The sequence below is a fragment of the Citrobacter sp. Igbk 16 genome (genome assembly GCF_028069755.1).
Taxonomy (GTDB): domain Bacteria; phylum Pseudomonadota; class Gammaproteobacteria; order Enterobacterales; family Enterobacteriaceae; genus Citrobacter.
Window position 1 is genome coordinate 1 of the sequence record NZ_JANEWJ010000027.1, and the last position, 57,671, is coordinate 57,671.

The window sequence follows — 57,671 nt, forward strand, 5'->3', positions numbered from 1 at the left end:
GGCGTATATTACGCTTTCCTCTTTCAGAGTCAACCCTGAATTTCAGGATTTTTCTCTTCAACCGGACCGGCTGTTTGTGTGAAGTGATTCACATCCGCCGTGTCGATGGAGGCGCATTATAGGGAGTCGACTCAGGAAGACAAGCGGAAAAATGCATTTTTGTTTCAACCGCTCACCTTTTATCCATAACGCTTACTTTTGCTGCTTTTTTATCGCCATTGGCAGGTCCGCCAGACTATTTAGCACTAAATCTGCCGCATTTTCTGCTTCCGGAGTGACTGGCTTGCCTGTGCGCACTAATACCTTCGTTCCTACATTTGCAGCTGTCGCCGCCTGCATATCTTCTATTTTGTCGCCCACCATATAAGAAGCAGCCATATCGATGTGCAGAAAGTCTCGCGCTGAGATAAACATGCCTGGATGTGGTTTACGGCAGTCGCAGACCTGGCGGTACTCTTCGACTGTGCCCTGTGGATGATGAGGACAATAATAGATACCATCCAGATCAACATCGCGATCGGCCAATGACCAGTCCATCCATTCAGTCAACGTTTCGAATTGTGCCTCGGTAAATTTGCCACGGGCAATACCAGACTGGTTCGTCACGACAATCAGCGCATAACCCATCTTTTTAAGTTCACGCATAGCATCAATGACACCGTCGATAAATTCGAACTCGTCGATCTCATGGACGTAGCCGTGGTCCACATTAATAGTGCCGTCACGGTCGAGAAAAATTGCGGGTACAGACTTTGCCACCTTTTATAGCTCCTGAATAAGGCATGTTGCTCTAGTATCGCATGTTTCGGCGGGCAAGAAAGTGCTCATCGTGCAAAGCCCGATTGATTTAGACGTCTGGATGCCTTAACATCCATCTTGTTGACGGCGTCGACCGTACCAGACAGACGAAAATGCCACGGCTAACTTAATTACGATAATAAATAACTAATGATTAAACTTTCGAATATCACCAAAGTGTTCCAGCAGGGGACTCGCACCATTCAGGCACTAAACAATGTCAGCCTGCATGTTCCTGCCGGACAGATTTATGGCGTTATTGGTGCCTCCGGTGCCGGTAAAAGCACACTCATTCGCTGCGTAAACCTGCTCGAGCGCCCAACTGAAGGTAGCGTTCAGGTCGGCGGTCAGGAGCTGACGACGCTCTCTGAATCCGGGCTGACTAAAGCGCGCCGTCAAATTGGCATGATTTTCCAGCACTTTAACCTGCTCTCTTCACGCACGGTATTTGGTAACGTTGCGCTGCCGCTGGAGCTGGATAACACGCCAAAAGAAGAGATTAAACGTCGTGTGACGGAACTGTTGGATTTGGTTGGCCTTGGTGACAAGCACGACAGCTACCCGGCGAACCTTTCCGGTGGTCAGAAGCAACGTGTGGCGATTGCCCGTGCTCTGGCAAGTAATCCCAAAGTGTTGCTTTGCGATGAAGCCACCAGCGCCCTCGACCCAGCGACGACCCGCTCGATTCTCGAATTACTGAAAGATATTAACCGTCGCCTGGGGCTCACCATTCTGCTGATTACTCATGAGATGGACGTTGTAAAACGTATCTGTGACTGCGTCGCAGTCATCAGCAATGGTGAACTGATTGAGCAGGACACCGTCAGTGAGGTGTTCTCACACCCCAAAACCCCGCTGGCGCAGAAGTTTATCCAGTCCACGCTGCACCTGGATATTCCGGAAGATTATCAGGAACGTTTAAAAGCAGAGCCGCAAGCCGACAGCGTGCCCATGCTGCGCATGGAGTTCACCGGTCACTCTGTTGATGCACCATTACTCTCGGAAACAGCCCGCCGTTTTAATGTGAATAACAACATTATCAGCGCGCAGATGGATTACGCCGGCGGCGTGAAGTTCGGCATCATGCTGACTGAAATGCACGGTACACAAGAAGATACACAAGCAGCCATTAGCTGGTTGCAGGAACACCACGTAAAAGTAGAGGTACTGGGTTATGTCTGAGCCGATGATTTGGCTGCTGGTTCGCGGCGTATGGGAAACGCTGGCAATGACCTTTGTGTCCGGTTTTTTTGGCTTTGTGATTGGCCTGCCCGTGGGCGTACTGCTGTACGTGACGCGTCCAGGACAAATCATTGAGAACGCGAAGTTGTACCGCACGCTTTCTGCGCTGGTTAACATTTTCCGTTCCATCCCGTTCATTATTTTGCTGGTGTGGATGATTCCGTTCACCCGCATGATTGTTGGCACATCTATCGGGCTGCAGGCCGCTATCGTCCCGCTAACCGTCGGCGCCGCGCCATTTATTGCTCGTATGGTGGAAAACGCCCTGCTGGAAATCCCGACCGGGCTGATTGAGGCCTCGCGTGCGATGGGCGCTACGCCGTTGCAGATTGTACGTAAGGTATTACTACCAGAAGCGCTGCCAGGACTGGTCAATGCGGCCACCATCACTCTCATCACGCTGGTTGGTTACTCGGCGATGGGCGGTGCCGTCGGTGCCGGTGGCCTTGGCCAGATTGGCTATCAGTATGGCTACATTGGGTATAACGCTACCGTAATGAATACAGTACTGGTATTGCTCGTCGTTCTGGTTTATTTAATTCAGTTATCCGGCGATCGCATCGTCCGGGCAGTCACGCACAAATAACGTTACACACAACACTAAAAACTCATTAAGAAAAGGAAATAAGCATGGCGTTCAAATTCAAAACCTTTGCGGCAGTTGGAGCCCTGATCGGTTCTCTGGCACTTGTGGGTTGTGGCCAGGATGAAAAAGATCCTAACCACATCAAAGTGGGTGTTATCGTTGGCGCAGAGCAGCAGGTTGCTGAAGTCGCACAGAAAGTGGCTAAAGAAAAATACGGTCTGGATGTTGAACTGGTAACGTTCAACGATTATGTCCTGCCCAATGAAGCGCTAAGCAAAGGCGATATCGATGCTAACGCCTTCCAACACAAACCGTACCTGGATCAGCAGATCAAAGATCGTGGTTACAAACTGGTTGCCGTAGGCAATACCTTTGTTTATCCGATTGCAGGCTACTCCAAAAAAATCAAATCACTGGATGAACTGCAGGACGGCTCTCAGGTCGCTATTCCAAACGACCCGACTAACCTCGGCCGTTCCCTGCTGCTGCTGCAGAAAGTCGGTTTGATTAAACTGAAAGATGGCGTTGGCCTGCTGCCAACCGCGCTGGACGTGATTGAAAACCCGAAAAACCTGAAGCTGGTTGAACTGGAAGCGCCGCAGCTGCCACGCTCACTGGACGACGCGCAAATCGCACTGGCAGTCATCAACACCACCTATGCCAGCCAGATCGGCCTGACTCCGGCAAAAGACGGTATCTTTGTTGAAGATAAAGATTCCCCATACGTAAACCTGATCGTGACGCGTGAAGACAATAAAGATGCTGAGAACGTGAAGAAATTCGTTGAAGCATACCAGTCAGACGAAGTTTACGAAGCGGCAAACAAAGTCTTCAACGGCGGTGCTGTTAAAGGCTGGTAATTTTAGGCTGTTTTCACAATCTGTAATATCATCAGGACGGGCGCTTGCCCGTCTTGTCATTTATGCAAGCACCTGATTCAATATCTGACGTTTAGATCATTCATTGAGGAAATATTATGCGTGCTTTACCGATCTGTTTAGTAGCACTCATGCTGAGCGGCTGTTCTATGTTAAGCAGATCCCCTGTTGAACCCGTTCAAAGCACCGCTACCCCGCCAAAAGCGGAGCCGGAAAAACCAAAAGCACCGCGCGCGACGCCGGTCAGAATTATTACCAACGCAGAAGATCTGGTCGGTAAACCCTTCCGCGATCTTGGCGAAGTGAGCGGAGAGTCCTGCCAGGCATCAAACCAGGATTCCCCTCCGAGTATTCCAACCGCACGCAAACGCATGCAGATAAACGCATCCAAAATGAAAGCCAATGCGGTATTGCTACACAGCTGCGAAGTCACCAGCGGGACACCGGGTTGCTATCGTCAGGCAGTCTGCATCGGTTCTGCCCTGAACATTTCGTCTAAATGAGTCATTTTCAGTTCGAGCAAATAGGCGTTATCCGCTCTCCTTATAAAGAAAAGTTCGCTGTGCCACGCCAGCCGGGTCTGGTGAAAAGCGCCAACGGCGAACTGCATTTGCTCGCGCCCTATAACCAGGCCGATGCTGTTCGCGGCCTGGAAGCATTCAGTCATTTGTGGGTGATTTTTGTTTTTCATCAGACAATGGAAGGTGGATGGCGTCCAACCGTGCGCCCACCCCGTCTGGGCGGTAACGCCAGAATGGGAGTCTTTGCCACGCGTTCAACCTTTCGTCCTAACCCTGTCGGGATGTCGCTGGTTGAGTTAAAAGAAATTGTCTGCCACAAAGAGAGCGTCATTCTGAAACTGGGTAGTCTGGACCTGGTCGACGGAACGCCGGTGATCGACATCAAACCTTATCTGCCATTTGCAGAAGCACTGCCTGACGCCACAGCCAGCTACGCGCAGCATGCGCCGGTTGCCGAAATGGCGGTAAGTTTCACTACAGAGGTTGAACAACAGCTTCTGACGCTGGAAAAACGTTATCCATTGCTGAAAACATTTATCGGCGAAGTACTGGCACAGGACCCACGTCCTGCGTATCGTAAAGGTGAAGAGACAGGCAAAGCGTATGCCGTCTGGCTACACGATTTCAACGTGCGCTGGCGCGTAACGGAAGAAGGTTTTGAAGTCTTTGCGCTTGAACCCCGCTAATTTCGTGCCCTTCTCTTTTGACATCCCTTTCTCGCTGGTAAACTAAACCACTTTTTTTGTGTCAGGCTGGCATCCAGCCTGTTCGATCGTTCAACTGGAACCGTAACAACATGCGTACTAGCCAATATCTGCTCTCCACTCTGAAGGAGACACCTGCCGACGCCGAAGTCATCAGCCACCAGCTGATGCTGCGCGCCGGGATGATCCGCAAGCTGGCCTCCGGGTTATACACCTGGCTGCCGACCGGCGTGCGCGTCCTGAAAAAAGTCGAAAACATCGTGCGTGAAGAAATGAATAACGCCGGTGCGATCGAGGTGTTGATGCCGGTCGTTCAGCCTTCTGAACTGTGGGAAGAGAGCGGTCGTTGGGAACAGTACGGCCCGGAACTGCTGCGTATCGCAGACCGTGGCGATCGTTCATTCGTACTCGGCCCAACGCATGAAGAAGTCATCACCGACCTGATCCGTAATGAGCTGAGCTCTTACAAACAACTGCCGCTGAACTTCTATCAGATCCAGACGAAATTCCGTGACGAAGTTCGCCCACGATTCGGCGTGATGCGTTCCCGCGAATTCCTGATGAAAGATGCGTACTCTTTCCATACTTCTCAGGAATCTCTGCAGGAAACTTACGACGCGATGTATGCCGCGTACAGCAAAATCTTTAGCCGTATGGGCCTGGATTTCCGCGCAGTACAGGCTGATACCGGCTCTATCGGCGGTAGCGCTTCTCACGAATTCCAGGTTCTGGCACAGAGCGGCGAAGATGACGTGGTATTCTCCGACAGCTCCGATTTTGCTGCCAACATCGAATTTGCTGAAGCCGTTGCGCCGAAAGAACCCCGCGCAGCCGCCACTCAGGAAATGACGCTGGTTGATACACCGAATGCGAAAACTATCGCGGAACTGGTTGAGCAGTTTAATCTGCCAATTGAAAAAACCGTTAAAACCCTGCTGGTGAAAGCGGTTGAAGGCAGCAGCTACCCGCTGGTTGCTCTGCTGGTTCGCGGCGATCACGAACTGAACGAAGTTAAAGCAGAAAAACTGCCGCAGGTTGCCAGCCCGCTGACTTTTGCTACTGAAGAAGAAATCCGTGCCGTCGTGAAAGCAGGTCCGGGTTCCCTTGGTCCGGTTAACATGCCGATCCCGGTGGTTATCGATCGTACCGTTGCGGTAATGAGCGATTTCGCTGCCGGTGCAAACATCGATGGTAAACACTATTTTGGTATTAACTGGGATCGTGATGTTGCAACGCCAGAAGTGGCAGATATCCGTAATGTGGTCGCAGGCGACCCAAGTCCGGATGGCAAAGGTACACTGCTGATTAAACGTGGTATCGAAGTGGGCCACATCTTCCAACTGGGTACCAAGTATTCTGAAGCAATGAAAGCTGCCGTTCAGGGTGAAGATGGCCGTAATCAGATTCTGACCATGGGCTGCTACGGTATCGGGGTAACTCGCGTTGTTGCTGCCGCTATTGAGCAGAACTTTGACGATCGTGGCATTGTATGGCCGGATGCTATCGCACCGTTCCAGGTCGCGATTCTGCCAATGAACATGCACAAATCCTACCGTGTGCAGGAACTGGCTGAGAAGCTGTACGCAGAACTGCGTGCACAGGGTATCGAAGTGCTGATGGACGATCGTAAAGAACGTCCGGGCGTGATGTTTGCCGATATGGAACTGATCGGTGTTCCGCACACCATCGTGCTCGGTGACCGTAACCTCGATAACGATGATATTGAATACAAATATCGTCGTAACGGCGAGAAACAGCTGATTAAAACCAGCGACATTGTCGACTATCTGGTGAAAGCGATTAAGGGCTAATCAGATACCAACAATGTGCGTTTTGTAGGATTGTCCGGTGGCAATTCGCTTACCGGACCAACTCAAAACACGTACTGCAGGCTGGATGAGCAAAGCGCCATCCGGCAAATAAAAAGGCCTCGCATTATGCGAGGCCTTTTTATTAGTTGCTGCAATCCTTACCTGGCACAAACTTCGCATTTTTGTCGGTGGCCAGCGTTTTCACCATCGCCCCGGTATCCGGGTTTGGCTCCAGGGTGAAATGACCTTCTACTGTCAACAAAACCGGTTTATCCGTAGCACCACGTGCGCTCAAATAATCACGCTCCAGCTGTGCGTTGTTCGCCACTGGCATCCGTTTACCCGTTGCACAATCGGTAAAGATTGCAGCATCCGCCATGTAGAAATACATTCCCCGCATCGGCATTGGCGTCACAGGCAGACTGGCAGAAACCGGCTGCAAGGTGTAGTTGAACTGTGACTCAATTGGATTGCCTTCACGATCGAGCATTTCCAGTGCCTCGCCTTTTGCCCGGTAGTAAGACTTTTCACCTTTGCTGTCCGTCAACACCAGCTTGTCAGCCGTACGCGCCCACGAGCCATATGAAGCAAACGAAGAAGGTTCATCACGTACGCCCTGATAGCGTTCGTTCATTACCCATGTTCCATCTTTTTCCAGGAACAAAGAGGTTTCAATCCCTTCGCAGTCCGCACAAGGCAAGATGCCACGCCAGCTTTGCTGCATCGGTTTTAATTCTGCCGCTTGTGTCGGTTGCAGAACATCAACTTCAGAGCGATTGTTACAGCCGATCAAGGCAAAGAGTGTAAATACAGCTGCTAATGACAGTATTGCTGTTTTCACCACAGATTCCTTCTCAATATTGTATTCCCATTCGTCAGTCCTGTGGGCGACGAACTTTCCCGCGCAGTGCCTTCACAGTGGACTTTTGCGCCTTCGATGACAATCTGCGCTCTTTTGAAGCGCGTGTCGGGCGCGTTGCCTGCCTACTTTTCTGCACTGCGGTTAATTCTTTAATCACCGCCACCAGCCGGGATATTGCCGCTTCCCGGTTCAACTCCTGGCTACGATATTCCTGAGCCTTAATAATAATGACACCCTCGCCGCTGATCAGATGATGACTGGCAGCCAACAGGCGTTCCTTGTAATACTCTGGCAGGCTGGAGGCCCGAATGTCAAAGCGCAAATGAATAGCCGTTGAGGTCTTGTTAACGTGCTGTCCACCTGCACCCTGTGCCCGAATAGCGGTGATTTCCAGCTCGTTATCAGGGATAGAGACATTTCGGGAGATAATAACCATCAACGCTGCTGCCACGCAGCCAGATGGATTTCCAGATTGTTCTGAGAGTCGGACAACCAGATAGCACCGTCCTGAATGGTTGCCTGCAGCGCCATGGTGCGCCCTGCGAACTCGCTCAATTGCGCCAATTGTTCATCATCCAGATACCACACGGATAAATTGGCAAACTGCGCGCATCGGGTCTGATTCTGCTGCCACCAGATTTGCGCTGCGCGGCTGTTATAGGCAAACAAAGCGACTTCAGCAGACTGAGTACACGCCTTCTTAATGCGACGCTCATCCGGCAAGCCGAGTTCAATCCAGAGATCAATGCCCAGGTGGTCGTTGCGCAACCATGCTTCGGGTTCGTCTTCAGCGCTTAAACCCCGCGTGAATTGCAGCCGCTCGTCAGCATATTTAATCCATGCCAACAGACGCAACATCATGCGTTCCTGGGTTTCTGAAGGGTGACGCGCCAGCGTCAATGTCGCGTCAAGAAACTGGTTGCGGTCGAGATCCGCTACATTGACGACGGCTTTATAGATTGTCGCTTTAAGCGCCATGGGAGAACTCCTTTTGAATCAGGCGTCCATTGTAGCGAAAACTGCGGCAAAAGGCTGCTAACCGCTAACGAAGGTACCGTCTATCAAGGCGCTGATATTGCTTGAATGAGTATGGTATAGTCACCTTGCTAAACAGAGTTTATCTTCGTAGGCTTAGACTTGCATCCACGGTTAAGTCAGAGTGCTGACAGGAGGGCATGTGGAAAAATATTGTGAGTTAATACGCAAGCGGTACGCGGAAATCGCCAGCGGAGACTTAGGGTATGTCCCGGATGCGCTGGGTTGCGTATTGAAGGTACTTAATGAAGTGGCGGCAGACAGCGCCCTTTCAGAGTCGGTCAGGGAAAAGGCAGCCTATGCTGCCGCGAACTTACTGGTGAGCGATTATGTCAATGAATGAAACGTATCAACCCATCAACTGTGATGATTACGACAATCTTGAACTCGCCTGCCAGCACCATTTGTTACTGACGTTGGCGCTCAAAGATGGCGAAGTTCTACAGGCGAAAGCAAATGACCTGGTTTCACGCAAAAATGTGGAATATCTGGTCGCCGATGTCTCGGGTGAAACCCGTGAGCTTCGCCTCGACAAAATTGCCAGCTTCAGCCACCCGCAAATCGGTACCGTGGTGGTCAGCGAATCTTAACCTTTCTTGCACCTTATCAGGCCTACTTTCCATACGATACGTAGGCCTGATAAGCGCAGCCCCATCAGGCACGCCACACCAGACTCACTCCTTCTTCACCTTTTGCCAGCCCTTCATGCGTCACGAAAACCCCTGCTGCCGCAATCAGCGTGTCACCGTAAAACAGTAACGGCGTGGTGTCTCGCCGCCAGGGAGGAATACCCTGTTCCTGCCAGATTTTTTTAAGCTTACGCCCACCGTTGCGCCCGACAATATGCAATAACCCAGGCGCTTTAAAGCGAATACTAACGGCTTCGTCAACGTGTGGCCTGCGAAGCTCACCCGTAGCGATAAGCTGTATCTCGCCCAACCCTGCAGGCAGCGTCAACGGCGTTTGCCAGCATGACCACGGAATGACACTTTCACTTTGCCCGTTCACGGATTTCACCCACCACAGCTGCGACTGATAACGGCGGACGTCATACTCACCAAGGCGAAAACAGGGCGATGCGTCCTCGCGTGCCAACGCGACTTCCTGCCAGATACGTTCTAACGCATCACGGGAAGGCATCGGTGCATTTAATCCTGCCAGCCAGCGACGAAGCAGCGCAGCACGCCGTGCGGTACTCATCGTCATTAATGGCCCGAGCAAGAGTGCACCCTGCGCCGTAACGCAGTTGGCTAAATCGCTGGCCAGCAGTTCATCCAGTAAGCTCTCCTGCTCAGCGCACAGCGCGGCACTGCGAGCCGTGGCTTGCGCAAAGTGCGGCCACCGCTGTTGCAGGTGCGGGATAATACGCAGACGTAAGAAGTTGCGATCGTAGGCGTCATCCTGATTACTTTCATCTTCAATCCAGCGTAATTCATGCCGGCGCGCCCACTGTTCAAGCGCATCACGCGTTTGCATCAACAGCGGTCGAATGAGTTGGGTACCGCTAAAAGGCGAACTTTCCCCCATGGCCGAAAGCCCTGCAGGACCACTGCCACGCTTAAGCGCTAACAAAAATGTCTCACATTGATCGTCCAGATGCTGAGCGGTCATCAGCACCTCTCCAGGCAGCAGCGTCTGCGCAAAGGCCTGATAGCGCGCTCGTCGGGCCTGCGCCTCGATGCCCAACCCATCATCCTGCAAATGAACCCGCTCAACCACCAGCGGCACCTGCCACTGCGCACATACCGTCTCACAGTGCTGTACCCAACTGTTTGCGTGCGGGCTTAATCCGTGATGAATGTGGATGGCCCGCAGAGAGACCTCCGGGTGCTGAATTCGCCACAGCACCAGTTGGTGCAACAGCACGGTAGAGTCGAGGCCGCCGCTAAAGGCAACGAGGATCGCGTTAGTGTTCAGAAGTGAAGTATTCAGCGTAAGTGTCGTCATGATGATTGCTTACAATAGCATTGCCCGGCACGTTACCGGGCTAACGCTACAATGACAAGCCTTACAGCTCGTACAGTTCAAGTGGTAATCCGTCTGGATCGTTAAAAAACGTAAAGCGTTTACCGGTAAAGGGATCGATGCGCACTGGCTCACATTTCACATGATGGGCTTCAAGATGAGCAATCGACTTTTCCACATCCTCGACGCTGAACGCCAGATGACGTAAACCGCAGGCTTCCGGTCTACTGGGGCGACAGGGTGGGAAAGGAAAAGAAAAAAGCTCAATCACGTACTGGCCGTTCAGCGCCAGATCGCCTTTCCAGGAGTCACGTTCTTCCCGGTAGGCTTCACTCATTAACGTGAAGCCTAATACATCACAGTAAAATGCCTTACTGGCCCTGTAGTCCGTCGCAATAATGGCAATATGGTGAACCTGTTTTAACCCCAGCATGTTCTTCGCCTCTTTAATTTTACTCTCAGTACGTTACTCGTGCGCAACGGGTTCCGGCAAGTCGTTATGCCATTTTCAGGACTCTGACACGATACACGCCGTCCTCACCCAACTTAGCCCCATGAATGTCAGTTTCAAATCCAGGGTAGCGCTGCCCCACCGAGCACAGCATCAGCAGGAAATCGAGTACTGACCGGCTTTTTTCTGTGATCATTTCTCCGGGCATCAGCAGCGGGACACCTGGAGGATAAGGCAAGATCATATTGGCGGAAACACGCCCTACCAGTTGATCAAGAGTGACTGTCTCGACGTCACCTTTAATTTGCCGCTGCCAGGCCTGATGAGGCGTCATTTTCATTTCCGGCAACGTATCGAATGCCCGCAGCATCAACCCGGAGAGATCGTGTTGGCGGATCAATCGATGGATTCCCTGTGCCAGATCCTGAATACGCATAGTGCGATAAAAATCGGGATCCTCAGCATACAGATCCGGCAGCATATTTTTAACGCGTAAATTCAGATCGTACGAACGTTTAAATTCCGTTAGTCCACGCAGGAGACCCATCGCCCGGGTTTTATCAATACCAATACTGAACAGGAACAACAGATTATACGGGCCCGTTTTCTCCACGACGACACCGCGTTCATCAAGGAATTTCGCCACCAGCGCAGCGGGTATCCCCTCTTCGCTCATAGTTCCCTGCTCATCCATCCCCGGCGTCAGAATGGTCACTTTCACCGGGTCGAGGAACATGTGGTCGGCGTCAGCATCGACAAATCCGTGCCAGTCTTCACCAGGCGCTACTGGCCAGCACTCTGCTTCATCCACCTTTTCCGGCTGCCAGATATCAAAGAACCAGCCATCTGACTCTTCGCGTAGCCGCTGTACTTCTTTGCGAAAATGCAGCGCCCGCTCCACCGAACGATTGATTAATCGCTTACCTGAGTTTCCACGCAGCATCGCTGCCGCCGTCTCGATCGAAGCGACAATCGGGTAACTCGGTGAGGTGGAGGTGTGCATCATAAAGGCTTCGTTGAACGTCTCTTCGTCATAATCGCCTTTAATATGAATCAGCGAAGCCTGCGACAGCGCAGCCAGCATCTTGTGGGTGGACTGAGTTTCAAAAATCACCTTTCCCGGCACCCGCTCGCCGCTCATACCACTTTTCCCCTGATAGATCGGATGAAAATGGGTATACGGCACCCAGGCCGAATCAAAATGAATAGAAGGCACATCCAGCGTTTGCTTGATCCAGTTAGTGTTGTAGAGCAACCCGTCGTAAGTGGAGTTAGTAATTACCGCATGCACCGGCCATTGCGCCTGTACCGTCTCTGCGACCTTGCGCTCGATACTCTCCCGGGTAAATTCACTCTTAGGTATACCACCAAGGATACCCAGCGCATTACGCGTCGGCTTGAGCCATACGGGCACGACATCGCTCATCATCAGCAAATGCGCCAGAGACTTATGACAGTTGCGGTCAATCAGTAACGTACTTCCCGAAGGTGCGGCATACATACCGACAATTTTATTCGATGTCGAAGTGCCATTAGTGACCATATAACTTTGCTCGGCACCAAACGTGCGTGCAATGTACTCCTCCGCTTCGAGGTGCGGACCGGTATGGTCGAGCAGCGATCCCAGCTCAGTCACCGAAATGGAGACATCAGCCTTAAGCGTATTGCCGCCAAAGAAATCATAGAACAGGCAACCGACCGGGCTTTTCTGGTATGCCGTTCCCGCCATATGCCCTGGGGTACAAAAAGTATACTTTCCCTCTTTCACGTAGGTAAACAGTGCTTTGGTAAAAGGTGGCGTTATGTTGTCGAGGTATTCATTGGTGTACTGGCGAATACGCGTGGCAATATCGTCAGACTGACCCAATGCGTACTCAAAGAACCACAGCGCCATGCGCAGATCGTGTGCGCTGACATCCATCGTCGAATGGGTATTAATAAAGGCGTAAAGTGGGAGGTATTCGTTAAGCTGGTTGATGTCGCTACACAAATCCAGGCTGTATTCATCCCAGTCAAAAATGACGCCACAGATACGCGGGTTGTGCTCAATAAATTTCAGCAGGTCGTTGCTATTCTGCGGCCAGATTATCTGAAATCCCTGCTGCTGTAGCGCACGCTCAAGCTCCTTGATGGGCTCATCTTTGTAAAAGACGCCATGCGGTCCCATGATGGCAATGATATTCATGCGTTCCTCCTGGAAAAACCTTAGTTAATCATAGCCTGGCCAAACCGCAGGTAAAAAAAAGGGCCACAACGTTGTGGCCCTTTTCAGAATAAATGCAGTTTACGCGTAGCCGTAGCTCATCAGACGCTGATAACGACGGTTTTTCAAATCATCTTTGCTTAACACATCAAGATCGGCAAGATCGGCCAACAACTGTGCTTTCAGTGATGCCGCCATCACTTCCGGGTTGCGGTGTGCGCCACCCAGCGGCTCAGGGATGATAGAGTCGATAAGTTTCAGCTCTTTCAGACGCGGTGCGATAATCCCCATCGCTTCTGCAGCGAGCGGGGCTTTGTCTGCGCTTTTCCACAGAATAGAAGCACAACCTTCCGGGGAGATAACGGAATAAGTGCTGTATTGCAGCATATTCACTTTATCACCCACACCGATTGCCAGTGCACCACCGGAACCACCTTCACCGATAACAGTGCAGATGACCGGCACGCTCAGACGTGACATCTCACGCAGATTACGCGCAATCGCTTCAGACTGGCCACGTTCTTCCGCGCCCACACCCGGGTAAGCCCCTGGGGTATCGATGAAAGTGATGATCGGCATATTGAAACGCTCAGCCATTTCCATCAGACGCAACGCTTTACGATAGCCTTCCGGCGCTGGCATGCCGAAGTTACGACGAATTTTCTCTTTGGTCTCACGGCCTTTCTGATGACCGATGATCATCACCGGACGGCCATCCAGACGCGCGATGCCGCCGACAATGGCCTTGTCATCCGCATAGGCACGATCGCCCGCCAGCTCATCAAATTCATCAAACGCCAGGCGGACATAATCCAGGGTGTATGGACGCTGTGGATGGCGGGCCAACTGGGCTACCTGCCATGCGCCAAGATCGGCGAAGATTTTGCGCGTCAGTTCTACGCTCTTTTCACGCAGACGATGCACTTCTTCATCGATGTTAATATCCAGTTTCTCATCCTGACGGCTAACCGCAGTCAGAGAATCGATTTTTGCTTCCAGCTCTGCAATCGGCTGTTCAAAATCAAGGAAATTCAGACTCATAGTATTCCTGTATTAGTCAAACTCCAGTTCCACCTGCTCCGAACCAATAAGGCCACGGAGATCGTTTAACAAACGATCGCTCGGAGAGACACGCCACGTTGCGCCAAAACGCAATCGTGCTCGTGCATCCGCCCTCTGATAGTAGAGATGTACTGGAATTGTCCCCGAGCGGTGGGGTTCCAGAGACTGACGGAGTCGGTTTAAAAGCTGGTCATCAATTTGCCTGTCCGTCAGCGAGATAGCAAGCCCGCGAGCATATTTTTCCCGGGCTTCGTCAATATCCATGACTTCACGGGCCATCATTTTAAGCCCACCGCTGAAGTCATCAAAGCTGACCTGTCCGCTGACGATAAGTATGCGGTCTTTTTCCAGCAATTGCTGGTATTTATCCAGGGCATCGGTAAATAACATCACTTCCAGACGCCCGGAACGGTCATCCAGTGTACAGATGCCGATACGATTGCCGCGCTTGGTGACCATTACCCGCGCAGCAATGACGAGCCCCGCAGCCGTAGTAACTTTACCACGTTCTGTCGGATGCATGTCTTTCAGCCTGTAGCCTCCGACATAGCGCTCAATTTCTTTTAAATACTGGTTGATAGGGTGTCCCGTCAGGTAAAGCCCTAACGTTTCACGCTCACCGTCCAGTACCACCTGTTCCGGCCACGGCTGGCAGCTGGCATAGGATTGCTCGATTTGTTCCGGTTCTTCCGCCAGTACGCCAAACATATCGGCCTGACCGATAGCTTCCGCTTTCGCATGTTGATCGGCGGCTTTAAGCGCATCGTTCAGTGAGTTCATCAGTGCTGCGCGATGCGGCCCCAGGCGGTCAAACGCCCCGGACATAATCAGCTTTTCCAGCACCCGGCGATTGAGTTTTTTGATATCCGTACGGGCACAGAGATCAAACAGCTCGCGGAAGTAACCGCCTTTATTACGCGCCTCAATGATAGCTTCAATTGGCCCCTCACCCACGCCTTTTATCGCGCCGATACCGTAGACAATCTCGCCATCATCGTTAACGTGAAAATGGTACAATCCTGAGTTGATATCTGGCGGCAGGATTTTCAGCCCCATACGCCAGCATTCATCCACTAATCCCACCACTTTCTCGGTGTTATCCATATCGGCCGTCATCACCGCCGCCATAAACTCAGCGGGGTAATGCGCTTTCAGCCACAGCGTCTGGTAAGAGACCAACGCATAGGCAGCGGAGTGCGATTTGTTAAATCCATAACCGGCGAATTTCTCCACCAGGTCAAAGATTTTCATCGCCAGCTCACCGTCTACACCGCGCTTCTTCGCCCCTTCTTCAAAGGTGCCGCGCTGTTTGGCCATCTCCTCTGGCTTTTTCTTACCCATCGCACGACGCAGCATGTCCGCGCCACCAAGGGTATACCCAGACAGTTCCTGGGCAATCTGCATGACCTGTTCCTGATACAGGATAATGCCGTAGGTTGGCTCCAGTACCGGTTTCAGGCATTCATGTTGCCACTGCACATCCGGGTAAGAGATCTCTTCACGCCCGTGCTTACGGTCAATAAAGTTATCTACCATCCCCGACTGTAGCGGACCGGGGCGGAACAGTGCCACCAGGGCTATCATATCTTCGAAGCAGTCAGGCTGCAGTCGCTTGATAAGATCTTTCATACCGCGGGATTCAAGCTGGAAGACGGCTGTCGTCTCCGAGCGTTGCAGCATGTCAAAACTTTTCTTGTCGTCCAGCGGGATAGCGGCGATATCCAGCGGCGGTTCGCCGTTCTTCTCACGCCGCGCGTTGATCATCTCCAGCGCCCAGTTGATGATGGTGAGCGTGCGCAGGCCGAGGAAGTCGAACTTCACCAGGCCGGCGTATTCCACGTCGTTCTTATCAAACTGGGTAACCGGGTGCAGCCCCTGCTCATCACAGTACAGCGGTGCAAAATCAGTAATTTTTGTCGGGGCGATAACGACACCACCGGCGTGTTTACCCGCGTTACGCGTGACGCCTTCCAGCTTGCGCGCCATATCAATAAGCGCCCTAACCTCTTCATCTGCCTCATAGATTTCCGGCAGTTGAGGTTCAGCCTCAAAGGCTTTAGCCAGCGTCATACCCGGATCGGGCGGTACCAGTTTCGAGATACGGTCAACAAACCCGTATGGGTGCCCCAGTACTCGACCCACGTCGCGGATAACCGCTTTCGCCGCCATGGTACCGAAGGTAATAATCTGCGAAACCGCATCGCGCCCATACATTTCCGCGACGTGTTCAATGACCTGGTCGCGTTTCTCCATACAGAAGTCAACGTCAAAATCAGGCATCGAGACACGTTCCGGGTTCAGGAAGCGTTCGAACAGCAGGTCAAATTCCAGCGGATCAAGGTCGGTAATTTTTAACGCGTAAGCCACCAGCGAGCCCGCACCAGAACCACGTCCTGGGCCTACCGGTACACCGTTATCTTTCGACCACTGGATAAACTCCATTACGATCAGGAAGTAGCCCGGGAAACCCATCTGGTTGATAACTTTAAGTTCAACTTCCAGACGTTCATCATAAGGCGGGCGCTTCTGCGCACGGACTTCAGGATCGGGGAACAAAAATTCCAGACGTTCTTCCAGGCCCTCACGCGATTTCGCGACGAGGAAATCCTCGGTGGTCATATCGCCTGTCGGGAACTGCGGCAAGAAGTATTCGCCCAGGCGCACCGTCACGTTACAACGTTTGGCAATCTCGACGGTGTTTTCCAGCGCTTCCGGGATATCGGAGAACAGCTCGCACATCTCTTCTTCGCTGCGCATATACTGCTGCGGCGAGTAGTTGCGAGGGCGTTTGGGATCATCAAGCGTAAAACCGTCGTGGATCGCCACGCGAATTTCGTGTGCGTCAAAGTCACCGGTTTCAAGGAAACGAACATCGTTGGTCGCGACCACCGGCAGGCCACGTGTTTCGGCCAGCGCTACTGCAGCATGCAGGTAATTTTCTTCATCCTGGCGACCGGTACGGATCAGCTCAAGGAAGTAGCAATCAGGGAAATGCTCTTCATAAAACGCCACGCACTCGTCGACCAGTGCGCTGTTCCCACGCAACAGGCTGCGTCCGACGTCCCCCATACGGCCGCCGGAAAGCAAGATTAACCCTTCTTTTAGCTCTATCAGCCAGTCTCTGTCGATAACCGGCCCTTCTGCGCCATAGCCGCGCTGATAGGCTTTTGATATCAACAATGTCAGGTTCTGGTAGCCCGTATTATTAGCCGCCAGTACCGTCAGTTGCGTGAGTTCATCACCCAATAGTTCGCTACGGACATGAAAATCTGCGCCAACAATCGGCTTAATACCTGCGCCATGACCCGCTCCGTAAAACTTCACCAGACCACACAGGTTGGTAAAATCGGTGATCGCCAGCGCAGGCATGCCCAACGCGGCCGCCTTTTTCACCAGCGGCCCGGTTTTCGCCAGCCCATCGATCATGGAATAGTCGCTGTGCACCCGCAGGTGGACGAAACGAGGTTCAGACATCTTCAGATTCCTTTAACACAAGAATCAGGACGTGAGTCCCAGTGCGCGTTTGACAGGAGCAAAACTGCGACGATGGTGCTCAATTGCACCATGCTCAGAGAGCGCAGCCAGATGAAAAGCGGTTGGATAACCTTTGTGCTGAGCAAAACCATACTGCGGGAAAACCTTATCCAGCTCGGCCATTTCAGCATCGCGCGTCACTTTCGCCAGGATGGACGCTGCGCTGATTTCCGCAACGCGGCTGTCACCTTTTACCACCGCCATAGACGGTACCGGCAATGTCGGGCAGCGGTTTCCGTCGATCAGGACGTATTCCGGCGCAATATGCAAACCTGCAACCGCACGCTGCATTGCCAGCATCGTGGCGTGCAGAATGTTCAATTCGTCGATTTCATGCGGTTCCGCACGACCCAGGCTCCAGCTTAACGCTTTATCTTTGATTTCATCAAAAAGCGCCAGTCGACGCTTTTCCGACAATTTTTTGGAGTCGTTAAGACCCACTATCGGACGTGCCGGGTCAAGGATAACAGCGGCAGTCACTACCGCGCCAACCAATGGACCACGCCCAACTTCATCCACACCCGCCACCAAATGCGTATGTGGATAAACAAATTCAATCATTGTGCTAACTCCAGAACTGCATCCGCTGCCTGCTCATCCGCATTGCAACGGATCTGCTGGTGCAATTCGCGGAACGTGTCGTGCATCGCATGGCTGGTTTTACCGTTCGCCAGCAAAGGCAGCAACGCGTGCGCCAGCGCCTGCGGTTCACATTCATCCTGCAACAGCTCTTTGACGAGTTCTCTTCCCGCCAGCAGGTTAGGCAGTGATACGTAATCGGTCTTCACCAGACGTTTTGCCAACCAGAAAGTGAAAGGTTTCATACGATAGCCGACAACCATTGGGCATTTCGCCAGCATACATTCCAGTGCAGCCGTGCCAGAGGCCAACAGCGCAGCATCACTGGCGACCATTGCTTCACGTCCCATTCCGTTGAGCATATGCACGGAAAGTTCCGGGGCAACCTCAGCCTTGATACGTTCAAATTGCTCGCGCCGTTTGGCATTGACCAACGGTACGACGACTTCGAGATCCGGATAATGCTGACGTAATAGCTGCGCCGTTTTCAGGAAATCGGCGCTGAGCATCTCCACTTCTGCACCACGACTCCCAGGCAAAAGCGCCAGGCAGTGAGCATCATGAGGAATGCCTAACACATCACGCGCCGCGTTTTTATCCGGGTCCAGTGGCATGGCGTCCGCCATGGTGTGACCGATAAACCGACACGGGACGTTAAATTTGTCATAAAACGCTTTTTCGAAAGGCAGAAAGGCCAGCACCATATTGGTGGATCTGCCTATTTTGAAAACGCGTTTCTGTCGCCAGGCCCATACAGAGGGGCTGACATAATGAATGGTTTTAATACCCTGCGATTTCAGATTACCTTCAAGGGTAATGTTGAAATCAGGCGCATCAATCCCGACGAAAACATCCGGCTTAAGGTCGGTGAATCGGCGAGTGAGATCGGCACGGATATGCAGTAAACGGCGCAGGCGCCCGAGCACTTCTACAATGCCCATTACTGCCAGTTCTTCCATTTCATACCAGGCTTCACAGCCTTCCGCCTGCATCAATGGACCCGCAACGCCAACAAAACGCGCATTGGGAACACGAGCCTTGAGAGCACGAATTAAACCGGCACCAAGAATATCGCCGGAGGTTTCTCCGGCGACAAGGGCAATCGTTAAAGGACGCTGCTCAGTCATTAACGAATCAGACCACGCGTTGAGCGTTCAAAGAAGTCACTAAAAGCCTGAACATCGGGGTACTGCTTCGCCAGTTCGGCGATTTCCGGTTTCACTTCCTCAAGCGTTTTACCGCTGCGGTACAGCGCTTTATAGGCGTTGCGGATCGCGGTAATGGCTTCACGGGTGAATCCACGGCGTTTCAGACCTTCGATGTTAACGCCAAATGGCGTTGCGTGGTTGCCCTGGGCGATAACGTACGGTGGGACGTCCTGGGCTACGCCAGAGCAGCCCCCCACCATCACGTGTGCACCAATAATGCAGAACTGATGCACCGCGGTCATGCCGCCGATGATAACAAAATCATCAAGCGAAACATGTCCGGCAAGTGTCGCGTTATTCGCCAGAATGCAGCGGTTACCGACCGTACAATCATGCGCAACGTGTGCGTTAATCATCAGTAAGTTATCGCTGCCCACCTTCGTCAACCCACCGCCTTGCACTGTGCCACGATGAATGGTGACGCTTTCGCGAATGCGGTTGCGATCGCCAATTTCCACACGGGTCGGTTCACCAGCATATTTCAGGTCCTGGTTCACTTCACCAATGGAGGCAAACTGATAAATCTCGTTATCGCGACCAATTTTTGTATGGCCATTCACGACAACGTGAGACTTCAGTACGGTACCCTCACCAATTTCAACATGGGGTCCAACAATACAAAATGGGCCAATGTGAGCATTAGCGCCAATGCTGGCGCCGTCTTCGACAATGGCAGTTGGGTGAATAAAGGCGGATTTATCAATCACGTATCAGGCCTCCCGGCTACGGGCACACATCATCGTTGCTTCGCACACAACTTTACCGTCGACCAGCGCAACCCCTTTGAAACGGGTCAGGCCGCGGCGCGTTTTCTCGAAAGTCACTTCCATGATCATCTGATCGCCTGGCACGACAGGACGCTTAAAGCGTGCTTCATCAATACCGGCGAAATAATACAGTTCGCCTGGCTCCAGTTTTCCTACGCTTTTAAACGCCAGAATACCCGTGGCCTGCGCCATCGCTTCCAGAATCAACACGCCAGGAAAAATCGGTTTACCCGGGAAGTGGCCCTGAAAGAAAGGCTCGTTAACGGATACATTTTTCACTGCGCGCAGAAAACGACCTTCTTCAAAATCCAGCACGCGGTCTACCAGTAAAAACGGAAAACGGTGCGGCAGAAGTTCTAAAATCTCTTCAATATGCAGAGTATGAGTGTTAGTAGTCAAAATACTCTTCCTGTCTAAATATACTAAAAGGCAATAATAACACGGCCTGCCGCAATCCCAGGAATGTGACAGGCCGTAAAGTCAGACATGCGTAAAACGATGTATTAGTCTTGTTGATTAACCTTGCGCTCAATCGCTTTGAGGCGCTTGCTCATATCATCAATGTTCATCACCAGTGCAGCTGTTTTACGCCATACCTTGTTGGGTTGTAGCGGAATGCCTGAGGAGTAGACGCCAGGTTCTGTGATAGGACGCATCACCATACCCATGCCAGTTACCGTGACTTTGTCGCATATTTCCATATGCCCATTAATCACGCTGGCTCCGCCAATCATGCAGTAACGGCCAATCTTCAGGCTACCCGCCATAATGACGCCACCGGCTACCGCCGTATTGTCGCCAATCACGACGTTATGCGCAATCTGGCACTGGTTATCAATGATAACACCATTACCGATCACGGTATCGTCCAGCGCACCACGGTCAATCGTGGTACATGCGCCAATCTCAACACGATCGCCAATAATCACGCGACCCAGTTGTGGGATCTTCACCCAGTTACCGCGATCGTTCGCATAACCAAATCCGTCGGATCCGACAACAGTGCTGGACTGGATCAGGCAATTTTCACCGATCTGAATGTCGTGGTAAATCGTCACATTCGCCCACAAGCGTGAACCTGCGCCGATTTTTGTGTTTTTTCCAACGAAGCAACCCGCGCCGATGATCACGTTATCGCCCAGTTCTACGCCAGACTCAATGACCGCATTCGCGCCCACAGAAACATTGTTACCCAACTTCGCCGTTGCATCGATCACTGCACTGGGTGCAATATTTTGCGCAGGCTGAGGCGTGGTATCTAAAATTTGCGCCATTCGTGCATAGGTCAGGTAGGGATTCTTCACTACCAATGCAGCACTCTTAGCAAACGGAAGATCGTCCTGCGTCATCACAACGGCAGAAGCCTGGCATGCACTCAGGTGCTCACGGTACTTTGGATTCACCATGAACGTGATATTGCCAGTTTGCGCAGATTGCATGGACGCTACGCCGGTGATGGCGATATCGCCATCACCGTGTAATTCTGCATCCAACTGCTCTGCTAAATCAGCCAGTCGAATTGAAGGCATTACTTATTTAACCTGTTTCAGTACGTCAGCGGTGATGTCTTTTACATCGCTGCTGTTGTATGCAACGGTGTTCGCGTCAACAACCAGATCGATGCTCTGGCTGCTCGCAACAGATTTCACAGCTGTCTGGATACGATTAACCAGCTTGCCACGTTCTTCGTTAGAACGACGTTGACGATCCTGCTCGAAAGCCTGCGCTTTCTGAGAGAAAGTCTGGCGCTGAGCCATTACGTCTTTTTCCAGCTTGGTACGGTCGCTGCCTGCTTTCATTGATTGCAGACGCTGCATTTTAGATTGCAGGTCGGATTCCATACGCTGCAGTTCACTGGCGCGGCCTTTGAACTCATTTTCCAGCGTAGTAGAAACACCCGTCTTCTGTGCAACCTGTTGGAACAGGCTACCCATGTTGACGATTGCAATTTTGTCAGCAGCCTGTGCGGACGTTGCCATCGCTAAACCGAGACCTGCAGCTAATAACCACTTTTTCACAATTAACTCCTTACCATCCCATTTGCACCCGAAGGTGCAGTTCTTTGCGTGGCCAGGCGATCCCATGCAAGATCGCCTAAAGTCATCGCTACACTACCACTACATTCCTTTGCGAAGAACAATTACCAGGTTTTACCAATGTTAAACTGGAACTGTTCCGCTTTGTCTCCATCGTACTTCTTGAACGGTTGGGCGTAGGAGAAAACCAACGGCCCCAATGGGGACATCCATTGTAACGCGATACCCGCAGACATACGGATATTATTCGGATCGCTGTAGTCTGGCACGCCAAGTGCACGAGTGTCGGCAGTGTTCTGCCAGTTCGTATCCCACACGGTACCCATATCCCAGAAGAAGGAGGTACGCACCGAGTTAGCATATTTATCGCTGATAAACGGCGTAGGTGTGATGAATTCCAAGCTGGCTACAGCCATGGCGTTACCGCCGACTGCATCGTCTGATTTACACAGCGCAGCGCCCGTACACTCTTCGTAGTTGTCATTATTGTCTCTATCGCCAGAATAAGCCCCGTTCTTATAGACGGCTTTCGGGCCGATAGTATTGGACTGGAAGCCACGCACGGTGCTGGAACCACCCGCGTAGAAGTTCTCATAGAACGGCATCTCTTTACTACCTATGCCATCACCATAGCCCAGCTTGGTACGTCCCAGAACCACCCATTTGTGGTCGTCATCGATCGGCACATAGGTCGCCGTATCCAACGTCGCTTTATAGTATTCGTTATCAGAACCCGGAACAGTCACTTTACCGTTCAGGTTGACACGCGTACCTTCCGTAGGGAAATACCCACGGTCCAGCTTGTTGTAGGTCCAACCGTAGTTGAAGGTAAAGTCATCTGCGGCAAAGCTGCTGGTATCATCTTGTCCCATTGAATCAAGATAACGATCCATCGCAATCTGCGGCTGCATGTTGGACAGTTTGTTATGCACATAACCCAGGCCTGCGCGCAACGTGTTGTATTCGTTGACCGGGAAGCCCAGCGTTACGTCCGTACCATAGCTTTTGTTGGTATAGTCGGACAGATCTGCATCATCTGCCTCAAAGTCGTTATAGAAGACACGACCACCGAGACTCACACCATCGACGGTGAAGTACGGGTTGGTGACAGACAGCTCAGTATAGGTCTGATAGTCGTTTTTGGTGCCGCTAATCCCGACTGAATAACCGGTACCTAACCAGTTATCCTGCTGAACGCCCGCCTGGAAGCTTACGCCACTTTCAGTGCCGTAACCCACACCGAAGTTAAAGCTACCGGTGTTGCGTTCTTTCACCTTATAGACCACATCAACCTGATCAGGACTGCCCGGAACACGTTGAGTATCGGTATCGACAGTTTCAAAGTAACCCAGACGGTTCAGACGCTCTTTACCCTGGTCAACCAGATCGCTGCCCAACCAGGCGCCTTCCATCTGGCGCATTTCGCGGCGCAGTACGGAATCTTTCGAAGTGTCGTTACCTTCAAAACGGATCTTACGCACATAGAAACGGTTACCCGCATCCACGTTTACACGCAATTTAACGGTTTTGTCTGCATCGTTGATTTCAGGCTGCGACTGTACACGCGGGTAGGCATAACCATAGCGTCCCAGAAGCTTCTTGATATCATCTTCCATTTTGGTCACTTTGGTGCCGTTATAGAGTTCACCCGGTTCGATTTTCGTCAGGGTCTCAATTTCGGCAGAGTGTCCAGCCAGGTTACCACTCACCTGGACCCCAGAAAGCTTGTACTGCTCGCCTTCTGTGATGTTAACGGTGATGTAGATACCTTTTTTATCCGGCGTCAGGCTAACCTGCGTGGAATCGATATTGAAGCGAGCATAACCGCGATCCAGATAGTAACTGCGCAGGGTTTCAAGGTCGCCGGCCAGTTTCTGTTTCTGGTATTTACGATCGCCCACCACGTTCCACCACGGTACTTCATCGCGTAGTTGGAAGTGAGAGATAAGCTCGTCGGTTGTGAAGGCGTGGTTGCCGACGATATTGATCTGTTGGATCTTCGCCGAAACGCCTTCCTGGAAGACCAGTTTGAGGTCAACGCGGTTACGCGGCAACGGCGTTACCACCGCTTTCACACTGGCGCTGTATTTACCGACGCTATAGTAGAAATCTTCCAGGCCTTTTTCGATATCGGCAAGCGTTGTGCGATCCAGAGACTCGCCAACACGTACGCCAGACGCCTCGAGGTTTTGCTTCAGCATGTCATCTTTTACCGATTTGTTACCGGAGAAAGTGATGCTGGCAATCGTCGGACGTTCTTTTACCTGAACCAGAAGGGTATCACCATCGCGCAGGACGCGGACATCCTCAAAGTTACCGGTGGCGAACAGAGCACGAATGGTATTACTGATATCTTCATCATTAACCGTGTCGCCTGTGCGCACCGGCATACTGAGGAGAGCCGCACCAACGGCGACTCGCTGTAGGCCTTCGAAATGAATGTCCTTCACTACGAACCCTTCAGCACCGTATACGGTGGCGCTGCTAAACAGCAGCGACGCTATGAGCAACTTTTTCATCGCCATCGTTATTATGCGTTCTTCCTAACACTCTCTTACAACCGAGAGAAATCATTGAAAAGTGCAAGCCCCATTAACAACACCAGCAAGATAGAGCCAATGCGATAACTAAAGTCTTGAACCCGCTCGGATACCGGACCGCCCTTCAGCTTTTCAATCGCCAGGAACAGCAGATGCCCCCCGTCAAGAACGGGCAACGGAAACAGGTTAATTATCCCTAAGTTCACGCTGATAAGCGCAAGGAACATCAGGTAATAAATAACCCCGAACTCCGCTGACATCCCAGCCCCCTGGGCGATAGAAATCGGCCCACTGAGGTTGTTCAGTTTTACATCACCGGTAATCAATTTTCCCAGCATACTGACCGTTAGCTTCATCAACTGCCACGTTTTATCCGAGGCTTCGAGGATGGCGCTGAATGGCCCATACTGGCGTACAGTCTTATACTCATCAGGCAGAGGGATAATTTTAGGCACTACGCCCGCAAAACCTTCGGCCTTTCCGTTACCCGGTTTTGAATCCGGGGTTAACGTCAAAGACAAGGAATTCCCTTGTCTTTCAATTTCTAGCGCTAGCGGCTTATCAGGATTATCGCGCACCAACGTCACGAACGTCATCCATTGCGTCAGCGGCTGACCATTGACTTTAACGATCCTGTCGCCAGCTTGCAAACCCGCCTTACTTGCCGCGGAGTTAACCTGCACTTCTGACAGCACCGGTTCAATCTGCGGACCACGTGGACGAATGCCCAAACTAGAGACGGGATCCTCTTTGTCTGGCTCAAATGCCCAATGGCGTAAATCCAGCGTTTTGTCCTGTCGCTGGTTACTGCCAAACTGCGCCACGCTGATGGTCGTATGCTCATCGCCAATTTTGGATACCAGTTGCAATCGGACGGTATCCCAATCAGGGGTTTCGATACCATCAACCGCTTTTAGTTCCGTACCTGGCTGAATTTGCGCCTGGGCAGCAATCGAGTTGGGTGTTATTTCACCAACAACCGGGCGAACGCCAGGGACACCGATGATAAAGACCAGCCAGTAGGCAAAAATAGCGAAGAGGAAATTTGCAATCGGGCCTGCAGCAATAATGGCCGCGCGCTGCCCAACTGTTTTATTGTTGAAAGCGTAGTGGCGCAGCTCCGGTACAACTGGTTCAGCGCGCTCATCCAGCATTTTGACGTAACCGCCGAGGGGGATTAAGGCGATAACGTATTCCGTACCCTGTTTATCGGTACGGCGCCAAAGCGCTTTTCCAAAGCCAATGGAAAAGCGCTCGACGCGGACTCCGCAGCGCCGTGCAACCCAGAAATGACCAAATTCATGCACGGTGATAAGTACACCAAGTGCAACGATGAATGCAGCCAGATTCCAGAGAATACTCAGCATAAGACCATCCGTTAGAGCGTCCTGAATACCAGTAACAACAGGCAAGCAAAGACCGGCACCGCAGCCGTCAGGCTGTCAATACGATCCAGAATACCACCGTGTCCTGGGATTAAGTGACCACTGTCCTTAATACCTGCTTCACGCTTAAACATACTCTCGGTCAGGTCACCCAGCACGGAGGCCAGGGCTGCAACGATGGAGCAAATGAGCAAGGTGACAGGCGCAACTTCAAGATTCGCCCACATACCATAACCCCACGAGATTACAGCTGCAGTGGCAAGTCCGCCAATAAAACCCTGCCAGGTTTTACCAGGAGAAACCTTCGGCGCCAGTTTATGTTTGCCAAACATCTTACCAAACATATACGCACCTGAATCCGCTCCCCAAACGAGGATCATGACATAGAGCAGCCATAGCGCGCCACTATAATGATTCTCATCATAGTGCCAGGCACGTAGCGCCAGCATTCCCCAAAAGAAAGGAACAATGGTTAACACGCCGAAAATTATGCGTAATGTTTTGGAATTACGCCAGACCGAGGCTGAACCGGGGTAAAACAGCACCAGTAATAGCGCCACGGCCCACCAGCCCAGCGACGCCCAAAGCGACACCTCAACCAGCGGTTGGTGAATGTTATGATGATACTCAGGCAGCAAAAACAGCATCAGTGCCAGCAATAGCCCGCACAAAACCGCCAACCAGACTCGCTGTGTACGAGTGGCAAAACCGCTTAACTGTCCCCATTCCCACGCGGCCAGCATACAGACGACCAGCGTAACAATGGCGAACCCCACCGGCGGCAACAAAAACAACGCCGCGATGACAACGGGTATTAAAACAAAAGCAGAAATCAGGCGATACTTCAGCAAAAGCGACCCCCATCAGGCTTTTTCATCACCGGGCTCGGTGCCGCCGAAACGACGCTCACGATTAGCAAAGGCATGTAGCGCACCTTCAAAGTCTTGTTCATCGAAATCGGGCCAGAGAACATCCGTAAAGTAAAGTTCGGCGTAGGCAATTTGCCACAACAAAAAATTACTAATTCGATGCTCTCCCCCAGTCCTTATCACTAAATCCACAGGAGCCAGCTCATGCATACAAACTTGCTGACCAAGCATCTCTTCATCAATTTGCTCCGGACGCAACAGACCTTCCTGCACCTGTTGTGCCAGTTGCCTGACGCCCTGGACAATATCCCACCGTCCGCCGTAATTCGCGGCAATATTCAGCGTTAACCCGGTATTCTGGGCGGTAAGCGCTTCCGACTTGCGAATCCGTTCTTGCAAACGTGTGTTAAATCGACTGATATCCCCAATAATACGCAGGCGCACGTTATGGCGGTGCAGGTTTTTCACTTCGCTATCAAGTGCCCACACAAACAACTCCATTAACGCACTGACTTCCTGCGCTGGTCGGTTCCAGTTCTCACTGCTAAAGGCATACAGCGTTAACGCATCAATACCGTTATTGGCAGCAAAAGAGACAGCCCGGCGGACGGATTTTGCTCCGGCCTTATGCCCAAAGGCGCGGATCTTCCCTTGCTTTTTCGCCCAGCGGCCATTGCCATCCATGATAATTGCGACATGGCGACAACCATGTGCTGGCAAATTTTCGCTTAATGGTTTAGTTGCAGACAACATAACGCGTTTTTAGTCCCTGAAAGGATTATACGGTACTCAGGAATACTGAAGCCTTTGCGCTTCATCCTTCAGGCTGCCTCTTCGTTGGCTGTGCTTATTCGCCCCTGTCACATACTATTTGTATGCTCCAGGGAACTCATTCACTTGCCGCCTTGATGCAACCTGAATGATTTTGTGCATCCACAAAAAAGCCGTGTCAAACCACGGCTTACCCGATCGAAAAAAAGCAAATACCTGCGATCGGGTGGCGCAGACTATATCACTGAAGCCCAACGCTAACAAATAGCACGATCCCCCACAGGGGGATTATCATCAGCTTGAGAGTCGTGTCACTTGTTTTGTCGCGACATCTCTGGCGATAGCATCGACCCTCAGCACATCATCAACGCTCTGCGGTTCCTGCAAATCCATCTTATCCAGTACGGATAAATTGAGATCGGCGATATCCGTAAATCGAATCTGCTGCGCCAAAAATGCGGCAACGGTAATTTCATTAGCGGCATTCAGCGCAGTTGTCGCAGCCTGTCCTTGCTCAAACGCGTCCATCGCCAGTTTCAGGCACGGATAACGCTGATAATCAGGTGCGGAAAACGTCAACGCACTGAGTTTGCAAAAATCGACAGGCTTAACGCCAGAGCTCACACGTTCCGGCCATGCCATTGTATGGGCGATAGGTGTGCGCATATCAGGCTCACCCAATTGGGCCAGGACGCTGCCATCCTGATAACGGACCATAGAGTGAATAACCGACTGTGGATGGATCAGCACTTCCATCTGGCTTGCACTGGCATTAAACAACCAACGCGCTTCAATGTATTCCAGACCTTTATTCATCATGGTGGCGGAATCGACGGAAATTTTTCGTCCCATCGACCAATTCGGATGACGGCATGCCTGATCGGGTGTCATTAGAGCCAGATCGTGCAATGGCGTTTCGCGGAAAGGGCCACCAGACCCGGTAAGCAGAACAGACACAACGCCGTTTTGCTCAAGGTCAGCGTATCCCAGATTGTGTTGGATAGGTTGCGGTAAACTCTGAAAAATCGCGTTATGTTCGCTATCTACCGGCAAAAGCTGCGCTTTATGGCGTTTCACGTCGTCCATAAACAGACGTCCGCAGGTTACCAGAGACTCTTTATTCGCCAGCAAAATGTTTTTGCCCGCGCGGATTGCCGCAAGTGTTGGCAACAAACCTGCCGCGCCGACTATCGCCGCCATAACCTGATCGACATCATCCAACGCAGCCATATCACAGGCAGCCTGCTGCCCGCACATAACCTCGGTGCGACTTCCATGATCCCGCAATGCGGCTTTCACCAGCGCTGCACTTTTTTCGTCATCCATCACCGCGTAACGGGGTGAAAACTCCAGACATTGCTCCACCATACGGGCGACATTTTTACCCGCTACCAACGCAGCAACACGAAATTTATCCGGGTTATGACGTACTACATCGAGCGTACTGCAACCAATAGAGCCGGTTGAGCCCAGGATGGTTAATTGCTTCATGAGACATCCAGAAGAATTGAGACAGGATAAAAAAGCAAAACGCCGCCATCCAGCCTTCTCAGGCCTTCTAAGCGGCGTTTTTAGCGTACAGGCGAATCAGAACTGCATCAGTTCCGCTTCTTTCTCTGCCAGCGCCGCATCAACTTTCTTGATTGCAGCATCGGTCAGTTTCTGTACGTCGTCCTGAGAACGGCGATCGTCATCTTCGCTGATCTCTTTATCTTTCAGCAGCGCTTTCACTTTGTCGTTGGCATCACGGCGTACGTTACGCACAGCAACACGCGCGCCTTCAGCTTCACCACGTACGATCTTGGTCAGATCTTTACGACGCTCTTCGGTCAGCGGTGGCAGCGGAACGCGGATGTCAGAGCCCGCTGAGCTTGGGTTCAGACCGAGGTCGGAAGCCATAATTGCTTTCTCAACAGCAGGACCCATAGAGCGGTCAAACACGTTGATTTTCAGGGTACGGGAATCTTCAACCGTTACGCTTGCCAGTTGGCGCAGCGGAGTCGGCGTGCCGTAATATTCCACGATAATGCCATCCAGCAGGCTGGGAGAAGCACGACCCGTGCGAATTTTGCTGATTTGATTTTTGAACGCTTCGACGCATTTGTCCATGCGTACTTCAGCATCTTTTCTGATATCGTTGATCACGTTACGAATCCTTGAAAGCTTGTTTCAGTCAGACCATACCCACCACGCAAGGTGTGACAAGTATAGTCTTGATTAATTTTGAGGGACGTATCCCGCGACATTAAAGCGGAATATTACCTGCATTTAGCCGCAACGGGAATTATTCCGTGATTAACGTGCCTTCTTTTTCACCCATCACAACGCGGCGCAACGCACCCGGTTTGTTCATGTTGAAGACACGAATCGGTAATTTGTGGTCACGAGCCAGCGTGAACGCAGCCAGATCCATCACTTTCAGTTCTTTATCCAGTACTTCAGCATAGGTCAACTGTTCGTACATGGTTGCTGTTGGATCTTTAGCCGGATCGGCGGTAAACACACCATCAACTTTAGTGGCTTTCAGAACCACATCCGCTTCAATTTCAATACCACGCAGGCAGGCTGCGGAGTCGGTAGTGAAGAACGGGTTGCCAGTACCAGCGGACAAAATAACCACGCGGTTGTTACGCAGCAGACTGATCGCTTCTGCCCAGCTGTAGTTATCACACACGCCGTTCAGAGGAATTGCGGACATCAGGCGAGCGTTCACATAGGCGCGGTGAAGCGCATCGCGCATCGCCAGACCGTTCATTACGGTGGCTAACATGCCCATGTGGTCGCCCACAACGCGGTTCATCCCTGCTTTCGCCAGACCAGCACCACGGAACAGGTTACCACCACCGATCACTACGCCAACCTGGATTCCCAGCTCGACCAGCTCTTTGATTTCCTGAGCCATACGGTCAAGTATGCTTGCATCAATACCGAAGCCTTCTGAACCTTGCAGAGCTTCGCCACTTAACTTAAGCAGAATACGTTTGTAGACGGGTTTTGCATTGGTAGCCATGTTTCTTTCCTGAGACTGTCAACGAATGAGATGAGTTAATTCCAGCGACATTGTATGTCGCTTTTCAGCCTTACCACTATAGCGCTTAGCTGAATTTACAAGTCGGACGCAAAAAGAAGCCGCCCTCAGGCGGCTCCTTTTAAAATTAAGACTGCTTGGACATCGCAGCAACTTCTGCTGCAAAGTCAGTCTCAACTTTCTCGATGCCTTCACCCACTTCGAAGCGGATGAAACCAGTTACGTCAGCGTTGTGCTCTTTCAGCAGCTGAGCAACAGATTTGCTCGGATCCATTACGAAAGGCTGACCAGTCAGAGAAACTTCGCCGGTGAATTTCTTCATGCGGCCTTCAACCATTTTCTCTGCGATTTCTTTCGGCTTACCAGACTGCATCGCGATGTCCAGCTGAACCTGGTATTCTTTTTCTACTACTTCAGCAGAAACGTCTTCCGGCTTAACGAATTCTGGTTTGCTTGCGGCGATGTGCATTGCCAGCTGTTTAACCAGTTCTTCATCAGCGCCAGTTGCAGCAACCAGAACACCGATACGAGCACCGTGCTGGTAGCTACCCAGAACTTCGCCTTCCAGGGAAGCAACGCGACGGATGTTGATGTTCTCACCGATTTTAGCAACCAGAGCAACACGTTCTTCTTCGAACTGTGCTTTCAGAACTTCAACATCAGTGATTTTGCCAGCAACGGCAGCGTCCAGTACTTTGTCAGCAAATGCCTGGAAACCAGCATCTTTAGCAACGAAGTCAGTCTGGCAGTTAACTTCCAGAATGAAAGCGATATTGCCGTCGATTTTGGTTTTGATTACGCCGTCAGCAGCAACGTTGCCTGCTTTTTTCGCTGCTTTGATAGCACCGGACTTACGCATGTTTTCGATTGCCAGCTCGATGTCGCCATTAGCTTCAGTCAGTGCTTTTTTGCAATCCATCATGCCTGCGCCAGTACGCTCACGCAGCTCTTTTACCAGGGATGCGGTAATTTCAGCCATTCTAAAATCCTCGGAAGATTTGATCTGCCCGGCATGAAACCGCACAGATTTAAAAGTGAAAAAGGGGCCTGAAGGGCCCCTAACCAAACGTGATACTACCTGGTTTATAAGGGGGCTCTAACGAGCGTGCCTTATTATTCAGCTTCTACGAAGCTTTCTTCCGCCTGGGAAGCCAGATCCTGAGAACGGCCTTCACGAACGGTAGTAGCTACAGCGCCCAGGTACAGGGTCACAGCACGGATTGCGTCGTCGTTACCCGGGATAACGAAGTCAACACCGTCCGGATCAGAGTTGGTATCAACGATAGCAAATACTGGGATACCCAGGTTGTTTGCTTCTTTGATAGCAATGTGCTCGTGGTCAGCATCAATTACGAACAGAGCGTCCGGCAGGCCGCCCATGTCTTTGATACCGCCCAGGCTGTTTTCCAGTTTCTCAAGCTCACGGGTGCGCATCAGCGCTTCTTTCTTGGTCAGCTTTTCGAAAGTACCGTCCTGAGACTGAGTTTCCAGATCTTTCAGACGTTTGATGGACTGACGAACAGTTTTCCAGTTAGTCAGCATACCGCCCAACCAGCGATGGTTCACGAAGAACTGATCGCAGCTGTTAGCAGCGTCTTTCACCGCTTCGCTTGCAGCGCGTTTAGTACCAACGAAAAGGATTTTACCTTTACGAGCAGAGATCTTGTTCAGTTCAGCCAGAGCTTCGTTGAACATCGGTACAGTTTTCTCAAGGTTGATGATGTGAACTTTGTTACGCGCACCGAAGATGAACGGCTTCATTTTCGGGTTCCAGTAACGGGTCTGGTGACCGAAGTGAACACCAGCCTTGAGCATGTCGCGCATGGAAACAGTTGCCATGATTAAAACCTCTATATATAAAAGTTGGGGTTAAGCCTCCACGCATCCCATATTACCGACCCCAAAGGGCACCCCGGAATATGTGTCGATACGTGTGTGTTGTTACACAAAGTGAGATTTGTCGCTCCCGTCCATCGTGTGTAGTCTTCGAATGGATCGGAAGTCCGGCGCGCTTTATACCACAAATACGCCACCGACACCAATAATTGTTGGCGGTCTGTGCTGGATTGAACGATGAATTTCGTGTTACAGACAGGCGGCAAATTTTTGAATCCCCGGGAGCTTACGGCCAGTAAGTAACCAGGGTGAAAAAATGTAGCCAACGCATTTGTGGCACGAAAGGCGAAGTTCAGAATGATTCTCAATTTGGCAGGGTACACTCCAGACTGATACCATTGACGGCACTTACACAATTATTGTCGAAATAATCGACACTGATGGACAGAATTCATGGCTATCTCAATTAAGACTCCTGAAGAAATCGAAAAAATGCGCGTCGCTGGCCGTCTGGCAGCCGAAGTGCTGGAGATGATCGAACCGTTTATCAAACCGGGCGTGAGCACCGGCGAGCTGGATCGCATCTGTAACGACTACATCGTGAATGAACAGCAGGCGATTTCCGCGTGCCTGGGTTATCACGGTTATCCGAAATCCGTGTGCATCTCTATTAATGAAGTCGTGTGCCACGGGATCCCGGATGACGCTAAGCACCTGAAAGAGGGTGATATCGTCAACATCGACGTCACCGTGATTAAAGACGAGTACCACGGCGATACGTCCAAAATGTTTATCGTCGGTAAACCGACCATTCTTGGCGAGCGTCTGTGCCGCGTAACGCAGGAAAGCCTGTATCTGGCGCTGCGTATGGTAAAACCGGGTATTCGCCTACGTACCCTGGGTGCTGCAATTCAGAAATACGCAGAAGGTGAAGGCTTCTCTGTAGTACGTGAATACTGCGGCCACGGTATCGGTCGCGGCTTCCATGAAGAACCTCAGGTCCTGCACTACGATGCAGACGACGGCGGTGTGGTACTGCAGCCGGGCATGACCTTCACCGTAGAACCGATGCTGAATGCCGGTGATTACCGTATCCGCACCATGAAAGACGGCTGGACGGTGAAAACCAAAGATCGCAGCTTGTCTGCTCAGTACGAGCATACTATTGTGGTAACGGAAAACGGCTGTGAAATTCTGACATTACGTAAGGATGACACCATCCCGGCAGTCATCACACACGACGCATAATTTTTTGCCTGATGGCGATGCTCCTGCATCTTATCAGGCCTACAAATTACACCTTTACTCAAAATCATTCGAGTTGCCTCAAGGCGGCAAGAGAGTGAATCTTCAGGAGCGTACATAAGTACGTGACTGGAGTGAACGAGCGCAGCCAACGCAGAAGCAACTTGAAGGATGAAGAGTAAATACGTAGGCCGGGTAAGGCGTTCACGCCGTCATCCGGCTTTTTAATGGGTGGCGCACAATGAATACTCTTCCTGAACAGCACGCAAATACTGCCCTCCCCACCCTGCCTGGCCAACCGCAAAACCCAGGGACATGGCCACAGCACGACCTCAACTGTACCGGCATTAAAGCTCATATCGATAATTTCCAGCACTGGCTGGGGGAAGCATTTGACAGCGGAATTTCCGCTGAACAGTTAATCGAAGCCCGCACCGAATTTATTGACCAGTTGCTGCAGCGCCTGTGGATTGAAGCAGGTTTCGGTCAGATTGCCGATCTGGCGCTGGTTGCCGTTGGCGGCTACGGGCGTGGTGAGCTGCATCCACTTTCCGATATTGACCTGCTAATCCTTAGCCGTAAAAAACTGCCTGACGCGCAGGCGGAGAAAGTCGGCGAGTTATTAACGCTATTGTGGGATGTGCGGCTGGAGGTAGGACACAGCGTGCGTACACTGGAAGAGTGTCTGCTGGAAGGGCTATCAGATTTAACCGTCGCCACCAACCTGATTGAAACACGACTGCTGATTGGCGACGTCGCGTTGTTCCTTGAGCTGCAAAAGCATATTTTCAGCGAAGGTTTCTGGCCATCCGATAAATTTTACGCTGCCAAAGTAGAAGAGCAAAATCAACGCCATCAGCGCTATCACGGCACCAGCTACAATCTGGAGCCGGATATCAAAAGCAGTCCAGGTGGACTGCGCGACATCCACACCCTGCAATGGGTCGCCCGCCGTCATTTTGGTGCCACGTCGCTGGATGAGATGGTCGGTTTCGGCTTCCTGACGCTGGCGGAGCGCGCCGAACTGAATGAATGTTTGCATATTCTGTGGCGGATCCGCTTCGCATTGCATCTGATCGTGAACCGTTACGACAACCGTCTGCTGTTTGATCGACAGCTCAGCGTGGCTCAACGCCTCAATTATGGCGGTGAAGGCAATGAGCCTATCGAGCGGATGATGAAAGACTATTTCCGGGTCACGCGGCGAGTGAGCGAACTGAACCACATGCTGCTCCAGTTGTTTGACGAGGCGATTCTCGCCATGCCGGCCGATGAAAAACCGCGCCCCATTGATGACGACTTTCAACTGCGTGGCACATTGATTGACCTGCGCAATGACGACCTGTTTATCCGCGAGCCCGAGGCCATTTTGCGGATGTTTTATATCATGGTACGCAATAGCGCGATCACCGGAATTTACTCAACCACACTGCGTCATTTGCGTCATGCCCGTCGTCATTTAACGCAGCCGCTGTGCTACATTCCGGAAGCGCGCTCGCTATTTCTCAGCATGTTGCGCCATCCAGGCGCAGTGAGTCGCGGCCTGTTGCCAATGCATCGCCACAGCGTGTTATGGGCCTATATGCCGCAATGGTCGCATATAGTCGGTCAAATGCAGTTTGACCTGTTTCATGCTTATACAGTGGATGAGCACACTATCCGCGTCATGCTGAAACTGGAAAGTTTTGCCAAGGAAGAGACCCGCCAGCGTCATCCGCTGTGTGTGGATCTGTGGCCGCGCTTGCGTCAACCGGAACTCATTCTGATTGCTGCGCTGTTCCACGATATCGCCAAAGGTCGTGGCGGCGATCACTCTATTCTGGGGGCTCAGGACGTACTCAAGTTCGCCGAATTACACGGACTCAACTCCCGCGAAACGAATCTGGTTATGTGGCTGGTACGCCAGCATCTGCTGATGTCGGTGACCGCTCAGCGCCGTGATATTCAGGACCCGGAGGTGATTAAGCAATTCGCCGAAGAAGTACAAACGGAACACCGTTTGCGTTTCCTGGTCTGCCTTACCGTCGCCGATATCTGCGCCACTAACGAAACGCTATGGAATAGCTGGAAGCAAAGCCTGTTGCGCGAATTATACTTCGCCACAGAAAAACAACTGCGTCGTGGAATGCAAAATACACCGGATATGCGCGAGCGTGTGCGCCATCATCAGCTTCAGGCGCTGGCGTTATTGCGGATGGATAACATTGATGAAGAAGCGTTGCACCATATCTGGTCACGCTGTCGAGCGAACTATTTCGTGCGCCACAGCCCAAATCAACTGGCCTGGCATGCGCGTCATCTCTTACAACATGACCTCAAAGAACCGCTCATTCTGCTTAGCCCGCAGGCAACGCGTGGGGGAACGGAAATCTTTATCTGGAGTCCGGATCGCCCGTATCTGTTTGCCGCCGTTTGCGCCGAACTGGACCGGCGTAATCTGAGCGTCCACGATGCGCAGATTTTCACCACCCGTGATGGCATGGCGATGGATACGTTCATCGTACTGGAGCCGGACGGCAGTCCGCTGTCGTCAGACCGACACGAAGCGATCCGTTTTGGGTTGGAACAAGCCATTACTCAACGCAGTTGGCAACCACCGCAACCGCGTCGTCAGCCGGCAAAATTACGCCACTTTACTGTCGATACTGAGGTCACCTTTTTGCCGACCCATACCGACCGTAAGTCATTCCTCGAACTTATCGCACTCGATCAACCAGGACTACTGGCGCGGGTCGGGCAGATTTTTGCCGATCTGGGAATTTCGCTGCATGGCGCCCGAATTACAACTATTGGTGAGCGAGTAGAAGATTTATTCATAATCGCCACCGCCGACCGGCGTGCCCTTAATAATGAGCTGCAGCAGGAAGTACATCAACGGTTGACAGAGGCCCTCAATCCAAACGATAAAGGGTAATGTTTTTATTTATTATGGAAAGAGTTTAACAATGCAGCAGTTACAGAACGTTATTGAGTCCGCTTTTGAGCGTCGTGCCGACATCACTCCGGCGAATGTGGATACCGTAACCCGTGAAGCGGTTAATCAGGTTATTTCTTTACTGGATTCCGGTGCACTGCGTGTCGCAGAAAAGATTGACGGCCAGTGGGTCACCCATCAGTGGCTGAAAAAAGCGGTCCTGCTCTCTTTCCGTATTAACGATAATCAGGTTATCGATGGTGCGGAAAGCCGCTACTTCGATAAAGTGCCGATGAAATTTGCCGACTACGATGAAGCACGCTTCCAGAAAGAAGGCTTTCGCGTGGTTCCGCCTGCGGCCGTGCGTCAGGGGGCATTTATCGCACGTAACACCGTGCTGATGCCGTCTTACGTTAACATTGGTGCGTATGTTGATGAAGGTACGATGGTTGATACCTGGGCGACCGTAGGTTCTTGTGCGCAAATCGGTAAGAATGTTCACCTGTCCGGTGGCGTTGGCATCGGCGGCGTACTGGAGCCGTTACAGGCTAACCCGACCATCATCGAAGATAACTGCTTCATCGGTGCGCGTTCGGAAGTTGTGGAAGGCGTGATTGTCGAGGAAGGTTCCGTCATCTCGATGGGCGTGTATATCGGTCAGAGCACCCGTATTTACGATCGTGAAACAGGCGAAGTGCATTATGGTCGCGTACCGGCAGGTTCTGTTGTCGTTTCCGGCAACCTGCCGTCGAAAGATGGCAAATACAGTCTGTACTGCGCGGTGATCGTGAAGAAAGTCGACGCTAAAACGCGTGGCAAAGTGGGTATCAACGAACTGTTACGTACCATCGACTAACAGCAATTTGAAAAAGCGGGCTTAGCCCGCTTTTTTTACATCTGCGGGTGGCATAAACAAGGCTTTTCGTTAATTATTCAATGGTTATAGTGAGCTTAAGGGTACCGCTATGTATGACAATCTGAAAAGTCTGGGCATTACTAATCCTGAAGAGATCGATCGTTACAGCCTGCGGCAAGAAGCCAACAACGATATCCTGAAAATCTATTTCCAAAAGGATAAAGGCGAGTTTTTTGCCAAGAGCGTGAAATTCAAATATCCCCGTCAGCGTAAAACGGTGGTCGCCGATGGCATAGGTCAGGGCTACAAAGAAGTGCAGGAGATCAGTCCAAACCTGCGCTATGTGATCGACGAGTTGGATCAGATCTGCCAGCGCGATCGCAGTGAAGTCGATCTTAAACGCAAGATCCTCGATGATTTACGTCATCTGGAAAGCGTCGTGACCAATAAGATCAGCGAAATTGAAGCCGATCTGGAAAAACTGACGCGCAAATAAGCCATCATATCTTCAGGCCAGGAAACTGGCCTTTCTAAAAAAATATCACACACCCACACTCCCTTTAATTTACTCATCATTTCATTATCCATAAAGATAAAAAAATATATATCCATATCATTAACATCATTGCACACAGATATTATATAAAATGACTTTTATTATCTCATAAAAAATATAAGGTTTATCTATCTTCAACCACTAAATAAGAGATAACCAACTATGAACAATATACTTTTAATGAAATGCTATGCTCTCGAAAAGGCAACATGGCTTAATAAAGAAGGTTTTAATAAAGGGTTACTGCACGATCGTCAGGAATTAGACTTTATTTTGCCCGCGGAGACCATCCTTCGCGTCAGGCAGTCCGACATCAGTAATGGTTCTGCTACCTTGCGTCTATTATGCAATGACTCTGCTGTTGAAAAAACATTAACATTGAAAACTGAATGGCAAGAGATCAGCGCTACTGTTGATACCGTCCCTTTCATTGATACGCTATACATGGAAAATGTTTCTGATTACGACGTTGAATTTGAAACACCAGAAAAATTCCAGACATTGCCTTTTTTTGACAAAAATAGTGATTCTGCTTTATTTTTTTCTTCATGGTCAGAGACCAACGCCCCCTATGCGCTTATCGATACTGGCAGTGCCAAACTATTAGTTCCCTTTGCCGACATGGATAATCTCCAGAATGTAAATACCGACAATGGCATTTACGGACTATTGGACTATTATGAAAAAATTTTTGCATTCTATAATGATTTAGCCGGACTTAGTTTTACGCCAGTAAATTCTCTCAATCAGAACATTGCCAATAAGTATTTCATTAAGGCAGATAAAAACGGTGTGGGTTCCGCCTATTTCAACACCTACTGGTGTGCAGAGACCTCATCAACCATCGCGCAAGGCTGGATTGATAATGTTGAAAACCAATGGACTGTGCTGCATGAAATTGCCCATGGATATCAGGGCAATTTTATGAATGACTCTCGCTTCTCCGCTGGAGAGGTTTGGAATAATATATATGGTGCATGGTTTCAGCAAGTTATGTTGGGCAATAAAAATGAACTGTATACCGATGGATGGTTATATAACGATGGAAACAGAGGTTACACTGAGGATAATTTCCGAAATAATATCTATAATCAAACACCGGTGAATCAGTGGAATCCACATCAAAGATTATTATTATTGATGCTAATGCAATTCAAATCCTCGATGAAAAATTTTGTGCTATTTAATGATAGTTACCGGGCATTGGCAAACAGCGAAAATTTCTCCGCATCAGATCATCACATCCTGGATATGCTTGCAGAGGCAAGCGCCTCTGCCGCAGGATATGATATGACCCCCTATATTGCTTTGTGTGGTGTTGAACTTGATGATATCACCCGAGAACGTATTCAGACTCTGGAAACCAAACCGGTTTATCCACTCTTTGATCTCCTGCCTGAAGCGGAATGGGACAACGCGCAGCAAGCAATGGGGCTACAAACGTCTGTTTGGTTGGTTGATAATGCAGAGTTGTCTGTCTTAAACAAAAAAGGCAATGTTACCTTTGATATCATCATTGATAATTTAGCTCAAATTTATGGACGTGATCTCAAAATAATTGATCATTGTGGCAATGATATTACGGTCAGAATTACTAATACTACATTAGAACAGCAATATTTACCCATTGGGGTTTATCAACTTATTCTGCCAAAAGGAAAATCTCAAAAATATACTACTGATCAAAACTGGTTTGTGGTACGTGAAGGCGAAAATAATGTAACCATTAATTATACCCCACTAAATGACACCAGCGGTCGTAACGAAGAACTTATTTTCCTGGGGCTTGGCGATGCAAAGTTTGCAACCCTCACTGTTGAGAATGAGAGCAAAACAATCCAACTAAATGTCACCAGTTCCGCGCCACATTCCTACTATGGCAGTGACATTTATGCGAGCGTCACCATTTTCTCAGCGACTGGCGAGGAAATTTTCAATCGTGATATGCCAGGACAAAATTGTCCAATTACCTATGATGAAATTCCTTTTGAAGATGGGTATCTCATCGAGGTTTATCATGCCGAATGTGGGAAGCGTTTATATAGCCTACCAAATTATCTTGATCTGGTTGTGCACAATGAAAAAATCAATAACTTCAGGATTGATAAAACAGGATTATTTAATACCGCACTAAACAATGACCCGGATGAGGATCTCCGTTCTATTATTGCTGAGTCAGCAGAAAAGCTACGCGTTGAGTCACTTATTTATACTCTACCAGAAAGCACAGAAAAAATCAGTATCTGGCTAATGATTAACAAATTCACTGGAGAGGAGCGTGATTTATTATTACTTGAATATGCAGATGTCATCCCATTAGATAATAGTGAACCCGACATCCTGACAGGGAGTATTATTCATCTTGAATTACGCGGATTGAGTGACGCCGAATTTTCCGAAGTTACTATCGATAACAGTAATTACTTGATGACGGTAAATACTAAATCAGTAATACCACACAATTATTATCCGGAAACCTACGCATGGATACGTGTGTGGAATGAAAATGGGATTGAAATGTACAACCGAAATTATGATGGCTCAATCCGATATCCGACTACAACAGAAAGCATTCCATTACGCAATGGCTATGTTATCGACATCCTTCATTATGAACCATTCAGATGCGTAGCTTCAAACGTTATGCAAAATACAGATTTTCAACTTGCACAGGATAATACATGGGAAGTCATTAGTTCAGGGCTACAAGATTACCAACACCCGACTTCCAGTGATCCGAAGGCGACAATACGAGGTAATAAATTTCTCTGGAAGCTACTGGGATATTACGATGTACAGTTTGCCAGTATTGATATGGATCTGGTGAATAACCAGGTTGTTTACTCAACAGAGGCCACCACGCCACACAGCATATATGGCGAAGATCTCTATGCAGAGGTCAACATTATCGATAACAATGGTTTTCTCGTTTATCATCAGGAAATACAAAGTAAAGTCCTGCTGGAGAAATACACGAACACTATGACACTGGAAAAAGGATATACTATTGAGGTTTATCATGCAGAAGCATATAAACGCTCGGTTATTCTCAACACCGAGACCGAGCAAAAGTATCCCCAAAAGAAAAAAGTAGTTTATCAGGTTATTGAAAAAGGACTGCTTTTAATTTCTGAAGAGTAACCCGTAGCTCAAAACCACCTCGCTGTGAGGTGGTTTAATGTCTCAATGCTGCTCATCCAGTTGCAACGCCACATACAGCAGCAGCCTGTCATCGAAATTCCCCAAATCCAGCCCGGTAAGTTCTGAAATACGATTCAGGCGATATTCAAGCGTATTGCGGTGGATAAATAGCGCCTTTGAGGTCGCCAGCGGCTGTACGTTGTGGCGAAACCATGCCGCTAATGTCCTACGCAGCAAGCCGTTGTTATCCATCGCTTTCAGTCGTACCAACGGACGGGCCAACTCATTAGCCTGCCAACCGCCACGCAGGCTGTCTAACAGCACGGGCAGCATCAAATCCTGGTAAAAATAGCTGCGGCTTTCCGGCATGCGCTGCTTACCAACCATCATGGTCGTACGCGCGGTGCGATACGAGCGGGCAATGCTGCCCGGCCCGGTAAAATAGTTACCCAGCGATACGCGAAAGCGTAGCTGTCCGTTCTCTTTCATACGGGCGATCAGCTGTTCAACACGCTTGCGATGATCTTCTGCATCCCAGCGGCCAAACTGATTCAGCGCGGGTTTCAGAACGACCATCTCAGTCAGTGAAACAATCGCAATCAGGTTATTTCGCTCTGGTGTCGTCAACGCATTTTGTAATTGCTGTAGTTCAGCCATGGCGCTGTCTACACCAAGCTGACCGCTGTCGACCTCCACCACTGCTACCACACGTGGTTGGTTCAGATCTATTCCTAGCCGCTGCGCCCATTCCACCAGCGCCGGGGTGTTCTCTTCAGCCTGAATCAGGTTCATCACCAGTTCTTCGCGCAGACGACTGTCCTGAGCGAGCAGATGCATCAAACGCGACTGCTCCAGCATCATTTCGGCGGTCATACACACCAGTTCACCGTACTTACGCAAATGCTCCGGCTCGCCGGTTAAACCAATAACGCCAACAATTTCGCCTTCAAGCCGCAGCGGCAGGTTTATTCCCTGTCGCACGCCGTGCAGATGTCGTGCTACCGCATCATCAATATCGACGACCCGGCCCTGTGAGAGCACCAGCAGCGCACCTTCGTGCAATTCACCAATACGCTCGCGATCGCCACTGCCAATGATCCGCCCACGGGCATCCATTACGTTGATATTGGTATCAATGATGCGCATCGTGCGCGCCACGATATCCTGCGCCATTTTGGTATCGAGATGCCAGCCAGCCATAAAGCCCTCCTGTGAGCAGTGCTCAAGCATAGGGAAGAAAACAGACCGCGACATTGTGCAAATGCACAAAGCAGAAGAGAGAAGTATGGAGTTGTGGTAGGTATCACAAAAAGAAACCCCTTCCCTGATATGGGAAGGGGTTCAGAGGGATTACTGCATCAACAGATAGATAGAGCTGTCACCACGCTGAATGTTCAGCGCCAGAACAGCTGGTTTACTGTCGAGAATTTTGCGCAGTTCCGCGATGTTTTTCACCGGTTGCTGGTTAGCACCAATGATGACATCCCCTTTCTTCAGGCCAATCTGTGCCGCCGGCGAATTCGGTTTCACATCGCTTACCACGACACCTTTGTCCTGGCCTTTGTTGCTCATATCCGCACCTTCAATGCCTTTGAAGATAGAGCTGGAATCAACCTGAGTCTGGCTGCTCTGCTGCAGTTCCAGGTTCACCGTTACCGGCTTACCGTCTCGCAGCAGGCCAAGGTTAATTTTGCTACCCACTGGCATGGTGCCGACCTGCGCACGCAGGGCAGCGAAGCTGCTGATGGGTTTACCGTTCAGTGATGTAATCACGTCACCCGCTTTGATACCGGCTTTCGCTGCAGAAGAGTTCGGCATAACCTGACTGACGAATGCCCCACGCTGGGCATCAACTTTCATCGCTTTCGCCAGCTCAGAGCTCAGCTCAGTCCCCATAATACCCAGCTCACCGCGTTTAACCTGGCCGAACTCAACCATCTGCGAAGTCAGGTTTTTCACCATGTTGCTTGGGATAGCAAAACCGATACCGATGTTGCCACCGTCCGGCGCGAGGATCGCGGTGTTAATCCCGATCAACTCACCATTCAGGTTAACCAACGCACCACCAGAGTTACCACGGTTGATCGCCGCATCCGTCTGGATAAAGTTCTCGTAGTTTTCGGCATTCAGGCCACTACGCCCCAGTGCGGAAACGATACCTGAAGTCACCGTTTCACCAAGGCCAAACGGGTTACCAATCGCTACAGTGTAATCACCCACGCGCAGTGCATCAGAATCTGCCAGCTTAATTGCCGTCAGGTTTTTCGGGTCCTGGATCTGGATCAGTGCGATATCAGAGCGCGGATCTTTTCCGACGATCTTCGCGTCAAACTTACGACCATCGCTCAGTTGAACCTTGATCACCGTGGCGTTATCGACCACGTGGTTGTTGGTCACAACATATCCTTTCGCGGCATCAATGATGACGCCAGACCCCAGCGCCATAAATTTCTGCTGCTGTCCGCCGCCGTTGTCAGCACCCGGAGCGCCACCCTGACAGAACGGTGAGCTCTGGAACGGAGAACCGTCCTGGCAGAACGGAGAGTTATCACCGAAGAACTGCTGGAAATTACGCGGCATACGCGGCGTATTGACCGTCGTGCTCCCCTCGACATTAATACTCACCACCGATGGCATCACTTTTTCGAGCATCGGGGCCAGGCTTGGCATCTGTTGGGCAGTTGTTACTGAAGACGCTGTCTCAGCCGCCGTTGCAGACAGGGGGGACAACGCCAAACCTAAACTCAGAGCCAGTGCACTCATTGCTAATGTGGTTTTTTTCATGTGTTTCGTTCTCGATTAACAGGTCACGCAAAATTGCTGTATACCTCAGAGTCGTTTTATAGCGCTAAGTTCCAGAATGAAGTTTAAGGAAAAAGTAAAATTTTATTGTCCGTCTTTACAAATGAGTATTTATTGTTCTACCGCCATCAGCCGTCTATATTCATCCCAGGCATACAAGTCAGTCATCCCGCTGATATAATCCTGAATTAAACGGCAGCGGTAATAATATTCCATAACCGGGAACTCGGCACTACCCGGCAATATTTTACTGACCGCCTCAACATAAGCAAGACGATGGCGGGTAGACAACTTTTGAAATAATCGAGATTCGATAGGGAACTGTTTTAATCTTTCGTGTTCAACCAGCTCGCTAAAGTCGGATAATGACATTTTTAACAGTGGTTGGTAGATTTCCAGAAGCCCACTGATAACCCGATAGCCTTGCAATTCCAGTTGCTCCACATCTGGATGGCTAAACACATGTTTTACCGCTACATTTTTATAAACCCCAAGCAACTGACTGAAGCTACTGGCATCTTCTAATAAAGCGTGGTTAAAACTCCCCTCAAAAATTTGCGGTAAATTATCAATAAAACGCTGAGCGGCGTACGGTACCAGTTTATTCAGCGTGTTAACGCGTAAATACATAAAGAACTGATCTTCCGTACTGCGACTTAATGTATTTGAGCGAGATTTTTCCCAGGCGTTCTCAACAACCTGGCTAAACAGGGAACCTTTTTCATGATGCCCCCACGCCTCATACAGATGGTGGTAAAGCTGCTCAACACTGAAGATTCTTTTCTCAACAGCATCCTCCAGGTCAGCCACACAATAAGAGATATCGTCCGCTGCTTCCATAATCCAGGTTAATGGAAAGCGACTGTAAGGTGCTAAGGATAATTCTTTACGTAACCGCTCAATATACGGTTCCTCGGAAAGGTAATATCCCGGTTTCTTCATTAAATAGTTATGCGTCGCCGGCGTACCTCCACGCCACCATGCCGGGCGCGTATATTTTAAAATCCCCCCCACCTGCGACCAGGTCAGGTTCATGCGCATCAGTGTATGCACCAACCGAATGCCCTGTGCATTGCCTTCAAAATGGCACAGGTCCTGACGTACCTTGCGGCGAATATCATTGAGCGACTCTTCACCTTCACGCAAACGTAACGCAGGCACCTGGCAGCGATCGTCGCTTAAGGGCTGGCTTTCAGCATCAGCCGGATAGAGTCGCTGGCGAAACCAGTCATTAATTGCTGCCTCGCCAAAGTGACCAAACGGCGGATTGCCGATGTCATGCATCAGGCAGGACATTTCGACGATGCTTTCAAAGGGACCGGTCAACTCATCCAGGCCGTACTGCTCCAACAATTTTTGCTCTTTCAGCCGACTGAGGATCTCTTTGGCGATATAACGCCCTACCTGCTGAACTTCCATCGAGTGCGTCAGGCGCGTACGCACCGCCGCATTACGCTCCAACGGAAAGACCTGGGTTTTTTGCTGCAGTCGGCGAATAGCCGGAGAATTGATAATACGTCCACGGTCGCTTTCGAAAATGCGCAGGATCTCATGCTCAGATTTCACGCCCTGCGGCGAACGGTAACGACGATGCCAGTTTATTTTTTTTCGGAAATCGATCTGTGCCATGTCCTCTCCCGCCTGAGAAATGCGCTACCCCTTAAGCGCATGATAGACTATGCCCTCAAATCTGGCTTATCGCGAGTAAATCTATGAAAATCGGCATCATTGGTGCAATGGAAGAAGAAGTTACGCTGCTGCGTGACAAAATCGAAAACCGTCAGACAATTGCTCTTGGCGGTTGTGAAATTTACACCGGCCAACTGAACGGTACTGAGGTTGCGCTACTGAAATCAGGCATCGGTAAAGTGGCTGCGGCGCTGGGCGCTACGCTGCTGCTTGAACACTGCAAGCCAGATGCCATCATTAATACCGGTTCAGCGGGTGGCCTGGCCTCTACGCTGAAAGTAGGTGATATCGTGGTTTCTGACGAAGCGCGCTATCACGATGCTGACGTCACCGCATTCGGCTATGAATTTGGCCAGCTACCGGGCTGCCCGGCTGGTTTTAAAGCCGACCCGGCACTGATTGCTGCAGCGGAATCCTGTATTGCCGAACTCAATCTGAACGCCGTCCGCGGACTGATCGTCAGCGGCGATGCCTTCATTAACGGCTCCGTTGGCCTGGCAAAAATTAAGCATAACTTCCCACAGGCGATTGCCGTTGAGATGGAAGCAACCGCAATTGCGCACGTGTGTCACAACTTTAACGTGCCGTTTGTTGTCGTTCGCGCTATCTCTGACGTTGCCGATCAGCAGTCCCATCTCAGCTTTGACGAGTTCCTGGTCGTTGCCGCGAAACAGTCAAGCCTGATGGTTGAAACGCTGGTGCAGAAACTGGCGCATGGCTAACTTCGTCTCCAGGGCGCTGGTCGCCCTGCTTTTCACTCTTCCGGCGTGGCTTTACGCCGCGCCGCGCGTTATTTCGCTTTCCCCAGCCAACACTGAACTGGCCTTTGCCGCCGGTATTACCCCCGTTGGCGTCAGCAGCTATTCAAACTACCCGCCCGAGGCCAAAAATATTGAAGAGGTCTCAACCTGGCAAGGCATGAATCTGGAACGTATCGTGGCGCTCAAACCCGATTTGGTTATTGCCTGGCGTGGAGGGAATGCCGAGCGGCAGGTTAATCAACTGACTGCCCTGGGAATTAAGGTCATCTGGGTCGATGCCGTCACCATCGAGCAGGTCGCTGATGCATTGCGTCAACTTGCGCCATGGAGCCCCAAGCCTGAACAAGCAAAGCAAGCAGCGCAAACCTTGCTTGATGAGTATGCTTTACTAAAGTCTCAGTATGCCAACAAACCGAAAAAACGTGTGTTTCTCCAGTTTGGCGCAAATCCTCTGTTTACCAGTGGAAAAGGTTCCATTCAAAACCAGGTTCTTGAGGTATGTGGTGGAGAAAATATCTTTTCCGGCAGCCGGGTTCCATGGCCGCAGGTCAGCCGCGAACAGGTCCTGGCAAGAGCCCCTCAGGCAATTGTTGCTACCGGCGGTTCGGGCGAAATTCCTAAAATTGAGCAATACTGGGGAAATCAGCTAAAAATACCGATTATTACTCTTGATAGTGACTGGTTTGAACGCGCGAGCCCGCGTATTATCCTCGCCGCAAAACAACTCTGTAATGCGCTTTCACAAGTAAATTAGCGCCTGCCCCCACCAGGTTTGTTGTGAGGATTTAAAGATGCTCGTCTATTGGCTGGATATTGTCGGTACCGCGGTATTTGCTATCTCTGGCGTATTACTTGCCGGAAAACTGCGTATGGACCCCTTCGGCGTTCTGGTCTTAGGCGTGGTAACCGCCGTCGGTGGCGGTACGATCCGTGATATGGCACTGGATCACGGCCCCGTATTCTGGGTTAAAGATCCCACCGATCTGGTGGTGGCGATGATCACCAGTATGTTGACGATCGTGCTGGTACGTCAGCCAAGACGCTTACCGAAATGGATCCTTCCGGTGCTGGATGCCGTAGGTCTGGCGGTGTTCGTGGGTATTGGTGTGAATAAAGCATTTCTCGCAGGAACCGGACCACTGGTAGCAATTTGTATGGGGGTCATTACCGGTGTTGGCGGTGGAATTATTCGCGATGTGTTAGCACGTGAAGTGCCGATGATTTTGCGCACCGAAATCTACGCTACAGCATGCATCATTGGCGGCATCGTCCACGCCACCGCGTTTTATACCTTCAATGTGTCGCTGGAAAACGCCAGTATGATGGGGATGGTCGTTACCCTGCTGATTCGGCTTGCCGCCATTCGTTGGCATTTGAAATTGCCGACGTTTGCGCTGGATGATAACGGGCGTTGATGTGACGATGCAGAACATGTAGGCCGGATAAGGCGTTTACGCCGCCATCCGGCACATTGCCCGGTGACGCTACGCTTACCGGGCCTACACCATCAGACCATCGGTATTACAGACAGCAATCAGATGCTGAAAGAGGAACCACACCCGCAGGTGCTTTTGGCGTTCGGGTTAGTCACAACAAAGCGAGAACCTTCCAGACCTTCGGTGTAATCAACCGCACCGCCTACCAGATACTGCAGGCTCATCGGATCAACCACCAGACCAACACCTTGCTTCTCAATGGTCATATCACCATCGTTTACCTGATCATCAAAGGTAAAACCGTACTGGAAACCGCTGCAACCACCGCCGGTGATATACACGCGTAATTTCAGATTTGGGTTATCTTCATCTGCGATCAGGCTTTTTACTTTATTGGCTGCTGCTTCAGTAAATTGCAGTGGCAGCGCTACGTCATCACTCATATTTTGCTCCAAACGACATTGGCAATTGGGCAAATTATAACCCAATGGTTAAGGCCATTATCTAATACCCTGGTATTTCGTTCAAGTATTCTCGCCCGTGGCGGTACTCTGGCTTTTTGCCGCCTGCTCCGCTTCCTGTTTAGCCAGTGTGCGGGCAAGGATAGTCGAGTATAGCGGTTTTCCACCCATAAACTGGGCTAATAGTGTTGCGCCAAGGCAGGTAATAATCATTGGCAAAATGAGCTGATAGTTATCCGTCATTTCCAGCACCAGCACAATGCCCGTTAACGGCGCACGCACAGAAGCGGCCAGCAATGCCCCCATCCCGGCAATAGCAAACGTCCCCGCCTCCAAATGATACTGCGGAAAAGAAGCCGCTGCAGCCATGCCAAATGCAGTTCCCAGCAATGTGCCTAATGCCAGCATCGGGGCAAATATCCCACCAGGCGCGCCGGATGAGAAGCACAGCAGCGTGGTGATGACCCTGGCGATAAAGATAAACAGCAGAAGACCCACACTGAAATTGCCCGCAGCAGCAATCGGGATCAGATTAAATCCACCGCCTGCCGCTTCAGGTTGAATCAAACCGAGGATCCCGCACAGACCGCCGATCACGCCACCCATCAGCACCCATTTTTTAATTTCACCGCCGTGGAAGCGCTGAAACATATCCTGGGTACGCAACACCATGGTATTGAACAACGGCCCGACGCAACCAAAAATAATCCCAAGGATGAGGTACAACCACAGCGTATTAACCGGCGCATTGGAGAGTTTCCCGACCTCAATAATCGGGGCCTCGCCGTTGAAAATACGAAACACAATGCTCGACATAATCACGCCGGTAAATACGGCTTTGATCGACACGAGGTTATAACGAAACTGTGGTCGCATCTCTTCAATAATGAACAGAATGCCGGCCAAAGGCGCATTAAACGCGGCCGACAGACCCGCAGCCGCACCGGTTGCCAATAAGGTGTGTCGCGCTTCGGCGCTACGCATGCGGAAAATATCCAGCACCATGCGCCCGATATTGCCACCAATTTGTACCGTTGGTCCTTCCCGGCCAAGCACCATCCCAGCCCCCAGCGTCCCCATACCACCGATAAATTTTACCGGTAGCACACGCCACCAGCGCACAGGTCGCAATTCTTCTAATGCACCTTCAATCTCAGGTATCCCCGAACCGCCTGCTTCCGGGGCAAATTTACGCACCAGAAAATAACCTACCATCGCCAGCAGTGCAGAAAGAATAAATGCCAATGGCCATACAAGGACCGCGTGGTCAGCAACCTGTGCCAGTGCGCCAATACGCAGATTCTGCACCCAGGTCACCGCTTTCTCAAACGCCACACCCACCAACCCCGTCACTGTACCCACCACGGCGGCCATAAAGAGGATCGCCAACGGCGTTTTGTCTCTTTCCAGGAGTCGACGGATTTGATCCCTGCGGCGTAAACGCACAATTTGTTGTGCTTCAAAAGAGGGAGTGTCAGTCTTCATCAGATGATCATTAATTGGTAATACAAATACGGAATCGGCATTCTACTCGCACATTTCACGAAAATCCCCTGCAAATCGTATTGTTTCAAATACGCAAAACTTTCATAACCTTCTCTGAATAACTAGAATAGCGGGCATTTACTTTTTCTACGAACCAGGACCCCATCCATGAGTAAGTCTGAAAACCTCTACAGCGCAGCACGCGAACTTATCCCCGGCGGCGTTAACTCCCCAGTTCGCGCCTTTACTGGCGTGGGTGGTACTCCGCTGTTTATTGAAAAAGCGGATGGCGCATATCTGTATGATGTCGATGGTAAAGCCTATATCGATTATGTCGGCTCCTGGGGGCCGATGGTGCTGGGCCATAACCACCCGGCAATTCGCAATGCCGTGATTGAAGCGGCAGAGCGCGGTTTAAGCTTTGGCGCGCCGACCGAGATGGAAGTAAAAATGGCGGCGCTGGTCACTGAGCTCGTGCCAACCATGGATATGGTACGTATGGTGAACTCCGGTACCGAAGCGACGATGAGCGCGATCCGTCTGGCGCGCGGTTTTACCGGTCGCGATAAGATCATCAAATTTGAAGGCTGCTACCACGGTCATGCTGACTGCCTGCTGGTCAAAGCCGGTTCCGGCGCATTGACGCTGGGCCAGCCTAACTCCCCGGGGGTTCCGGCAGATTTCGCGAAACATACCCTGACCTGCACCTATAACGATCTTGCCTCAGTACGTGCGGCATTCGAACAGTATCCGCAGGAAATCGCCTGTATTATCGTTGAACCAGTAGCGGGCAACATGAACTGCATCCCGCCACTGCCGGAATTCCTGCCGGGTCTGCGTGCGCTGTGCGATGAGTTTGGCGCACTGTTGATCATCGATGAAGTCATGACCGGTTTCCGCGTCGCACTGGCGGGTGCGCAGGATTATTACGGCGTAGTACCGGATCTGACCTGCCTGGGTAAAATCATCGGTGGCGGCATGCCTGTTGGCGCATTTGGTGGCCGTCGTGATGTGATGGATGCCCTGGCCCCAACCGGACCGGTTTACCAGGCGGGTACGCTGTCCGGAAATCCAATTGCGATGGCGGCAGGATTCGCCTGTCTGAATGAAGTCGCCCAGCCAGGGATTCATGAGACGCTGAACGAACTGACGACACGTCTGGCAGAAGGTCTGCTAGAAGCCGCTCAGGAAGCAAATATTCCACTGGTGGTTAACCATGTCGGCGGGATGTTCGGGATTTTCTTCACTGATGCAGAAACCGTAACCTGCTATCAGGACGTGATGTCCTGCGACGTTGAACGCTTTAAGCGCTTCTTCCATATGATGCTGGATGAAGGCGTTTACCTGGCACCGTCCGCCTTTGAAGCAGGCTTTATGTCTGTCGCGCACAGCGAAGACGATATCAATAACACCATCGACGCTGCACGTCGGGTGTTTGCGAAATTGTAAAAAAGAGAACGTGCAGAAATGTAGGCCGGGTAAGGCGAAGCCGCCACCCGGCTTTTTTATTGCCGGATGTCGACGCAAAGCGTCTTATCCGGCCTACATGAAAGGGGTCAGCCTCAGCGGCTCTGCTTTCTCAACAGATAGATAAAGTACGGCGCGCCAATAAACGTCGACAGCAGTCCCGCCGGGATCTGATACGGAAACAGCACCATACGCCCACACCAGTCGGCAAACACCAGCAGCCCCCCCCCCGCCAGCGCGGATATCACCATATGCGGCATCGTACGCCGAAAACCTAACATCCGTGCGATATGCGGCGCCATCAGCCCCACAAAGCTCAACGGACCGATTGTCATGGTTGCCGTAGCGGTCAGACCCGCAGCCAACATCAGTAAGCCAACACGCGACGGTGTTAATGCCAGACCGACAGCCCGCGCAGTGTCACCGCCTAACGGTAGAATCGTCAGCCAGCGGCGGCACAGCGGCGTTATCGCCAGCAGAATGATCATCACAATACCGGTACGTAAAACCTGTTCATTGGAAGCGTTATAGGTCGAGCCGGACATCCAGGTCAGAATGCCCGCCATGCGCGGATCGCCGCTTGCCTGCAGCATCATCAGCAACATTGTGAATGCCGTACTGAGCGCCATCCCCGCCAACAGCATCCTGTGCGGAGAGAAACCTCCACGCCCGGCGGCAATCATAATGATTAACAGCGTCACCGCCGCGCCGAGACTCCCCGCCGGCAGCAACCAGCCAAACGCATTGCCGGGCACCAGAAACAGCATGAGCACCACGCCGAAGGCCGCGCCGGAGCTAATACCCAACACTTCCGGGCTGGCCATCGGATTACCAGTCAAACGCTGAATAATGCAGCCCGCCACAGCCAGCATTACGCCAGCTACCAGTGCAGCCAGGATGCGCGGCCAGCGCCAGGGCATCAGCTCATCCAGCATTGCACCACTGGCCCAGCTCCAGCCGTGGGCATCGCGACCCAATGACAGCGCAACCACAACCGTCAGCAACAATATTGCGCCCCCAGCCAGCGCAAACATCAGCACGTGCTGACGCTCAGCGACGACACGGTTGCTGGCATTCATATCCGGTGCGCTCATACTGCGAAGGCGCGGCAATAGCCACAGCAGCAATGGCGCGCCAATCAGCGCCGTCACCGAACCGGTGGAGACTTCCATCCAGACGCGAGTGAGTAATAAAATAATTTGATCGGAGAGCCAGAGGATCAGTGCGCCAATCAACGGAGCCAGCAGCAGACGCGCCAGCAAACGCCGCGCGCCGAGCATTTTCGCCAACAGCGGCGAAAACAGTCCCACAAAACCGATAATTCCGACGGCGTTGACCAGTAAAGCACTGAGCACAATCGCCAGCGTTAACGCCGCCAGGCGCGCCAGCGACAGCGCCAGTCCGAGATTGCGCGCCACGCCGTCATCCAGTCCCATCAGCGTCATTGGGCGTAATAGCAGCAGCGTCAACATCACGCCACCCAGCAGTTGCGGCCACAGCCTTTGCACCCCGCTCCAGTCAGTTTGCGTTAGCGTGCCGCTGCTCCACAAAAACATGCTTTGCAGCTGGTCGTGATGGAAAATCACCATCAATTGATTAATCGCGCCACAGTACAGGCTGACCACCAGGCCCGCGAGGATCAACGTCACAGGAGAAAGCCGTTTGCCCCAGGCGACGCCAAACACCAGCGCCCCAACGATACAGGCCCCTGCCAGGGCCGCAAATTGTGTCGTCAATGCGCCAGGAATAGCCCACAGCGTAGTCACCGTGATGCCCAGTTGTGCCCCGGTGGCAACACCCAGCGTAGTCGGCTCCGCCAGCGGGTTACGCAATACCTGCTGAAACAGCACACCAACCAGTCCCAGCCCGGCACCGACCAGCAGAGAAATCGCCAGCCTCGGCAACAGGCTGAAATGGAATACCATCTGCTCAATAACATCGATATCCGGTGACCAGATAGCCTGTTGCCACTGGCTACGCGGCAGAGCAGCGGAAAAGTTAAACCAGGTCAGCCAGCAGGCAGCAACAAACAGAACCGCTAGCAGAAGAGTTGGGAGCAGCGCAATACGTTTACTCACGCTTTCCCCCCCAGCGCATTATCCAGAATGCGCGCAAAATGCATCGCCGATAGCGTTGCACCATAGAACCAGACGGCGGGAACACGTTGAAAACGTCCGGCACGAACAAACGGCATCGCCTGCCACAACGGTGTGGACATCAGTGCCTGCATATCCTTGTTGTTACCGTGATCGAAACACAGCACATCAACATCTTTGTAGGCGGCAAGCCTGTCAATCCCTACCGCGGTGCTGCCCCAAAAGTTGGTTTCACCCTGCCAGGCGTTGCGGATCCCGTACTCATCCAGCACCTCCTGGAACAAGCAGTTAGGCCCAAACACCAGCATATGGCGAGGATCGAGCAGGGTCATCAGCAGTAATGGCCGGGAGCCTCGCTGAACAAAGCGCGGCTTCAGGCTGGCAATCAGGTGTTCGTACTGCGACAGATGACGTTCGGCAGCGGTCTGCAGATTCAGCAACTGCGCCAGTTCTTGCAACGACTGACGCGCAATCGCCAGCGGCTTTTTGCCATCACTGAAGTTAAAGCCGCGACCCGGCGCAATACGTGCAAGCTTCTCAGGTGCAGGACCATAACCAGCCGACCAGACCATAAATGAGGGTTTCATTTCAGTCAGCAGTTCGAGGTTTGGTTCAGTACGTAATCCGACATCAATGACGGAGTCCGGCAACGCGGGTTCGTTGACCCACAGTTTGTAGTTTGGAACATCCGCGACGCCGTAAGGTGCAACACCCAGCGCCAATAGCAACTCAACAGGCAGCCATTCCAGCGCCACTATACGCTGTGGATCAACCGCCGCCGCGCGGGCTGTATTCATTTGCCACAGTAGCGGCGACAGCGCCATTGCCGTTAGCAGTCGTCGACGGGAAAGATGAGGTAATCCAATCATTAATAGACAAAACTCACGGGTGCGGCACCGGCCGGATGCGGCAAAATGCCCATCGGGATACCGTAAATCAGTTCCAGGGTTTCACTACGCATCAGTTCAGCAGGTGTTCCCTGTGCAATCATTTCACCGCCGCGCAGCGCGACCAGGTAATCACAGTAGCGGGCTGCCATGTTGATATCATGCAGTACGGCAACCACCGTCAATCCACGTTGTTGGCTCAAGCGATGTACCAGCGCCAGAACATCAACCTGATGCGCGATATCCAGCGCCGAGGTTGGTTCGTCCAGCAGCAGGCAACGGCTGTCTTGTGCCACCAGCATGGCGATCCACGCACGCTGACGCTCGCCGCCAGACAAGCTATCCACCAGGCGATGCGCCAGAGGTTTAAGCCCAACAAGCGTAATTGCCTCTTCCACTTTCTCCCTGTCAGCCACACCAAAGCGTCCCAACGCCCCATGCCAGGGATAACGCCCAATCGCTACCAGCTCACGTACCGTCATCCCTTCGGCCTGCGGTAACTGCTGGGGTAAATAGGCAACCTTACGGGCAAACGCTTTGCTGCTCCAGCTCTCCAGCGGCTGCTCATCAAGAAGGATTTCACCTTCTGACGGCGGCTGATGACGTCCCAGCATTTTCAATAAAGTGGATTTACCGGAGCCGTTGTGGCCGATAAGACCCGTCACTTTACCCACGGGAAAGGTTAACGAGAGAGGATGCAAAAGCGTGCGGCCAGGCACACGGAAGGAGACATTCTTCAACGCAAACGTCGTGTCGGGATGGGATCTGTTTTCCTGCATAGTGGCCAACTTGTAAAACGGGCACGCAAAGCGTGCCCAAAGAGAAATTAGAAACGGAAGGTTGCTGTTGCAACGACCTGACGTTCTGCGCCCCAGTAACATGCGTATTCGCTATAGCAACTGGAAACATATTCACGATTAAACAGGTTGTTGACGTTTACGGCAACGGACGAACCCGCCATACCGAAACGGGCCAGATCGTATTTCACCATGGCATCAGCAACGGTATAACCGCCCACATTAAACGAATCGTTTTTCTTCCCTGCAGCAGTATCGTTTTTGTAGTAACTCACCGTTGAACCGGTATAACGCACGCCAGCCCCAATGGTCAAACCACTCAGTGCTGATTCATAGAACGTGTAATCGGTCCATAACGAAGCCTGATTACGTGGTACTTCCGCCGGTCGTTGACCTTTAAAGATAGTGTCTTCGGTATATTCCGCATCCGTGTAGCTGTAAGCCGCCGTAACGTTAATATTGGCATTTACGGCTGCTTTTGCTTCCAGTTCAATGCCGCGTGAACGAATCTCCCCAGTCTGGACGCTGTACAGACCCGTAGGATCGTTCGGGTCCGCCGTCAGGTTTTTATCTTTCGTCAGCTGGTACACAGCCGCCGTCAGTACAACTGGCATATCCTTCGGAACATACTTCACACCGGCTTCGTACTGCTTACCACGCGACGGATCGAACGGTTTGCCTTCTTTCGTTGAACCGGATGTCGGTTCAAACGATTCGCTGTAGCTGAAGTACGGAGAAATACCATTGTCAAACAGATAGTTAACACCACCACGCCAGGTAAACTGCTGATCGTTCACTTCGGCCAGTGAATTACTGGAGCGGGTCAACGTGGAGGTGGTTGCAAAATCATAGCGGCCGCCCAACGTCAGCACCCACTTATCCCATTCCATCTGGTCCTGGGCGTAGAGTCCGGTCTGTTCCATACGGTTTAACACGGCGTACTTAGCATACGGTCCGCTGACATCAATATTCGGGTTACCGTACTGAGGGTTCTGCATATTTAATGGATCAGCATCGCCATACAGCGCATTGACATCGTTACGCATACGCGAGTAATCAACACCGGTCAGCAGAGTATGTGCAACATCACCGGTGGCAAAAGCAGACTGGAGCTGGGTATCAACGGTAAATGCATTGAGATCTTCATCAGAACGAACGTATTTACGGATAATCTCACCAGGCTGACTATAGCCAAAACCATATACAGAACGGTAGAGCGTTTTCACCTTGTCATAACGCAGGTTCTGGCGCACGGTGAAGGTGTCGTTAAAGGCATGCGAGAAGTTGTAGCCAACCATCTGCTGGCGGCGAGCCATCTTGTTATCCGCTTCACCTTCATTGAAATCAGTCGGCAGCTTGTGCGGATTACCATTTGCATCGTAATACGGAACAAGCGTACCTTCACGCGGCAACCAGCCATAATAACCCGCGTACGGATCGTTCTGGAAATTACTCAGGAAGGTGAAATCTGTTTTATCATCAGGGCGCCAGCTAAACGCAGGTGCAACTGCGTAGCGCGTTGATTTTGACATCTCCTGCTGAGAGTTCTGGCTATTACCCAACCCCGTTAAACGGTATGACCACACGCCGTCATCATCAATAGCATCGCTAAAATCGAAACCAGTTTGCCAGAGGTTGTTCGTCCCCATTTTAAACTGCACTTCTTTCAGGGGTTCTGTTGTCGGACGTTTGCTCACCATACTGACGATGCCGCCAGGGTTGCTGTTGCCGTACAGCACTGAAGTCGGCCCGCGCATCACTTCTACGCGTTCCAGAAAATACGGGTCCATAGATACTTCAGAGTAGTTATTACCCTGAAGTTTCATGCCATCAAGATACTGGTTGGTGTTGACCGTGGTTGGAGAGGTAAAACCACGAATCGTCACTACATCATAGGTGGAAGAGCTACCACGGGTAGCAAAAACACCGGGTGTATAAGCAATGGCTTCTTTTACTGTAGCCGGTTGCTTGGTATCCATCTCTTCACGCGTCACAACCGAAACAGACTGCGGGGTCTTTTCGATAGGCGTATCGGTTTTGGTGGCAGTGGCGGAACGCTTCGCGGCAATCGTCGGCGAAGGTCCCCACGCGCTTTCTTGTGCGGCAGGTGCTGCGGTTACGGTGATTGTTTCTTCTTTCGGTTGAACCGCCGCCTGTGCATACACAGACATGCCGCTAACCGCTGTGGCTACCACGACTGCAATTTTACGCAGTGATGAACTTGGCTGAGCAGTTTTAAGACGCGCCATTGGTATTTCTCTGATGAAAGTGAATGATAACGTAAACGAGAATTATTATTATAACGGCAGCATAATATTCGAAACTCTGGCGAGATAGCAAGCAATACGCGCCCCTACTAAAACTAAGGGGTTAAGAAATAACCAGATGAAAAGAAAGGGTTAATAAA

The 57,671-nt window shown here is 51.3% G+C and carries 50 protein-coding genes and 1 pseudogene; 17 read left to right on the plus strand and 34 right to left on the minus strand.

Annotated features, from left to right (window positions below; genetic code table 11):
- Positions 1–192: 192 nt before the first annotated feature.
- On the minus strand, positions 193–759 hold the full coding sequence (gene gmhB / locus NNO03_RS16755; RefSeq protein ID WP_048212629.1) for a D-glycero-beta-D-manno-heptose 1,7-bisphosphate 7-phosphatase: 567 nt from the start codon (positions 757–759) through the stop codon (positions 193–195).
- Between the two features lie 189 nt (positions 760–948).
- On the opposite strand from gmhB, the gene metN reads away from it, so the two are divergent.
- From metN to proS, 6 genes are all read left to right on the plus strand, one after another.
- Complete coding sequence (metN, locus tag NNO03_RS16760; RefSeq protein WP_202039440.1) at positions 949–1,980, plus strand: methionine ABC transporter ATP-binding protein MetN; 1,032 nt, start codon at positions 949–951, stop codon at positions 1,978–1,980.
- Complete coding sequence (locus tag NNO03_RS16765) at positions 1,973–2,626, plus strand: methionine ABC transporter permease MetI (protein WP_005132073.1); 654 nt, start codon at positions 1,973–1,975, stop codon at positions 2,624–2,626. Before metN ends, NNO03_RS16765 begins: the two co-directional genes overlap by 8 nt.
- Positions 2,627–2,670: 44 nt before the next feature.
- Positions 2,671–3,486, plus strand: a complete 816-nt coding sequence (gene metQ / locus NNO03_RS16770; RefSeq protein ID WP_003829145.1) for a methionine ABC transporter substrate-binding lipoprotein MetQ — start codon at positions 2,671–2,673, stop codon at positions 3,484–3,486.
- 116 nt (positions 3,487–3,602) lie between these two features.
- Positions 3,603–4,007 (plus strand): Rcs stress response system protein RcsF, encoded by a 405-nt coding sequence (rcsF, locus tag NNO03_RS16775; RefSeq protein WP_040230040.1) that lies wholly within the window; start codon positions 3,603–3,605, stop codon positions 4,005–4,007.
- Positions 4,004–4,711, plus strand: coding sequence for a tRNA (N6-threonylcarbamoyladenosine(37)-N6)-methyltransferase TrmO (tsaA, locus tag NNO03_RS16780; protein WP_271450055.1), 708 nt, complete (start codon positions 4,004–4,006; stop codon positions 4,709–4,711). Before rcsF ends, tsaA begins: the two co-directional genes overlap by 4 nt.
- 110 nt (positions 4,712–4,821) lie before the next feature.
- The gene (gene proS, locus NNO03_RS16785; RefSeq protein WP_271441986.1) at positions 4,822–6,540 is read left to right on the plus strand and encodes a proline--tRNA ligase; all 1,719 of its coding nucleotides are present in this window, start codon (positions 4,822–4,824) and stop codon (positions 6,538–6,540) included.
- Between the two features lie 142 nt (positions 6,541–6,682).
- Here the strand turns inward: proS and nlpE are convergent, their stop codons facing one another.
- From nlpE to NNO03_RS16800, 3 genes are read right to left on the minus strand one after another with little or no spacing between them, the layout of a single operon-like run.
- Complete coding sequence (nlpE, locus tag NNO03_RS16790; RefSeq protein ID WP_271450056.1) at positions 6,683–7,384, minus strand: envelope stress response activation lipoprotein NlpE; 702 nt, start codon at positions 7,382–7,384, stop codon at positions 6,683–6,685.
- Between the two features lie 31 nt (positions 7,385–7,415).
- On the minus strand, positions 7,416–7,838 hold the full coding sequence (arfB, locus tag NNO03_RS16795) for an alternative ribosome rescue aminoacyl-tRNA hydrolase ArfB (RefSeq protein WP_271441988.1): 423 nt from the start codon (positions 7,836–7,838) through the stop codon (positions 7,416–7,418).
- Positions 7,838–8,380 (minus strand): YaeQ family protein, encoded by a 543-nt coding sequence (locus tag NNO03_RS16800; RefSeq protein WP_271441989.1) that lies wholly within the window; start codon positions 8,378–8,380, stop codon positions 7,838–7,840. The genes arfB and NNO03_RS16800 overlap by 1 nt, the downstream gene beginning before the upstream one ends.
- A gap of 199 nt (positions 8,381–8,579) precedes the next feature.
- Between NNO03_RS16800 and NNO03_RS16805 the strand changes: the two genes are divergently transcribed.
- A complete protein-coding gene (locus NNO03_RS16805; protein ID WP_005132083.1) occupies positions 8,580–8,780 on the plus strand; it encodes a YaeP family protein in 201 nt (66 codons plus the stop codon).
- Positions 8,767–9,027, plus strand: a complete 261-nt coding sequence (rof, locus tag NNO03_RS16810) for a Rho-binding antiterminator (RefSeq protein ID WP_048212636.1) — start codon at positions 8,767–8,769, stop codon at positions 9,025–9,027. Before NNO03_RS16805 ends, rof begins: the two co-directional genes overlap by 14 nt.
- 64 nt (positions 9,028–9,091) lie before the next feature.
- Here rof and tilS read toward each other — a convergent pair whose 3' ends face one another.
- The 20 genes from tilS to rpsB form a co-directional block, all read right to left on the minus strand.
- Positions 9,092–10,384: a tRNA lysidine(34) synthetase TilS gene (gene tilS, locus NNO03_RS16815; protein WP_271450057.1), complete on the minus strand. Its 1,293-nt coding sequence runs from the start codon at positions 10,382–10,384 to the stop codon at positions 9,092–9,094.
- A 61-nt stretch (positions 10,385–10,445) separates the two neighbouring features.
- The gene (locus tag NNO03_RS16820; protein ID WP_048212638.1) at positions 10,446–10,835 is read right to left on the minus strand and encodes a VOC family protein; all 390 of its coding nucleotides are present in this window, start codon (positions 10,833–10,835) and stop codon (positions 10,446–10,448) included.
- A gap of 64 nt (positions 10,836–10,899) precedes the next feature.
- The gene (ldcC, locus tag NNO03_RS16825) at positions 10,900–13,038 is read right to left on the minus strand and encodes a lysine decarboxylase LdcC (RefSeq protein WP_271450058.1); all 2,139 of its coding nucleotides are present in this window, start codon (positions 13,036–13,038) and stop codon (positions 10,900–10,902) included.
- Between the two features lie 99 nt (positions 13,039–13,137).
- Positions 13,138–14,097, minus strand: a complete 960-nt coding sequence (gene accA / locus NNO03_RS16830) for an acetyl-CoA carboxylase carboxyl transferase subunit alpha (protein WP_003018513.1) — start codon at positions 14,095–14,097, stop codon at positions 13,138–13,140.
- A gap of 12 nt (positions 14,098–14,109) precedes the next feature.
- Positions 14,110–17,592: a DNA polymerase III subunit alpha gene (gene dnaE / locus NNO03_RS16835; protein WP_271441993.1), complete on the minus strand. Its 3,483-nt coding sequence runs from the start codon at positions 17,590–17,592 to the stop codon at positions 14,110–14,112.
- Between the two features lie 24 nt (positions 17,593–17,616).
- Entirely contained in the window at positions 17,617–18,213 is a 597-nt protein-coding gene (gene rnhB / locus NNO03_RS16840) for a ribonuclease HII (RefSeq protein ID WP_271450059.1), read from the minus strand.
- Entirely contained in the window at positions 18,210–19,358 is a 1,149-nt protein-coding gene (gene lpxB / locus NNO03_RS16845; protein WP_061067280.1) for a lipid-A-disaccharide synthase, read from the minus strand. The genes rnhB and lpxB overlap by 4 nt, the downstream gene beginning before the upstream one ends.
- Positions 19,358–20,146 (minus strand): acyl-ACP--UDP-N-acetylglucosamine O-acyltransferase, encoded by a 789-nt coding sequence (gene lpxA, locus NNO03_RS16850; RefSeq protein ID WP_005132096.1) that lies wholly within the window; start codon positions 20,144–20,146, stop codon positions 19,358–19,360. The genes lpxB and lpxA overlap by 1 nt, the downstream gene beginning before the upstream one ends.
- A 3-nt stretch (positions 20,147–20,149) precedes the next feature.
- The gene (fabZ, locus tag NNO03_RS16855) at positions 20,150–20,605 is read right to left on the minus strand and encodes a 3-hydroxyacyl-ACP dehydratase FabZ (protein WP_003018528.1); all 456 of its coding nucleotides are present in this window, start codon (positions 20,603–20,605) and stop codon (positions 20,150–20,152) included.
- Between the two features lie 104 nt (positions 20,606–20,709).
- Positions 20,710–21,735, minus strand: coding sequence for a UDP-3-O-(3-hydroxymyristoyl)glucosamine N-acyltransferase (gene lpxD, locus NNO03_RS16860; protein ID WP_271441997.1), 1,026 nt, complete (start codon positions 21,733–21,735; stop codon positions 20,710–20,712).
- Between the two features lie 3 nt (positions 21,736–21,738).
- On the minus strand, positions 21,739–22,224 hold the full coding sequence (skp, locus tag NNO03_RS16865) for a molecular chaperone Skp (RefSeq protein ID WP_005132103.1): 486 nt from the start codon (positions 22,222–22,224) through the stop codon (positions 21,739–21,741).
- A gap of 122 nt (positions 22,225–22,346) precedes the next feature.
- Complete coding sequence (bamA, locus tag NNO03_RS16870; protein ID WP_202039452.1) at positions 22,347–24,767, minus strand: outer membrane protein assembly factor BamA; 2,421 nt, start codon at positions 24,765–24,767, stop codon at positions 22,347–22,349.
- Between the two features lie 29 nt (positions 24,768–24,796).
- A complete protein-coding gene (rseP, locus tag NNO03_RS16875) occupies positions 24,797–26,149 on the minus strand; it encodes a sigma E protease regulator RseP (RefSeq protein ID WP_271441998.1) in 1,353 nt (450 codons plus the stop codon).
- A gap of 11 nt (positions 26,150–26,160) precedes the next feature.
- Entirely contained in the window at positions 26,161–27,018 is an 858-nt protein-coding gene (cdsA, locus tag NNO03_RS16880) for a phosphatidate cytidylyltransferase (RefSeq protein ID WP_048212646.1), read from the minus strand.
- 12 nt (positions 27,019–27,030) lie between these two features.
- A complete protein-coding gene (ispU, locus tag NNO03_RS16885) occupies positions 27,031–27,789 on the minus strand; it encodes a (2E,6E)-farnesyl-diphosphate-specific ditrans,polycis-undecaprenyl-diphosphate synthase (protein ID WP_040230029.1) in 759 nt (252 codons plus the stop codon).
- Positions 27,790–28,101: 312 nt separating this feature from the next.
- Complete coding sequence (gene ispC, locus NNO03_RS16890) at positions 28,102–29,298, minus strand: 1-deoxy-D-xylulose-5-phosphate reductoisomerase (protein WP_271441999.1); 1,197 nt, start codon at positions 29,296–29,298, stop codon at positions 28,102–28,104.
- 96 nt (positions 29,299–29,394) lie between these two features.
- Positions 29,395–29,952 carry a ribosome recycling factor gene (gene frr, locus NNO03_RS16895; RefSeq protein WP_005132113.1) on the minus strand — a complete coding sequence of 186 codons (558 nt, stop codon included), beginning with the start codon at positions 29,950–29,952 and terminating at the stop codon, positions 29,395–29,397.
- 139 nt (positions 29,953–30,091) lie between these two features.
- A complete protein-coding gene (gene pyrH / locus NNO03_RS16900; protein WP_005132114.1) occupies positions 30,092–30,817 on the minus strand; it encodes a UMP kinase in 726 nt (241 codons plus the stop codon).
- 145 nt (positions 30,818–30,962) lie between these two features.
- Entirely contained in the window at positions 30,963–31,814 is an 852-nt protein-coding gene (tsf, locus tag NNO03_RS16905) for a translation elongation factor Ts (protein ID WP_271442000.1), read from the minus strand.
- Between the two features lie 134 nt (positions 31,815–31,948).
- Positions 31,949–32,674 (minus strand): 30S ribosomal protein S2, encoded by a 726-nt coding sequence (gene rpsB, locus NNO03_RS16910; RefSeq protein WP_005132117.1) that lies wholly within the window; start codon positions 32,672–32,674, stop codon positions 31,949–31,951.
- Between the two features lie 450 nt (positions 32,675–33,124).
- Here rpsB and map point away from each other — a divergent pair, with 450 nt between their 5' ends.
- The 5 genes from map to NNO03_RS16935 all read left to right on the plus strand — a co-directional run bounded on the left by map (position 33,125) and on the right by NNO03_RS16935 (position 41,383).
- The gene (gene map, locus NNO03_RS16915; protein ID WP_271442001.1) at positions 33,125–33,919 is read left to right on the plus strand and encodes a type I methionyl aminopeptidase; all 795 of its coding nucleotides are present in this window, start codon (positions 33,125–33,127) and stop codon (positions 33,917–33,919) included.
- A 238-nt stretch (positions 33,920–34,157) separates the two neighbouring features.
- Positions 34,158–36,830 carry a bifunctional uridylyltransferase/uridylyl-removing protein GlnD gene (glnD, locus tag NNO03_RS16920; RefSeq protein ID WP_271450060.1) on the plus strand — a complete coding sequence of 891 codons (2,673 nt, stop codon included), beginning with the start codon at positions 34,158–34,160 and terminating at the stop codon, positions 36,828–36,830.
- 31 nt (positions 36,831–36,861) lie between these two features.
- Positions 36,862–37,686, plus strand: coding sequence for a 2,3,4,5-tetrahydropyridine-2,6-dicarboxylate N-succinyltransferase (gene dapD / locus NNO03_RS16925; RefSeq protein ID WP_039030312.1), 825 nt, complete (start codon positions 36,862–36,864; stop codon positions 37,684–37,686).
- 109 nt (positions 37,687–37,795) lie between these two features.
- Positions 37,796–38,182, plus strand: coding sequence for a DUF3461 family protein (locus NNO03_RS16930; RefSeq protein WP_005132126.1), 387 nt, complete (start codon positions 37,796–37,798; stop codon positions 38,180–38,182).
- 222 nt (positions 38,183–38,404) lie between these two features.
- Complete coding sequence (locus NNO03_RS16935) at positions 38,405–41,383, plus strand: putative mucin/carbohydrate-binding domain-containing protein (protein ID WP_271450061.1); 2,979 nt, start codon at positions 38,405–38,407, stop codon at positions 41,381–41,383.
- A gap of 42 nt (positions 41,384–41,425) precedes the next feature.
- Here NNO03_RS16935 and cdaR read toward each other — a convergent pair whose 3' ends face one another.
- The 3 genes from cdaR to dgt form a co-directional block, all read right to left on the minus strand.
- Positions 41,426–42,583: a DNA-binding transcriptional regulator CdaR gene (cdaR, locus tag NNO03_RS16940; protein ID WP_005132128.1), complete on the minus strand. Its 1,158-nt coding sequence runs from the start codon at positions 42,581–42,583 to the stop codon at positions 41,426–41,428.
- Between the two features lie 150 nt (positions 42,584–42,733).
- Positions 42,734–44,167, minus strand: coding sequence for a serine endoprotease DegP (gene degP, locus NNO03_RS16945; RefSeq protein WP_271442284.1), 1,434 nt, complete (start codon positions 44,165–44,167; stop codon positions 42,734–42,736).
- Between the two features lie 129 nt (positions 44,168–44,296).
- Positions 44,297–45,814 carry a dGTPase gene (dgt, locus tag NNO03_RS16950; RefSeq protein WP_271442283.1) on the minus strand — a complete coding sequence of 506 codons (1,518 nt, stop codon included), beginning with the start codon at positions 45,812–45,814 and terminating at the stop codon, positions 44,297–44,299.
- Between the two features lie 83 nt (positions 45,815–45,897).
- On the opposite strand from dgt, the gene mtnN reads away from it, so the two are divergent.
- The 3 genes from mtnN to NNO03_RS16965 are packed head-to-tail and all read left to right on the plus strand — an operon-like array spanning position 45,898 to position 48,050.
- Positions 45,898–46,596, plus strand: coding sequence for a 5'-methylthioadenosine/S-adenosylhomocysteine nucleosidase (mtnN, locus tag NNO03_RS16955; RefSeq protein WP_137383241.1), 699 nt, complete (start codon positions 45,898–45,900; stop codon positions 46,594–46,596).
- Positions 46,589–47,389, plus strand: coding sequence for a vitamin B12 ABC transporter substrate-binding protein BtuF (gene btuF, locus NNO03_RS16960; RefSeq protein ID WP_271450062.1), 801 nt, complete (start codon positions 46,589–46,591; stop codon positions 47,387–47,389). Before mtnN ends, btuF begins: the two co-directional genes overlap by 8 nt.
- Before the next feature lie 37 nt (positions 47,390–47,426).
- Complete coding sequence (locus NNO03_RS16965; RefSeq protein WP_005132135.1) at positions 47,427–48,050, plus strand: TRIC cation channel family protein; 624 nt, start codon at positions 47,427–47,429, stop codon at positions 48,048–48,050.
- A gap of 119 nt (positions 48,051–48,169) precedes the next feature.
- On the opposite strand, the gene erpA is transcribed toward NNO03_RS16965, so the two are convergent.
- The 3 genes and pseudogenes from erpA to clcA all read right to left on the minus strand — a co-directional run bounded on the left by erpA (position 48,170) and on the right by clcA (position 50,017).
- Positions 48,170–48,514 (minus strand): iron-sulfur cluster insertion protein ErpA, encoded by a 345-nt coding sequence (gene erpA, locus NNO03_RS16970; RefSeq protein WP_003018581.1) that lies wholly within the window; start codon positions 48,512–48,514, stop codon positions 48,170–48,172.
- Positions 48,507–48,572: pseudogene (yadW, locus tag NNO03_RS16975) on the minus strand (small protein YadW). The gene erpA and the pseudogene yadW overlap by 8 nt, the downstream one beginning before the upstream one ends.
- 23 nt (positions 48,573–48,595) lie before the next feature.
- The gene (gene clcA / locus NNO03_RS16980) at positions 48,596–50,017 is read right to left on the minus strand and encodes a H(+)/Cl(-) exchange transporter ClcA (RefSeq protein WP_271450063.1); all 1,422 of its coding nucleotides are present in this window, start codon (positions 50,015–50,017) and stop codon (positions 48,596–48,598) included.
- A 168-nt stretch (positions 50,018–50,185) separates the two neighbouring features.
- On the opposite strand from clcA, the gene hemL reads away from it, so the two are divergent.
- Positions 50,186–51,466, plus strand: coding sequence for a glutamate-1-semialdehyde 2,1-aminomutase (gene hemL, locus NNO03_RS16985; RefSeq protein WP_137383237.1), 1,281 nt, complete (start codon positions 50,186–50,188; stop codon positions 51,464–51,466).
- A gap of 113 nt (positions 51,467–51,579) precedes the next feature.
- On the opposite strand, the gene fhuB is transcribed toward hemL, so the two are convergent.
- The 4 genes from fhuB to fhuA are packed head-to-tail and all read right to left on the minus strand — an operon-like array spanning position 51,580 to position 57,513.
- A complete protein-coding gene (gene fhuB, locus NNO03_RS16990; protein ID WP_271450064.1) occupies positions 51,580–53,562 on the minus strand; it encodes a Fe(3+)-hydroxamate ABC transporter permease FhuB in 1,983 nt (660 codons plus the stop codon).
- Positions 53,559–54,449 carry a Fe(3+)-hydroxamate ABC transporter substrate-binding protein FhuD gene (gene fhuD, locus NNO03_RS16995; RefSeq protein ID WP_271450065.1) on the minus strand — a complete coding sequence of 297 codons (891 nt, stop codon included), beginning with the start codon at positions 54,447–54,449 and terminating at the stop codon, positions 53,559–53,561. Before fhuD ends, fhuB begins: the two co-directional genes overlap by 4 nt.
- Positions 54,449–55,246: a Fe3+-hydroxamate ABC transporter ATP-binding protein FhuC gene (gene fhuC, locus NNO03_RS17000; RefSeq protein ID WP_271450066.1), complete on the minus strand. Its 798-nt coding sequence runs from the start codon at positions 55,244–55,246 to the stop codon at positions 54,449–54,451. The genes fhuD and fhuC overlap by 1 nt, the downstream gene beginning before the upstream one ends.
- 47 nt (positions 55,247–55,293) lie before the next feature.
- Complete coding sequence (gene fhuA / locus NNO03_RS17005; protein ID WP_271450067.1) at positions 55,294–57,513, minus strand: ferrichrome porin FhuA; 2,220 nt, start codon at positions 57,511–57,513, stop codon at positions 55,294–55,296.
- Positions 57,514–57,671: the final 158 nt, after the last annotated feature.

What these genes read in the sequence shown, in the direction of transcription:
- degP (WP_271442284.1), bottom strand. Translation starts at nt 44,167, where the DNA reads ATGAAAAAAACCACATTAGCAATGAGTGCACTGGCTCTGAGTTTAGGT.
- rof (WP_048212636.1), top strand. Translation starts at nt 8,767, where the DNA reads ATGTCAATGAATGAAACGTATCAACCCATCAACTGTGATGATTACGAC.
- clcA (WP_271450063.1), bottom strand. Translation starts at nt 50,017, where the DNA reads ATGAAGACTGACACTCCCTCTTTTGAAGCACAACAAATTGTGCGTTTA.
- lpxD (WP_271441997.1), bottom strand. Translation starts at nt 21,735, where the DNA reads ATGCCTTCAATTCGACTGGCTGATTTAGCAGAGCAGTTGGATGCAGAA.
- metQ (WP_003829145.1), top strand. Translation starts at nt 2,671, where the DNA reads ATGGCGTTCAAATTCAAAACCTTTGCGGCAGTTGGAGCCCTGATCGGT.
- fhuD (WP_271450065.1), bottom strand. Translation starts at nt 54,449, where the DNA reads ATGATTGGATTACCTCATCTTTCCCGTCGACGACTGCTAACGGCAATG.
- fhuA (WP_271450067.1), bottom strand. Translation starts at nt 57,513, where the DNA reads ATGGCGCGTCTTAAAACTGCTCAGCCAAGTTCATCACTGCGTAAAATT.
- ispC (WP_271441999.1), bottom strand. Translation starts at nt 29,298, where the DNA reads ATGAAGCAATTAACCATCCTGGGCTCAACCGGCTCTATTGGTTGCAGT.
- dgt (WP_271442283.1), bottom strand. Translation starts at nt 45,814, where the DNA reads ATGGCACAGATCGATTTCCGAAAAAAAATAAACTGGCATCGTCGTTAC.
- map (WP_271442001.1), top strand. Translation starts at nt 33,125, where the DNA reads ATGGCTATCTCAATTAAGACTCCTGAAGAAATCGAAAAAATGCGCGTC.
- rnhB (WP_271450059.1), bottom strand. Translation starts at nt 18,213, where the DNA reads ATGATTGAATTTGTTTATCCACATACGCATTTGGTGGCGGGTGTGGAT.
- dnaE (WP_271441993.1), bottom strand. Translation starts at nt 17,592, where the DNA reads ATGTCTGAACCTCGTTTCGTCCACCTGCGGGTGCACAGCGACTATTCC.
- NNO03_RS16935 (WP_271450061.1), top strand. Translation starts at nt 38,405, where the DNA reads ATGAACAATATACTTTTAATGAAATGCTATGCTCTCGAAAAGGCAACA.
- rseP (WP_271441998.1), bottom strand. Translation starts at nt 26,149, where the DNA reads ATGCTGAGTATTCTCTGGAATCTGGCTGCATTCATCGTTGCACTTGGT.
- NNO03_RS16820 (WP_048212638.1), bottom strand. Translation starts at nt 10,835, where the DNA reads ATGCTGGGGTTAAAACAGGTTCACCATATTGCCATTATTGCGACGGAC.
- NNO03_RS16765 (WP_005132073.1), top strand. Translation starts at nt 1,973, where the DNA reads ATGTCTGAGCCGATGATTTGGCTGCTGGTTCGCGGCGTATGGGAAACG.
- proS (WP_271441986.1), top strand. Translation starts at nt 4,822, where the DNA reads ATGCGTACTAGCCAATATCTGCTCTCCACTCTGAAGGAGACACCTGCC.
- glnD (WP_271450060.1), top strand. Translation starts at nt 34,158, where the DNA reads ATGAATACTCTTCCTGAACAGCACGCAAATACTGCCCTCCCCACCCTG.
- dapD (WP_039030312.1), top strand. Translation starts at nt 36,862, where the DNA reads ATGCAGCAGTTACAGAACGTTATTGAGTCCGCTTTTGAGCGTCGTGCC.
- ldcC (WP_271450058.1), bottom strand. Translation starts at nt 13,038, where the DNA reads ATGAATATCATTGCCATCATGGGACCGCATGGCGTCTTTTACAAAGAT.
- lpxB (WP_061067280.1), bottom strand. Translation starts at nt 19,358, where the DNA reads ATGACTGAGCAGCGTCCTTTAACGATTGCCCTTGTCGCCGGAGAAACC.
- tsf (WP_271442000.1), bottom strand. Translation starts at nt 31,814, where the DNA reads ATGGCTGAAATTACCGCATCCCTGGTAAAAGAGCTGCGTGAGCGTACT.
- arfB (WP_271441988.1), bottom strand. Translation starts at nt 7,838, where the DNA reads ATGGTTATTATCTCCCGAAATGTCTCTATCCCTGATAACGAGCTGGAA.
- btuF (WP_271450062.1), top strand. Translation starts at nt 46,589, where the DNA reads ATGGCTAACTTCGTCTCCAGGGCGCTGGTCGCCCTGCTTTTCACTCTT.
- rpsB (WP_005132117.1), bottom strand. Translation starts at nt 32,674, where the DNA reads ATGGCAACTGTTTCCATGCGCGACATGCTCAAGGCTGGTGTTCACTTC.
- erpA (WP_003018581.1), bottom strand. Translation starts at nt 48,514, where the DNA reads ATGAGTGATGACGTAGCGCTGCCACTGCAATTTACTGAAGCAGCAGCC.
- rcsF (WP_040230040.1), top strand. Translation starts at nt 3,603, where the DNA reads ATGCGTGCTTTACCGATCTGTTTAGTAGCACTCATGCTGAGCGGCTGT.
- tsaA (WP_271450055.1), top strand. Translation starts at nt 4,004, where the DNA reads ATGAGTCATTTTCAGTTCGAGCAAATAGGCGTTATCCGCTCTCCTTAT.
- NNO03_RS16800 (WP_271441989.1), bottom strand. Translation starts at nt 8,380, where the DNA reads ATGGCGCTTAAAGCGACAATCTATAAAGCCGTCGTCAATGTAGCGGAT.
- fhuC (WP_271450066.1), bottom strand. Translation starts at nt 55,246, where the DNA reads ATGCAGGAAAACAGATCCCATCCCGACACGACGTTTGCGTTGAAGAAT.
- pyrH (WP_005132114.1), bottom strand. Translation starts at nt 30,817, where the DNA reads ATGGCTACCAATGCAAAACCCGTCTACAAACGTATTCTGCTTAAGTTA.
- mtnN (WP_137383241.1), top strand. Translation starts at nt 45,898, where the DNA reads ATGAAAATCGGCATCATTGGTGCAATGGAAGAAGAAGTTACGCTGCTG.
- NNO03_RS16965 (WP_005132135.1), top strand. Translation starts at nt 47,427, where the DNA reads ATGCTCGTCTATTGGCTGGATATTGTCGGTACCGCGGTATTTGCTATC.
- hemL (WP_137383237.1), top strand. Translation starts at nt 50,186, where the DNA reads ATGAGTAAGTCTGAAAACCTCTACAGCGCAGCACGCGAACTTATCCCC.
- accA (WP_003018513.1), bottom strand. Translation starts at nt 14,097, where the DNA reads ATGAGTCTGAATTTCCTTGATTTTGAACAGCCGATTGCAGAGCTGGAA.
- cdaR (WP_005132128.1), bottom strand. Translation starts at nt 42,583, where the DNA reads ATGGCTGGCTGGCATCTCGATACCAAAATGGCGCAGGATATCGTGGCG.
- bamA (WP_202039452.1), bottom strand. Translation starts at nt 24,767, where the DNA reads ATGGCGATGAAAAAGTTGCTCATAGCGTCGCTGCTGTTTAGCAGCGCC.
- tilS (WP_271450057.1), bottom strand. Translation starts at nt 10,384, where the DNA reads ATGACGACACTTACGCTGAATACTTCACTTCTGAACACTAACGCGATC.
- metN (WP_202039440.1), top strand. Translation starts at nt 949, where the DNA reads ATGATTAAACTTTCGAATATCACCAAAGTGTTCCAGCAGGGGACTCGC.
- NNO03_RS16930 (WP_005132126.1), top strand. Translation starts at nt 37,796, where the DNA reads ATGTATGACAATCTGAAAAGTCTGGGCATTACTAATCCTGAAGAGATC.
- ispU (WP_040230029.1), bottom strand. Translation starts at nt 27,789, where the DNA reads ATGTTGTCTGCAACTAAACCATTAAGCGAAAATTTGCCAGCACATGGT.